At 51.0% G+C, this 48120-nt stretch carries 50 protein-coding genes and 1 pseudogene; 3 read left to right on the plus strand and 48 right to left on the minus strand.

Annotated elements, in window-relative coordinates; genetic code table 11:
* The 7 genes from AYW79_RS07835 to AYW79_RS07865 all read right to left on the minus strand — a co-directional run.
* On the minus strand, positions 1–1443 hold a 1443-nt coding region (locus AYW79_RS07835), incomplete at its 3' end, for a peptidoglycan D,D-transpeptidase FtsI family protein (RefSeq protein ID WP_067564169.1).
* An 85-nt stretch (positions 1444–1528) separates the two neighbouring features.
* Positions 1529–2050, minus strand: coding sequence for a rod shape-determining protein MreD (gene mreD, locus AYW79_RS07840; protein ID WP_067564171.1), 522 nt, complete (start codon positions 2048–2050; stop codon positions 1529–1531).
* The gene (gene mreC, locus AYW79_RS07845) at positions 2047–2907 is read right to left on the minus strand and encodes a rod shape-determining protein MreC (RefSeq protein WP_067564174.1); all 861 of its coding nucleotides are present in this window, start codon (positions 2905–2907) and stop codon (positions 2047–2049) included. Before mreC ends, mreD begins: the two co-directional genes overlap by 4 nt.
* Positions 2908–2932: 25 nt before the next feature.
* Positions 2933–3967, minus strand: a complete 1035-nt coding sequence (locus tag AYW79_RS07850; protein ID WP_067564177.1) for a rod shape-determining protein — start codon at positions 3965–3967, stop codon at positions 2933–2935.
* A gap of 21 nt (positions 3968–3988) precedes the next feature.
* Positions 3989–4714, minus strand: coding sequence for a RadC family protein (gene radC / locus AYW79_RS07855; protein WP_079290208.1), 726 nt, complete (start codon positions 4712–4714; stop codon positions 3989–3991).
* Positions 4711–5310, minus strand: coding sequence for a Maf family protein (locus tag AYW79_RS07860; RefSeq protein WP_067564180.1), 600 nt, complete (start codon positions 5308–5310; stop codon positions 4711–4713). The genes radC and AYW79_RS07860 overlap by 4 nt, the downstream gene beginning before the upstream one ends.
* Before the next feature lie 173 nt (positions 5311–5483).
* Positions 5484–6452, minus strand: coding sequence for a hypothetical protein (locus AYW79_RS07865; RefSeq protein WP_067564183.1), 969 nt, complete (start codon positions 6450–6452; stop codon positions 5484–5486).
* Positions 6453–6599: 147 nt separating this feature from the next.
* Between AYW79_RS07865 and AYW79_RS07870 the strand changes: the two genes are divergently transcribed.
* Complete coding sequence (locus tag AYW79_RS07870; RefSeq protein ID WP_067564185.1) at positions 6600–7757, plus strand: cation:proton antiporter; 1158 nt, start codon at positions 6600–6602, stop codon at positions 7755–7757.
* 85 nt (positions 7758–7842) lie between these two features.
* Here AYW79_RS07870 and AYW79_RS15520 read toward each other — a convergent pair.
* The 21 genes and pseudogenes from AYW79_RS15520 to AYW79_RS07965 all read right to left on the minus strand — a co-directional run.
* Positions 7843–8076 (minus strand): annotated as a pseudogene (locus tag AYW79_RS15520) (monothiol bacilliredoxin BrxC family protein); the annotation flags it as partial.
* A 12-nt stretch (positions 8077–8088) separates the two neighbouring features.
* The gene (locus AYW79_RS15525; protein ID WP_156481826.1) at positions 8089–8247 is read right to left on the minus strand and encodes a thioredoxin domain-containing protein; all 159 of its coding nucleotides are present in this window, start codon (positions 8245–8247) and stop codon (positions 8089–8091) included.
* 21 nt (positions 8248–8268) lie between these two features.
* Positions 8269–9261 carry a 3D domain-containing protein gene (locus AYW79_RS07875; RefSeq protein ID WP_067953043.1) on the minus strand — a complete coding sequence of 331 codons (993 nt, stop codon included), beginning with the start codon at positions 9259–9261 and terminating at the stop codon, positions 8269–8271.
* A 129-nt stretch (positions 9262–9390) separates the two neighbouring features.
* Complete coding sequence (locus AYW79_RS07880; protein WP_067564190.1) at positions 9391–10860, minus strand: hypothetical protein; 1470 nt, start codon at positions 10858–10860, stop codon at positions 9391–9393.
* Positions 10861–11400 (minus strand): hypothetical protein, encoded by a 540-nt coding sequence (locus AYW79_RS07885; protein WP_067564193.1) that lies wholly within the window; start codon positions 11398–11400, stop codon positions 10861–10863.
* Entirely contained in the window at positions 11397–11831 is a 435-nt protein-coding gene (locus AYW79_RS07890; protein WP_067564196.1) for a type IV pilus modification PilV family protein, read from the minus strand. Before AYW79_RS07890 ends, AYW79_RS07885 begins: the two co-directional genes overlap by 4 nt.
* Positions 11821–12366 carry a hypothetical protein gene (locus AYW79_RS07895; RefSeq protein ID WP_067564198.1) on the minus strand — a complete coding sequence of 182 codons (546 nt, stop codon included), beginning with the start codon at positions 12364–12366 and terminating at the stop codon, positions 11821–11823. Before AYW79_RS07895 ends, AYW79_RS07890 begins: the two co-directional genes overlap by 11 nt.
* On the minus strand, positions 12363–12890 hold the full coding sequence (locus AYW79_RS07900; protein ID WP_067564201.1) for a PilN domain-containing protein: 528 nt from the start codon (positions 12888–12890) through the stop codon (positions 12363–12365). Before AYW79_RS07900 ends, AYW79_RS07895 begins: the two co-directional genes overlap by 4 nt.
* Positions 12887–13825 (minus strand): type IV pilus biogenesis protein PilM, encoded by a 939-nt coding sequence (gene pilM, locus AYW79_RS07905; RefSeq protein WP_143216150.1) that lies wholly within the window; start codon positions 13823–13825, stop codon positions 12887–12889. The genes AYW79_RS07900 and pilM overlap by 4 nt, the downstream gene beginning before the upstream one ends.
* A gap of 62 nt (positions 13826–13887) precedes the next feature.
* Positions 13888–14514 (minus strand): type II secretion system protein GspG, encoded by a 627-nt coding sequence (locus tag AYW79_RS07910; protein ID WP_067564207.1) that lies wholly within the window; start codon positions 14512–14514, stop codon positions 13888–13890.
* Positions 14515–14609: 95 nt separating this feature from the next.
* Positions 14610–15854 (minus strand): type II secretion system F family protein, encoded by a 1245-nt coding sequence (locus AYW79_RS07915; RefSeq protein ID WP_067564210.1) that lies wholly within the window; start codon positions 15852–15854, stop codon positions 14610–14612.
* A gap of 15 nt (positions 15855–15869) precedes the next feature.
* Positions 15870–16895 (minus strand): type IV pilus twitching motility protein PilT, encoded by a 1026-nt coding sequence (locus AYW79_RS07920; protein WP_067564212.1) that lies wholly within the window; start codon positions 16893–16895, stop codon positions 15870–15872.
* Positions 16892–18583, minus strand: coding sequence for a GspE/PulE family protein (locus tag AYW79_RS07925; RefSeq protein WP_067564216.1), 1692 nt, complete (start codon positions 18581–18583; stop codon positions 16892–16894). The genes AYW79_RS07920 and AYW79_RS07925 overlap by 4 nt, the downstream gene beginning before the upstream one ends.
* Positions 18584–18614: 31 nt before the next feature.
* On the minus strand, positions 18615–19406 hold the full coding sequence (locus AYW79_RS07930; RefSeq protein WP_067564219.1) for a prepilin peptidase: 792 nt from the start codon (positions 19404–19406) through the stop codon (positions 18615–18617).
* A 136-nt stretch (positions 19407–19542) separates the two neighbouring features.
* Positions 19543–20976 (minus strand): UDP-N-acetylmuramate--L-alanine ligase, encoded by a 1434-nt coding sequence (gene murC, locus AYW79_RS07935; protein ID WP_269449056.1) that lies wholly within the window; start codon positions 20974–20976, stop codon positions 19543–19545.
* A gap of 53 nt (positions 20977–21029) precedes the next feature.
* Entirely contained in the window at positions 21030–22373 is a 1344-nt protein-coding gene (locus AYW79_RS07940; RefSeq protein ID WP_067564222.1) for a bifunctional folylpolyglutamate synthase/dihydrofolate synthase, read from the minus strand.
* A 16-nt stretch (positions 22374–22389) separates the two neighbouring features.
* The gene (locus AYW79_RS07945) at positions 22390–25041 is read right to left on the minus strand and encodes a valine--tRNA ligase (protein WP_067564284.1); all 2652 of its coding nucleotides are present in this window, start codon (positions 25039–25041) and stop codon (positions 22390–22392) included.
* A 358-nt stretch (positions 25042–25399) separates the two neighbouring features.
* Positions 25400–25924: a hypothetical protein gene (locus AYW79_RS07950; protein WP_067564224.1), complete on the minus strand. Its 525-nt coding sequence runs from the start codon at positions 25922–25924 to the stop codon at positions 25400–25402.
* A gap of 336 nt (positions 25925–26260) precedes the next feature.
* A complete protein-coding gene (locus AYW79_RS07955; RefSeq protein ID WP_067564227.1) occupies positions 26261–27364 on the minus strand; it encodes a protein kinase family protein in 1104 nt (367 codons plus the stop codon).
* Positions 27361–28347: a hypothetical protein gene (locus AYW79_RS07960; RefSeq protein WP_079290200.1), complete on the minus strand. Its 987-nt coding sequence runs from the start codon at positions 28345–28347 to the stop codon at positions 27361–27363. The genes AYW79_RS07955 and AYW79_RS07960 overlap by 4 nt, the downstream gene beginning before the upstream one ends.
* Positions 28348–28459: 112 nt before the next feature.
* The gene (locus AYW79_RS07965; protein WP_067564232.1) at positions 28460–29887 is read right to left on the minus strand and encodes a hypothetical protein; all 1428 of its coding nucleotides are present in this window, start codon (positions 29885–29887) and stop codon (positions 28460–28462) included.
* 138 nt (positions 29888–30025) lie between these two features.
* Between AYW79_RS07965 and AYW79_RS07970 the strand changes: the two genes are divergently transcribed.
* Positions 30026–30265 (plus strand): hypothetical protein, encoded by a 240-nt coding sequence (locus AYW79_RS07970; protein WP_067953039.1) that lies wholly within the window; start codon positions 30026–30028, stop codon positions 30263–30265.
* Here AYW79_RS07970 and AYW79_RS07975 read toward each other — a convergent pair.
* The 18 genes from AYW79_RS07975 to hemA form a co-directional block, all read right to left on the minus strand.
* Entirely contained in the window at positions 30228–30599 is a 372-nt protein-coding gene (locus AYW79_RS07975; protein WP_067564287.1) for a DUF192 domain-containing protein, read from the minus strand. The two genes, AYW79_RS07970 and AYW79_RS07975, sit on opposite strands and share 38 nt — an antisense overlap.
* A gap of 19 nt (positions 30600–30618) precedes the next feature.
* Positions 30619–31509, minus strand: a complete 891-nt coding sequence (locus AYW79_RS07980; protein WP_067564237.1) for a type II secretion system F family protein — start codon at positions 31507–31509, stop codon at positions 30619–30621.
* 19 nt (positions 31510–31528) lie between these two features.
* Complete coding sequence (locus AYW79_RS07985) at positions 31529–32458, minus strand: type II secretion system F family protein (protein ID WP_067564240.1); 930 nt, start codon at positions 32456–32458, stop codon at positions 31529–31531.
* Positions 32459–32496: 38 nt separating this feature from the next.
* Complete coding sequence (locus AYW79_RS07990) at positions 32497–33861, minus strand: CpaF family protein (protein WP_082806756.1); 1365 nt, start codon at positions 33859–33861, stop codon at positions 32497–32499.
* A complete protein-coding gene (locus AYW79_RS07995; RefSeq protein WP_067564242.1) occupies positions 33858–35072 on the minus strand; it encodes a CpaE/TadZ family protein in 1215 nt (404 codons plus the stop codon). The genes AYW79_RS07990 and AYW79_RS07995 overlap by 4 nt, the downstream gene beginning before the upstream one ends.
* Complete coding sequence (gene cpaB, locus AYW79_RS08000; RefSeq protein ID WP_067564245.1) at positions 35069–35800, minus strand: Flp pilus assembly protein CpaB; 732 nt, start codon at positions 35798–35800, stop codon at positions 35069–35071. The genes AYW79_RS07995 and cpaB overlap by 4 nt, the downstream gene beginning before the upstream one ends.
* 51 nt (positions 35801–35851) lie before the next feature.
* Positions 35852–36742: a pilus assembly protein TadG-related protein gene (locus AYW79_RS08005; protein ID WP_067564248.1), complete on the minus strand. Its 891-nt coding sequence runs from the start codon at positions 36740–36742 to the stop codon at positions 35852–35854.
* Between the two features lie 5 nt (positions 36743–36747).
* Positions 36748–37152, minus strand: coding sequence for a TadE/TadG family type IV pilus assembly protein (locus tag AYW79_RS15840; protein WP_067953233.1), 405 nt, complete (start codon positions 37150–37152; stop codon positions 36748–36750).
* Complete coding sequence (locus AYW79_RS08015) at positions 37125–37610, minus strand: A24 family peptidase (RefSeq protein ID WP_067564250.1); 486 nt, start codon at positions 37608–37610, stop codon at positions 37125–37127. The genes AYW79_RS15840 and AYW79_RS08015 overlap by 28 nt, the downstream gene beginning before the upstream one ends.
* Before the next feature lie 52 nt (positions 37611–37662).
* Positions 37663–37893, minus strand: coding sequence for a Flp family type IVb pilin (locus tag AYW79_RS08020; RefSeq protein WP_067564253.1), 231 nt, complete (start codon positions 37891–37893; stop codon positions 37663–37665).
* Positions 37894–38011: 118 nt separating this feature from the next.
* Entirely contained in the window at positions 38012–38755 is a 744-nt protein-coding gene (locus AYW79_RS08025) for a response regulator (protein WP_067564256.1), read from the minus strand.
* A 20-nt stretch (positions 38756–38775) separates the two neighbouring features.
* Positions 38776–39495, minus strand: coding sequence for a sensor histidine kinase (locus AYW79_RS08030; protein ID WP_179123052.1), 720 nt, complete (start codon positions 39493–39495; stop codon positions 38776–38778).
* Positions 39496–39614: 119 nt separating this feature from the next.
* Positions 39615–40925 carry a glutamate-1-semialdehyde 2,1-aminomutase gene (gene hemL / locus AYW79_RS08035; protein ID WP_231877869.1) on the minus strand — a complete coding sequence of 437 codons (1311 nt, stop codon included), beginning with the start codon at positions 40923–40925 and terminating at the stop codon, positions 39615–39617.
* Positions 40926–40962: 37 nt separating this feature from the next.
* Positions 40963–41949 carry a porphobilinogen synthase gene (hemB, locus tag AYW79_RS08040; RefSeq protein WP_067564261.1) on the minus strand — a complete coding sequence of 329 codons (987 nt, stop codon included), beginning with the start codon at positions 41947–41949 and terminating at the stop codon, positions 40963–40965.
* A complete protein-coding gene (locus tag AYW79_RS08045; protein ID WP_067564264.1) occupies positions 41942–42718 on the minus strand; it encodes a uroporphyrinogen-III synthase in 777 nt (258 codons plus the stop codon). The genes hemB and AYW79_RS08045 overlap by 8 nt, the downstream gene beginning before the upstream one ends.
* A 3-nt stretch (positions 42719–42721) precedes the next feature.
* Positions 42722–43663 carry a hydroxymethylbilane synthase gene (gene hemC / locus AYW79_RS08050; RefSeq protein WP_067564266.1) on the minus strand — a complete coding sequence of 314 codons (942 nt, stop codon included), beginning with the start codon at positions 43661–43663 and terminating at the stop codon, positions 42722–42724.
* A gap of 43 nt (positions 43664–43706) precedes the next feature.
* Positions 43707–44597 carry a cytochrome C assembly family protein gene (locus AYW79_RS08055; RefSeq protein WP_143216148.1) on the minus strand — a complete coding sequence of 297 codons (891 nt, stop codon included), beginning with the start codon at positions 44595–44597 and terminating at the stop codon, positions 43707–43709.
* On the minus strand, positions 44536–45960 hold the full coding sequence (gene hemA / locus AYW79_RS08060) for a glutamyl-tRNA reductase (RefSeq protein WP_067564270.1): 1425 nt from the start codon (positions 45958–45960) through the stop codon (positions 44536–44538). Before hemA ends, AYW79_RS08055 begins: the two co-directional genes overlap by 62 nt.
* A gap of 206 nt (positions 45961–46166) precedes the next feature.
* Between hemA and AYW79_RS08065 the strand changes: the two genes are divergently transcribed.
* Positions 46167–47099, plus strand: a complete 933-nt coding sequence (locus tag AYW79_RS08065; RefSeq protein WP_067564273.1) for a DMT family transporter — start codon at positions 46167–46169, stop codon at positions 47097–47099.
* Positions 47100–47117: 18 nt separating this feature from the next.
* Here the strand turns inward: AYW79_RS08065 and yihA are convergent, their stop codons facing one another.
* Together yihA and AYW79_RS08075 are read right to left on the minus strand one after the other, a co-directional pair.
* A complete protein-coding gene (gene yihA / locus AYW79_RS08070) occupies positions 47118–47735 on the minus strand; it encodes a ribosome biogenesis GTP-binding protein YihA/YsxC (RefSeq protein ID WP_067564276.1) in 618 nt (205 codons plus the stop codon).
* A 2-nt stretch (positions 47736–47737) separates the two neighbouring features.
* A partial coding sequence (locus AYW79_RS08075) for a S16 family serine protease (protein ID WP_272481847.1) occupies positions 47738–48120 on the minus strand: 383 nt, incomplete at its 5' end.

Raw genomic sequence — 48120 nt, forward strand, 5'->3', positions numbered from 1 at the left:
CGTATACACTGCCAATTCGAGCGGTGTATACACCTCGTTTTGCCCGATTGCCGTATAAGGCAGATCGGTCAACTGAAGCGAACTATCGTTGAGATATCCGATTTCTTCTTCAGGCAAATCTATGCCTGTCCCTGTTCCGAGACCGAACCCTCGACTGTATTGCTCTAGTCGATGAAGCGTCTGTGGACGATCCGTTTTAAGCCATGTGGATGTTCTTTCATTGCCGCGTGGCGGCCACCGGCCGTACCGCAAACTTGCTTGATAAAAATATACGTCACATGATTCTGCAATTGCGTGCGCCATATCGAGTGGATCGTGGCGCGTCCAACAGCGAATGGTCGTGCCATCCGTATTCGGAAGTTTTAGCGCACCGTTGCAGTCAATCGTTTCTTTTAACGTGATCGCGTGCTGATTATACGCAAAGAGTGCTGTTAACGGTTTCATTGTAGAACCAGGAGCAATTGGCGCTTGTGTGACCCAATTTCGCTCGGCCGGTGCAAATCCGTTTTGATACGTTTGATAAGAGATTCCTTGAGAAAACCACTGGGGCTTGTAATACGGATAACTGGCGAGCGCAAGAATTGAACCATCTTGGGGATTCATCGCGATCGCCATGGCGTGATCGATGCCGCGATGCCCGTGAGCTTTTAAATAGTGCACTTGCGCCGCGAGTAGATTTTGAACGGTTCTTTCGTAGGTGTGGCTCAACGTCAGGACAAGATCCGCGCCTTTACTCGCATCGTGACAATCTGGAAGTGCATGCAAAGGGACATTGCGACTGTCCACCTCCATCACGATGCGTCCAGGCTTCCCTCGCAATGCATTGTCATAGTACCCTTCAACGCCAGCCCAGCCAACGCGAGTAGACGGCGGGAAATGTTCCTTCGTCACCAATTGTTCGATGCGGTGTCGCGGGATAGCATTAATATACCCGAGTATGTGGCAGGCAGTATCCGCGTCAGGATAATTGCGAATCGAGTCTGATACGATGCGCACACCGGGCAATTCGGATTGATGTTCGCGGATGTAAGAAACCGCACGCGCAGACACACGACTGGCAACCAGTGTGTGAACACTCCCCGTCCCATCCTCCTTGAGAAGACGAGTGAGTTCTGTACGCGGAACTCGCAAAACGCGCGACAACCTTTTTGCAACCGCATCGATGGGGCGATCCGACCTGGCGTAAATCACACTAAACGACGGTGTGTCATAAGCCATAACATGGCCCATTGCATCCATGATTCTGCCACGCGGTGCAGGCGTTGAAAAGGTGTCAACGCGATTGCGCGCACCCGCCGCGAGATATTCCGCACTCCTGCGACACTGCATATCCCCGAGACGAAAGACTACTATTACGGCAGGCACGATGATGAGAATCCATAGTGCGCGAAACCGTCGTTGACACTCTGCCCACTTTTCATCGTCTTTTGCATCTCGATCCATGCATGCTTCACCTGTGAAGGGATTCCCGTTCCCACCCAGTCCCATAAAACTCGTTTAGAGGATGTACAAAAGAGTTCAGTCCGATTCAAGATGCACCGTCAGCAGTCGCATCATTATAACTGACCTTCTTTTTCTTTAGAAAAGCCTTTCGATATGGTGCATAAAGAAGTAAAACGACAACCATGGAAACGAGTGACGTCTTGCTGGAACTGCGAATCACTTCGTGTAGCGTCGTCCCTGACGCCTCCAAGAGTCTGGCCTCTCCATACGTGACCCACGCAAACAACTCAGACGCAAGCCCTGTCACCAAAATGGCAAGCAGTGCACTCTCTCGCAATACCAGATGCCTAAAATAGCCTGCCAAATAACCGATCAACGCATACGCAAATGCAGTTTCACCAAGAAAACGTCCATAGTCAATATCTTGAATCAAACCAATGCCAAGCCCAAACAACAGGCCCATACGAGGTGTTCGCAAGAGGCCTGTCATGACAAGACCGATGACGACAAGGTTTGGCGCATACTCGGAGAGAATGGGCGCGCGAAAAACCGTCGATTCTAAAACCAAACTCAAGAATAACGCCACGAAAAGAAGGGTTGACCTCATGGAATCACCTGTCCCGCTCCCGGAACAAGAACAAACACGTAATCAATCGCATTAAAGTTAGCGGCAGGAGCAATCACTGCAGATTTCGTAATCCCTGTTCCATCGAGTTGAAAAGATTGAACCTTTCCAATCAAGATGCCACGCGGATACATCGTAGACAACCCTGAAGTGACAACAAGATCCCCGACATGGGCCGTAGTTGACATCTGCGAGATAAACTGCATCAGCAGATCATTTGGCGCAGCCGCATTGCCCGATACAATTCCAAACGTGGCTTGTTTGCCATTGATAATACTCGCGGAAACGCCGTCTGCGCTTGCGCTTGAAGTGAGCAGTGAAACGACGCTGCTCAGATTCGAGGCGGAAGTTACTCTGCCTACCAACGCCCCATTCTGGTTCAGAACAGGCATATCACGCGCAACACCTGCATCTCTTCCTACAGAAATGGTGATATCAGAATCCCACGTGAGTGGACTGCGTCCCGTCACACGGGCCGCAATCAATTTGTATTGTGGATTCGTCGAGCGATATCCCACCATTTGCTGAAGTTGAACGTTCGCCTGTTTGATTTGATCGAGAGAAATCTGGAGTGTCGCATCTTTAGCAGCTAACGCTTGCAATGCGCTATTTTCCTGATAAAGCGCCGTCAAATTTTTAATGCGTGAAAAAAAGGTTTCCACTTGAAACGTCGGCGTATAAAGCCACTCACTCACAATGGACGTCACATCGCGTACAGCACGTTCAGGCCACGATGAGCGAAACGCCCGATTATGAAGTGTGACTGCCGCAACAATAAACAAGACGATCAGTCCGGCAAGAAAGCCGAGCAGTCGACCACCCGAAAAAAGTCTACCCACGACCGCGCCTCTCCCTTACCCTCGGTTATCTGGCCCGTCTACGTTGGCCATACGCCCGGCGATCGCGCAACATTTCGATATTGTCGAGAGCCTTGCCGGTACCAATGGCTACACAATCCAGTGGATTATCCGCGACAAAAACGGGCATTCCTGTCTCTCGCGCCAAATGGCGGTCAAGGTTGCGAAGAAGCGCTCCACCGCCAGTCAGAACGATGCCGCGATCCATGATATCAGCCGCGAGTTCTGGCGGCGATTTTTCAAGCGTAACTTTAACTGCCTCAAGAATACTCGCCACCGTATCATGAAGTGCGCTTGCCATCTCTTGTGCAGTAATAGTCACCGTTTTGGGGAGTCCGGATACCAAATCGCGTCCGCGAATATCGATCTCTTCTCCAGCTTCGTGTTCTAGCGCCGATCCAATTGAAATTTTCAATTCTTCCGCGGTGCGTTCACCCACCATCAAGTTGTAGGTGCGCTTGATGTGATTCATGATCGCCTCATCCATCTCGTCACCTGCTACGCGAATGGAGCGGCTGGTGACAATTCCGCCAAGCGATATGATTGCGACCTCTGTCGTTCCGCCACCAATGTCGACGACCATACTCCCTGTCGGCTCTCCAACCGGCAACCCTGCACCGATTGCAGCGGCCATCGGTTCCTCAATGGTTAGCGCCTCGCGTGCACCTGCCTGCAGTGTTGCATCCAGTACAGCACGGTTTTCGACCGCCGTAATTCCAGACGGAACGCACACAATAACCCTTGGTTTTCCCGCAAAAACTGATTTTTTCTTGAGCGCTTGACGAATAAAGTATTTAAGCATCGTCGTCGTCGTCTCAAAGTCTGCGATGACGCCATCTTTCATCGGACGTACCGCCACAATGTTGCCAGGCGTGCGTCCAATCATTTTTTTTGCCTCTTCACCCACGGCGCGAATACCGCCTGTATCTGTACGCATCGCGACGACTGACGGCTCGCGCAACACGATGCCTCGCCCTTTCATATAAACAAGTGTATTCGCCGTGCCAAGGTCAATGCCCATATCCCGCAAATTACCAAACATCCTGATTAAACGCTCCTTTTTCTATTCCATTTCAATCGCTGCGTCCATGAAACCACGTTCACGCAAGCTTATATATCGTTTGTCACCGATGACAATATGATCCAAAACTTCGATCCCAAGAATGGTACCCGCGCGAACCAAACGTTGCGTCACACTGATATCCTCAGGACTCGGCGTCGGGTCACCTGAAGGATGGTTATGTGCGCAGATAATCGCTGCCGCGCTGCGGCGCAAAGGTGTTTTGAAAATTTCGCGCGGATGAACAATCGAAGCGTTCAAGGACCCTACAGACACCGTCTCTTCTCCGATGATTTGATGCTTCGTGTCGAGGTGTATCGTAAAAAAATGTTCCTTTTTGAGGAAGCGCAGCTTGTCCATTACATAATCTGCCGCATCCTTTGGTGAGCCAATCTTTACGATCGCTTCACCTCCGAGTGCAGAAACCCTGCGCCCCAATTCAATCGCCGCAAGGACGGCAAGCGCTTTTGCATGGCCAACGCCTGGGATTTGACGCAATTCGCGAACGTCCGCTTCCAAGAGTTCTCGAAGCCCTCCCATTTTTGAAAGAAGATCATCCGCTAGATCTAGAGCGGACACACCGCGCCGTCCTGTCCCCAAGAGAAGGGCTAGAAGTTCGCTTGTCGACAGCGACTGCGCGCCACGTTGCACCATTCGTTCTCGTGGTCGCTCGGCAAGCGGCCGATCCATCATCAGTGTACCACGTTCTTGCGCTCTACGCTCGGTCATTCGACATTCCCCCTCTGTAGGAGAAGATTAGAAATTTCTAACCTTGCAAACAGATCGAAGGTCAATGCGAGCGGCAACCCGACCACAGCGTAAAAATCTCCGTGGATTTCCGTAATAAATGGCGCACCGATTCCCTGAATGCTGTAGGCCCCCGCTTTATCCATCGGCTCACCCGTTTTAACATACCACGCAATCTCTTCATCGCGCAGCATGCGCATCGTGACGCGCACGTGCCTAAAGTCACTCACGCTACGATTGGCATTCTCATGAACAAGCGCTACACCTGTATACACATCATGCGTCTTTCCAGCCAATTTGCGCAGCATCGCCTTCGCTTCATCAGCAGACGATGGTTTTCCAAGCGGCTGATTCTCATAAAAGACGAGCGTATCTGCCCCCAATACAATGCAGTCCGTGTGCTTCACAGCGACACTTGCTGCTTTTCCATGCGCAAGCTTCATCACGAGCTCCTGAGGCGGCAGTAGCGTAGAATGTTTTTCTTCATAGTCAGGCGCCACAACTTCGTGTACGATACCCATCTGTGCTAACAAGTGCGTTCGTCTTGGTGAGGTTGAAGCCAAAAGAATTCGGTCCAAACAGGCATCCTCCTGAAACATTCGGTTTTGTCTTTAGTATAAAAGATGAGACACGACACGAACACTCCAATCGGATCCATCTGATATGTACCGTGTGAGTTTTAATCAATTTCACAAAATGATACTTTCTACTCTCACGCGCTCATTTTTTCGTGCACCCTCCTAGTCCCCTGCTAGAATGATGCAATTTGCTGATAGCGAACATACGCTTTTGCCAGTTTCTCAATCACGAGTTCCTGATGATAGATTCCTGCTTGTCCTGGCGCATCCACCGCTTCCCACACCGCCTGCTGAAAACTGAACAGTTGTCGCTTAAAAGCAAGAGGGAGATTGGCACCTGATTTTAAGTATGCAAGATCTCGTTTGATTTGATGTGTCAAATCAAGCAAGGTTTGATGATGCAAGGCAGGTCGTTGCGCAAGTGAAAGCATAAGATCGACATCGAGTACCAACAATTCTTCGGTTCGTGACAGCAAATTTGTAGAAATCTGTCCGGCTCGCACAGTTCTCTGTGGAAGGGTGGATTCACTCACATAAAACGGTACCTCGCGATCATTTAAATAACTCGAAAACGGCGTGCCCTTCGGATTTGCGAGCGTCATCCCCACATAAACCGGAACGGGCTTCAGACTCCCCATGACAGCTTGCACACCACTTTGTGCAAGATCACTGACAGCCGACTGTGCACGCGCATGATTTCCGTACAATCCTGACTGATAGAGATAGACTGACACATTCGGCAAGATAAACGAATGCGTCGCTACCGCCTCTTTAATCCAAACAGAAGAGAGGGACTGCGTAAGTTCCTGAGCGTTTGCTTGCGCTTTGCTCACTGGTAGGCTGTGTAGAAGCGCCGTCAAAAGCGCGCCAAGAAAAAGCCCAATCGCAAGCGCGTACATCATGACATCACCAAACGTTTGCGTCGCGCCACGCGCAGCGTTTGGTCCTTTTGATCTGCGCGTTTTTTTGCGCGCGTTTAAGCGAGAATCCATCGCACTTTTCCTGACGCGACGGCGATCAAAAGTCAAAGAAGAGGCCGCCGTTGCCACTTCACGAATCGCGTGTTCCATAGAATTCTGCGACGTTTCTCGCATCTTTTCAAATCGCCCATCCCGCGTCTTTACATAGGTCCACCGTGCCATCATCGATCACCTTAGTGTTTTGTCATTGCTAGAGTCTATGGCTGATTTCGTGAATCTATGAATGGCATGGAAGGGAGATTGAAACGCATAGAATTGAGAGAAGAGACGCCTGTCCTATAGACGTAAAAACTCATAAGGAGGTTTCGAATGCGCACGGAACCTTTTGTCCTGTTCTCCCTGATTTGCATGATAGCCATCGCTGCATCGACGTTTACCGCACTGTTTCCGAAACTCCGTCTGCCGACCGCCGTCCTGGAGTTGTTGCTCGGCATCTTTCTTGGCAAATCAGGATTGCACACACTTCCTATCCCCTCTTGGTTTCACGACGCCTCTTCGCTCGGATTACTCTATCTCATGTTTTTAGCAGGGCTAGAAATACGGCCGCCGCAAAAAGGAACCCCACAAACGGCACGCGTCCCCTATCTACTCATATTTTCGATGTTTGCACAGACGGCCGCACTCTCGATTCTTGCAGGGCAACTGCTTATTCATCTCGGGTGGTCATCCGATCCCCTGCTCAGCTCATTTATCTTTGCAACGACATCCCTCGGCATTCTGGTGCCAGTCCTACACGAACGTGGACTTTCAGCATCACGATTCGGACAATTAATTCTCCTTACAGCGGTCACCGCAGACATTGCGACTGCGACACTGATCGGCATCGCGCTGCCAACGCGATCATCCGCGTTTAGCATTCCCATGCAATTGATCACCATGACAAGTTTGGGATTCCTTCTCTATTTCGCGAGTCGCATGTTTTTACGTGGCATGCGCAGTCGCGTTCCCATGGCGCGACGCGGTGCGTTTGGCATGCGTGGCGCACTCGCCATTGTCATGGTTTGCGGTGCGACCGCGCGCGTCATCGGCGCAGAATCGATTCTTGCCGGATTTACGGCAGGTCTTGTAGGTTCATGGCTTGCGGGTGATCAGCACAATGCGCTTCGCAGTCGACTTGAGACGCTTGGCTATTCCCTTTTCCTGCCCTTTTTCTTCATCTCAACCGGAATGTCTCTCACCCTGACACACGCGCGTATCGACCGTGTAGCCAGTCATCTTCCACTCTATCTCCTTCTCGCATTCGCCGTCAAAATCATCGGTTCACTCAGCATGCGCTTCCAATTCACATGGCGTGAAACATTTGCGGCAGGAACGCTGCTCTCCACACGCTTTACGCTCGTGATTGCCGTTGCGGCACTCGCCGCACACGCACATCTGATTGGCCAAACCGAAGAAGCGACTTTATTGCTCACAGCGCTTGCAACCGTCATTCTGGCCCCACTCGCTTTTAGCCTTCAAAATCTCTGAGTGTGATTCCCACACGCGAATACAAAAAGGGAACATCCAAATGTGCGATGATCCCTTTTTGTACTCTCTTCATCTGGATTGTCACTTAAGCCTTTTCACCGTTTGCAATTGCAGTCGTTATGGACGCGTCCGTAATTTTATAGTGTGACGTATGCCATATCGCTTTTCCACGTTTAATTAAAATCACTTGGGGTGATGCGTGTCTCACACCGAGTTCATCCGCGAGAGCGAGCGAGAGCGAGCGTGACTCGATGACTTTAACCATTGCAATGGGGATACTCGCATGTTTCCCGTATTCGGTCACCTGACCGAACGCTGCCGCGCTAACGGGTCAGGTTGTACTGTGTTTAAAAAGAAGCATCAAATCTGAATTTTCCGCGATCGCAGTTAACGCATCACGCGTCTCAATTTCAATCATCGATTTCACTCCATAAAAAATCAGGGGAGCCTCGTGGCTCCCTCCGTCTTGCGGCGCTGTCTGAATCTGCATGCACTGTCTCTTGATATCCCCCTACTTACCGAGAATATACACTTGAACGACCTGACGACCATAATCGATCGCCTGAGAGACAGAGTTAAAACACAGATCAATGCGATACCCCTGAATAGCACCGCCCGTATCATCGGCTACACCATAGCCATACCCCGGAATATAAAGTTTCGTTCCGAGTGGAATGATGCTTGGATCTACGGCGATATCCCCATACCCAGCTGGTTGACCCGTAGCGGTTGTACCACCTGGATTGGAGTAGGCAGTGGCAATCATGGTGACGACTTGACTTGTCACAAGCGAAGAGTTGCTGCGCGAACTCACGACAGGAGCTGGCGTCGGCGTCGGTTGCGCCGAACCAACCTCGATGAGTTCAGAAACGGGTCTTCTTACGACCCTGAGGTGACGTACACTGCGCACCAAACGGTTGTTGCGAAAATACTTGGTTACAATCACTTTGTCCAACCCTTTTTGTCCACGGCGCGCTACCACATTCGTGCCAGTGACAAAATTGTTGCTCGATTGACGAACGGTCGTGTAGGCAATCGACTGCATCATCGACTGAACAACCGAACGCCCGCGGATAATACGAACCTTCATGCCTCGTGTTAGTGGAGCACGGAGAGGAACGCTGACTGAATCCTCGGGTCCCAGTTCTATCCTCAGTTCGTGAAGCAAGTCGCCTACGTTATGTACTAACGTATGGACGACTGTAGGACGGTGATTCCCAACGGTCAGGAGAATCGGCAACGCCCTGACGACAACGATCTTCATTCCGTTTTGAAGGAGTGTCGCTCTTGCTGGTTCAACCAAATCATAATCGGCTACATGAACGTGTTGGGATGCGAGATACTTCGCAACAGACTCAGTGGCATACGTGCCGCCCGTCGTCATTTTTCCATCCACGGACACGGTCACCGATCGGTAAGGGCTCATCCCCGTCGTCACGCCAAGCGCTAAAAGCGCGGCGCACGTGGTGGCGATACCTAACCGCATTCGGCGGAACTTCTGCACTGAAACACCTCTTTTCCAGTAGTGTGGCTACGGAAAAGGGTATTGCATTTGACAGCGCCAACTGCCCTAAAGACAATTCGTAGTATAGCGATAGACTGAAAAGAGCACAATGGTTTAATTTGGAAACCACTACGGCAAGAGTGCAGGTTGAGCCATCGGTTGCAAAATCAATGTCGAAAACTGCGATGTGCCTGTGACAGGATTCGTTACAAATCGACGGTCGTACACCAAGACAAGATTTCTCGATGGACTCGCATCGCGAGTATGGTTAATGGTAGTCCCCCCATCGTGAGAAAACACGCCATGACGCTGTTTAGCTCCAGCTTCTAGGATGACATTCTGCGCTTCAATGCCACCATAGAGAGAAAACTTGCCTGATGCATTGGTGATGGAAACTGTGGACGCGCTCGCGAAGAAGGCGTGAAGAATGATAGCCGATTCATCGCCTTTACGTTTAACACGCGTTGGCGAGATTTTAATAGATCCGTTCGAAAAAAGTTCGAGACGTACAGTGTTGCCCTGATCATTACCACGTTGTGCGAGATTCGAAAAATCGCTACTGCCGTTTACAAAAATAGCGTCGTCTGCATTTAAGTTGCCTTGTACGATGAGTTTTCCAGTGACATAGATCGGTTTGCGAAAGGTTACCGTCGTCCCTTTGGAAATGATAAGGTTGCCTTGCACATACAAGGGCTGATCGATCGTAAACTTGCGAGAGCGTGTTTTCACTCCGTCGGATGATACAATAAACCGATCACGCAATGAATTCGATACCTCGTGTGCGTGTCCCAGATAAAGTACATCAGCTTCCGAAGTAAGTTTGGCTGCTTCCTGTTGAATGATAGATAAAACGGACGGTGGAGAAAAGGATGGAAATGAATTCACCTGCGTGACCCCTGCAAAATACTTTGGGAGGGTTGATACTGAAAGAGGAACCTCTATCGCTTCATTTAATAAATCCACTTGCTTGCCCACCGCGAGGGAGTACGGAGCAGCTAGGTACGGCAAAGCAGACGACATACTTTGCTTTAAATACAGTGTACCTCCCACTGCCACATTTCCTTCTAATTCCGGTCCCCCAGTGATGTTCAGGTTGCCTGGCGTATAGATTACATCATCGAGCGAAGGGAGCATTCCAGAAAAGGAAACCGTGCCTTGTAACGTATTTGACATATTGCCAGAATACCCTGTCACCTTAAGCTCCATCTGGTCAAAGATGACAGAAGATACGTTTGCTGAAAGTGAGCGTGGTCCATAGGCGATGGTTAGATGAAATTCACGTTGCTCCGTGTTGATCTGACTCGCCCAACTCATCCATGTCGACTCAACCGCCAGAAGGTTTGCGCGCGCGACAGATAGGGATGGAAAATTACCGTTTGTTGACACCGCATTCCACAATGTTTGCAATTCGTGATACGCTGATAGATATCCACTGCGCGCATTCGATAGCGCTTGTTCATGGTTCTTCAATTGATTTGAATACATCATCTGTTGAACTGTCAGACCGAAAAACGCGGTCAAGAGAACGGTTAACATGACGATCGAAACGAGTACTGCCAAAAAGGTCGATCCTTCTTCGTGATACGTTGAACGATCCATCTAATACCCACCCCCTGCCACATATTGCACGTTTTGCATCACATGAAACGCCTCTGAAGTGCCAATTGCCGTCGCATTCAGGTGAAAAACGACGATATTTTGTTGAACTGTCATCGATGAATTCCGAAAATTTACATACGGGGTATTCCACGTCACACGTTTGATTTGCACTCCAGATGAATTGAATGCGGTCTCTTGAAATGTGTTCTGTCCATCAGGCAATCGAATCAATTGAAGATCCACCGTGTCACCATAGACATCAGTGCCTATCAATACACCCGAAGCGTTCACATGTGCTGATCCGAAGGTCATGTTTTGAACGAATTGTTGCAGATCAGTCTCCACTAATTCCAGGCTTGTATAGACGTGTTGTCGAGATACGACTTCGTTGAAACTAGCGGTTTCAAATGAAAAAATATAGATGATAAAACCCAGAATCACAGTCGAAATGACGAGTGCAGCAAGGAGTTCAAGCAGCGTCGTCCCACGCTCTAAACCGTCAAGAAGATGAAAATCGGCGATCTTCTGATGGTCGATCATCTTGTAAAAAGTTGTTTTAATGTTACCCTTTCTGTGACATCGGTTCCACGAAATGTTGTCACCCACGAGACGGTCACCTCCACATCTACTAATCCGTTTGCATAGCGAGGTTCTGTCGACGTAAGGTTTAACAGAGAAAGATGGTATGTCGTTCCGTCGTACATTAGCGTCTTTGGTTCAGTTGTATTCAGTGTAACAAGCGCTCCTTGTTGTGCCATAACGGTAAATTGTTGATTGGCGAGCATCGACGCCTGCTGTTCTTGCACAGACAAGTGTTCATAAAAAAGAAAAGAGGAAAGAACCATGAGAAGCACCGTAGAAAAAATCGCAAGTACGACAACACTCGCCAATGTTTCCAGCAGCGTGAGTCCATCTTGACGCAATGGTACGCTCGCCGTTTTGCGACCACAAACATCTCGCTTAAGCTGCATAGGGCACAACACACGTAAAATTCAATTGAGAAGCGCCGTTCGCTGAAAGGGATAGATTTACCGATGAAATTCCGGTAATCCACGGTGCCATTTGCACGTCTTGAATAAACTGTAGAAGTTGTGAGCGCTGTCCTGCGAGAGATAATTGCATCGCGAGATCAGACACGGCAGCCGATGCTCCGGAAAACCCAGCGTTCGCTGATGAGATTGGTGCGCTCGATGTCGTAGAAAACGACACATTCAAGATATGCGCGTGGGTCTCTCCGGCAATTTTGTGAAAAAGCTGCAGCCAGGTTGTCTGCGCATTTCCTGTTTCCAAACGTTTTTCGAGCCCGCCTGATTGACGATCCTGTTTCAGCAATTGGCTCTGCTGAGCGACTTGTACAGATAGAATCTCAACCTGACTCTGAAGGGCTGTAATCATCTGATCATTATGAGTTACGCGCATCTGTGTCAAGCTATAAATACCGAGTAAGAGTGCCATGATGATGAACACAAAAATAAGATTGCGCGTTGATCGATTACGTAGGATCACAGAAGAACCGCACCTCCCTTGACTTGAACCGTCATTGTGAATGAAAAACCGGAAGACTGAAGAGATGTTACCGATTGCGTAAACGTTGACTGAATCGAGCGCAGGGTATTGAGTTTTAATTCGAATTGGGCAATTTCCAAAAGCGTTAATGCATTTCCTGAGATGATCAGCGTGTTCCCATTTAAGGACAGTGTGCTCAAACTTGTCCCCGCCGGAAGGATACTCATTACTTCCGAGATGAGCCTCTGAACCATCCACTGTGAACCAACAGACTGAGCCAATTGAGAATTTGCGACATACATTTGCAGTTTTCCGTTTAAAGCATTTTGCTCTTGAAGAAGAGCGGATTGCTGAAAACGAATGGATTTCAGCGTTTGTTGCTCTGTGGTTAGTTGTGATTGATCGATTACGGTCACCGCTGCGGCGATTGCCGAAACACCTAGCAATAGGGTAATTAGCACACTGTTCACAAGGTATCGCGAACGCTCCCACATTGTTCGCCGCGGGAGAAGGTTGATATTCAACGCACGCCCTCCTTGATTGCGAGGCCAAGCGAAACAAACTCTGACACCGGTGTTTGATTCATGATTTGTCGAAAATCATTCGACGATTCGCTTTTCCTGTACGCTGATAAATCGTAAAACGTCGATTCGCCACGGTTCGTCAGTATTTGTTTGAACAGATCGTGCACGTGGAGCTGAGAATAGAAAAGATATACATTTTTTTGTAAAAATAAACCGGGAAACGACATTTGGAAAAAATTTAAAATACGCTCAATCTCAGAAGTGAGCATTTGTGCAAATTGAGTGGAAGAGAAATCTGTTTGCACGTCACTTACAAGTTCTAAATTTCGATAAAAGTAGAGAAATCCCTGTCGAAAAATGCTGATCGATAAATCTTCTTTTTCGACGTGAATCAACGTATAAAAACATGGTTCAACACAGGTTTTTGAGATTAAGCGATACAGAGCGAGAGGCGGAATATCAACCGCAATCGGCTGCAACTGTGCGCGTTTTGCCAATTCGACCGCCCGGTTGACGTGTTCGCGTGGCGCAGCGATCAAACTGATTGCCGTCAACTTCGGATCGATCTCCGTGAGTGGAGGAACTACAACCGCGTCAAACAGGGCATCCTCAAACGGCAGATGAATCGAAAGACCCAACTCATTTTGGATCATCGATTTGAGGTACTGATCAGGAACGGTGGGAACCGTCACATAGCGTACGATAAACTGGTGATTTGCAAGACCAATTACCGTTTTTACGCCCTGAAAACCGTTCCCCTTCATCACCTTACCCAAATCTCGGGTCTGTGTTGAATCTCCCGATGTCTCATCGATGTCTTCGCTATTTCTTTGTTCGTTACTTCCTAGCCGCGTTACATTGCTTCGCGTGTGCCTAATGGCTGTCCACCGAAAGCTACGCGCTTCAAGGTACAAACCTACTCGCGTCCTTGCCATGGTGCACATCCCATTTCTATGATCGATAAAATCCTTTAGGGCAGAAATACTGCCCTGTGCGATTAATTCGCTCCACTTCCAGCATCGGACACATTGGATATTGAAAGTGAACTTGCCGTTGTACCTAGTAGCGTGCCAGACGTCGTTGTACCTGAGTTTGCGCTCGTCGACGCTACCGTTTGCGGTACTGAATTCTTATTTGTAACGTACAAGGCTGGATCTCCGGTAGCGAGCGTCGTCGACGGAGTCCCGATAATCGTTACGGTTCCAGACACGGCTGCCTGCGTCGCCAACACGAACGAGTGACCGTGCGTTGAGTAGCCGTAGAAGAAATCATCGCTCCACGCGTCTTGAGGCAGTGACTGCATATAGGGGCCCCCAAACGTAGTCGACGACCCTGACGCTATGGTACCGGACGTGAGAAGCGACGCCAACGTGGCTGTGCCAGATGGCATTGGATAAACGCCGTCATTGTACGCGGCATAGCGATCGAGCGCTTCTGTAATGATGGCCATGTCCTGTTTTGTTGTGTTCACTTTCGCCTGAACGATCGAATTTAGGACGACCGGAATCGCAATCGCCGCAATGATCGCGAGAATAACAACAACCGCCAACAATTCAATAAGGGTGACACCCTTTTCTCCTGCGGATGATGCGAATTTCCGAAACTTCCTATGAAGAGATTTCATGAATGACCTTCCTTTCAAATGGGGTGTATCAACTGAATCAAATGAATTCCACTATGACGCGTGTGCCACGCATCCCCCCCCTCAAGATCAATTTTTTATTGAAGCGTACCCACCTGCTGATAAATGGAAAACATCGGGAGAATGACAGACGTTACGATTGTTCCAACGATCACGGCGAGAAAGAGCACCGTGAGAGGCTCAATGAACGCCTTCAATCGATCAACCATTGCTTCCGTCTCTGCCTCGTAAAAGTCAGCCACCTTCGAGAGCATCGATTCCAAATTCCCAGTCTCTTCCCCTACGCGAACCATGTGAATGAACATCGGTGGAAACAAACGATTTTCTGCGAGCGGCTCAGATAACGCTTGCCCGCGCGCCAGACTGTCTGAACTGTTTTTCAGTGCTCGCGCAATCACTTCATTATCTAGAATATCGGACGTAAGTTGAATGCTTTGCAGCACAGGCACTGCGCTCGAAAAAAGTGTACTCAGCGTACGCCCTATCTTTGCCAACGACGATTTCACCAGAAGATCGCCAAACACTGGAACGCGAAACAAAACAGAGTCTCTCACATAGCGCCCGCGCGGTTTGCGCATCGCTCTCCGATAGAAGAAGATTACGATCGCCAGCAAAAACAGCAGTAGATACCCGTCACCCCTTAAAAACAGAGAGACATTCAAAACGATTCGTGTCGCAAGCGGCAACTTCATATGATAGTTTTGAAACAGACCGACAAATGTTGGAATCATTCCTACAAGCAAAAAAATGGACACGCCAATTGAAACGATGCCAACGAGAATGGGATACGTCATGGCCGATTTCATTTTTTCCGAAGTATAGTGTTCCTTTTCAAAAAAAACAGCCAATCGCTCCAAAACAATGTCAAGTGTACCAGATATCTCGCCTGCGCGGATCATATTAATAAATAGGGGAGAGAAAATGTCTCGGTGTTCGGATGCCGCTTGAGAAAGTTGATTTCCTTTTTGAATTTCAAGCGTCATCGCTTGAAGAGTCTTTGCAAACGTGCGATTTGATGTCTGCTCAGAAAGAATACGAATCGACTCAGAAAGAATAACACCTGCGCGGGTGAGCGCAGAGAGTTGCCGAACAAATACGGCCATCTCTCCACTTTTCACCTTTTTTCCAATTCGAATTTCCGCTTTGAGCGCCCATGTTAGGAGAGAGGACGCAGCGCCGAATCGCTGTGCACGCTCGTGAATGCGCAGAACGATGAGCCCGCGCTCCCGCAACATGCGCACTGCCTCACTCTGATTGGAAGCCGTTACACGCCCCTTCTGAACGTTACCATCTGGCGCCATCACCTGATACGCATACTCCATGCAATTCCCCCCCTCTCACATCGCGCTAACTAGCGCGAGCGCGTCCGCGTGAATTCGGCCTTCACCAATCAGTTCTCTCACATGCATCTCCATCGTTTGCATGCCGTGCGCCCGTCCCATCTGCATCGACGACCGAATCTGATGCGTCTTCTCCGTTCGAATCAAATTCGCAATCGCAGGCGTATTCATCAAAATCTCAAGCGCAGCGGTCCGGCCATTCCCTTGAAGTGTCGGAAATAGACGCTGAGAGATTACCCCGAGCAAAACGGACGACAACTGAGCGCGCACCTGCGCCTGCTGACTCGCCGTAAACGAATCGATAATTCGATCCATCGTCTGCACCGCGTCACTCGTGTGAAGGGTCGCCAATACGAGATGCCCCGTCTCCGAGGCAGTAATCGCGGTGCGGATCGTCTCTAGATCGCGCATCTCTCCGACCAAAATCACATCAGGGTCTTGCCTGAGCGCCGCGCGCAGTCCACTTGAAAAATCTCTGCTATCCGAGCCAATCTCTCGCTGATCAATGATCGACTGGTTGTGCCGGTGGAGGTATTCAATCGGATCCTCCAGAGTAATCACGTGTTTGCGCTGCGTTTTATTAATATAATCAATCATTGCCGCAAGGGTTGTCGACTTTCCACTTCCCGTAGGCCCAGTCACCAGTACAAGACCGTGATGCCTTGTCGTGAATGATTTCAACACGGCAGGCAACCGCAGGTCGTCGAGCGTCGGAACGAACGCCGGGATGATCCTCGCCGCGAGGCTAATGCAATTACGCTGGCGGTACACGTTTACCCGAAAACGCGAAACATTCGTTAAACTGTATGAAAAATCAAGATCCCCTCGCTCAATAAACAATTTCCATTGATCCTCAGTTAAAAGATCCCTCGCCATCGCATCTGTATCTTCCGGACGCAGTTTCTCACCTTGCGTTACCAATTCACCGTGGATGCGAAAAACGGGAGCCGCATTTACAGATATGTGAACATCTGACGCAGAGCGGGCATGCGCTTCACAAAAAATATCTTCAATCTCTCTCATTGCTCTCTCCCTTGCGCACCATCCAATTCATCTCTCATACACACACGAAGAACCTCGGCAAGCGTGGTCATCCCTTGCATCACCTTGTCGAGTCCATCTTGGAGGATCGTCAAATTCCCGATTGCACTGAGCTGTTTTCGATAAACCGCGTCGCTTTGTCGTTTTAAAATCAATTCACGCAGACTGTCATCAAGACGTACGACCTCGTGCAGCGCAATTCTGCCGCGATACCCCGTCATGTGACAATTTCCACATCCACTGCCTTTAAGCAGGTGAGTAGGATGATACCCTCGCTCATTCAACCATGTCGCTTCTGATCGGTTCAACGGCTCTTCTGTCTTACACGTCTCGCATATTTTTCTCACAAGTCGTTGACTGACAAGACCAACAATCGAAGAAGCGACGAGAAACGGCTCAATGCCCATATCAATCAGCCTTGTCACACTACTCACCGCATCGTTTGTGTGCAGTGTGCTAAACACGAGATGTCCAGTAAGTGCCGCGCGCACGGCTACCTCTGCCGTCTCGCGATCACGGATTTCTCCTACCATGATCACGTCCGGATCCTGGCGCAAAATCGCGCGAAGTCCACGCGCAAACGTCATGCCAATGCCAGATTGGACCTGAACCTGATTGATTTCAGGCAACGAATACTCCACAGGATCTTCGATCGTGACGATGTTTTTGTCAGGCCCCGCAAGCGACTGAAGCGCAGCGTAGAGGGTTGATGTCTTCCCGCTGCCAGTTGGCCCCGTCAACAGTACAATACCGTTTGGCAAACTGATCAGATCTTTAAAGCGCGCGGCATTCTGCTCAGACATGCCAAGCAACGAAAGACTTAAAACAGCGTTGCGCGCATCAAGAAGCCGCAGGACACACTTCTCTCCGTGCAGCGTCGCCATCGTCGACACTCGAACATCGATGCTTCCCACGTCGAGTTCCACCTGCATTCGTCCGTCTTGCGGCAATCGTCGCTCTGCGATGTTCAGCCCAGCCATGATTTTGATACGCGCCGCAATCATCGGGTGCATCGAGCGCGGCAGGGACTGCTCCGTCCGCAGAATTCCATCGATTCGATAGCGAATCAAAACGCTACTCTCACGCGGATCAATGTGGATATCGCTCGCACGCTGAGTCACCGCGTGTGAGATAAACTGGCTGACCAGACGAACAATCGGAGAATCGCTCGCGGTGACCGCATCGACAAGCGTCTCTTCTTTAGGCGCTGCCGCGAGCAACTCATCAACTGACTCCTGAAGGCCGTAATACCGATCAATAAACATCTCAATCTCGGACTTCGACGCAATCACAGGGTCAATCGAGAAGCCCGTACTGATCCGCAATTCTTCTAGCGCATAGAAATCGAGCGGATCGTTCATCGCCACCGTCAGGCGATTTTTCGTGCGGCGAAAGGCAAACGCAAGAAAGCGACGCGCTAAACCTTCCGCAACGAGATGAACAATGGACGAATCGATCTCCACGCGATACAAGAGCACATGCGGGATCCCCAATTGAAATTCGAGCACTTCGATCAATTGCGTCTCCGTCAAATAACCCTTTTTAATGATCAGATCGCCAAACCGTTCTTTAGTCGTTTTTTGAAGCAAAAGGATTTCATCCACTTGCGCTTGAGACAGGTGCTTCGCCTCAACAAGAATGTCACCGAGACGCTTCTTCTCTTCGCTCATCCCAACCCCCCATTTGATCCGTTTTGCCCATTCACTGTGGAGATACGTGAAGTAAATGCAAATACCAATCGATTACGGGACTCCCAACCAGCGATGTCAAAAAGACTCCCCCCGCGATAAACGGTACAAACGGTATCGCTTGACGCGGTTTTAGCCTCCCGCTAAAACGCAGCGAATAGCCGATCAAAGTCCCAAGCATGGACGCCGCAATTAAAGAAAAAAGCGTGCCGTAAGGCCCCAAAACAATGCCAATACTCAAATACAGCTTGGCATCGCCCAATCCCATCTTTCCTTTTGATAGGAGATGAATTCCGGTGATGAGAAGAAAACCCACGGCCATTCCTAATAGCGCATCAGAGATTGACCTTGGGTGTAACACCACACAGATCAATAAAAAGAGCGCGGCAGAAGGATAACTGATCACATTCGGTACAATCATCGCTTCCAGATCTGTCGAGGAAGTCACAAGCAAGAGGCCCCAAAAGAGCCACCACTCGCTGCGCAGCGTCCACGTTGGCTCATGCCATAAGGTGTATAACGCGAGAACACCTGCGAGCGTTTCAAAAACAACATGCTTCGCGGAAACTCGTCCACCACAAGTGCGACACGTCCCACGCAGGAATCCATAAGAGAGAATAGGTATTAATTCATAAAACATAAGCGGTCGCTTGCACAGATCACAGTGCGATCCCGGAAAAATGATCGACTCACCACGTGGAATACGCATACCGACCACATTTAAAAAGGAGCCAAAAAAAGCTCCCGCAACAAATACATAAATCGAAAGAAAAACCGCGAAGAGGGGTGAATCGGCAAATGCCATGAGCGTCCCTGCATTCTCAACGTTATAAAATGCGCAAATCCTTTATCTACGCTTATGACTGTTCGACAAGAAACCCAAAATTCCTTCATAAAAACAAAAAACCCGAACACGAAGTGTCCGGGGTCACCTATTTCTTTCACACAACATCTGGTTCGGGTTGCGCGAATACGTGTTGATCAATCCAGGAAGAGAGCTCAACTCCGATCTTCCACACATCCCCCGCCCCCATCGTTATCACGAGATCGCCATCGCGGACATGTTCCTTCAAATAAGCAAGCACATCATCTCTTGTTTTGCAGTATTTTGCGGCCGCCTGACTGCTCTCCCTGATTCCATCTACCAAACGACTGGCCGTCACCCCGGCGATTGGTTGCTCGCCAACAGGAGAATAAATATCCATAATCAGCACATCATCCGCTTCTGCAAACGCTTCGGTAAATTCTTTAAACAAGTGGTACGTCCGCGTGTATCGCTGCGGTTGAAAAACAGCGATTACCCTGTGCCCCGTCTCACGGGCAACGGTTAAGGTCGCTCGAATCTCAGTCGGATGATGCGCGTAGTCATCCACAATCAAGATTCCCTGATCGTCGTGCAACACTTGAAACCGGCGAAGTGCCCCGTGGAATTCTGCAAGCGCGCGCAACGCGACATCACAGGGCACACCTGTGCGCTCAGCGACCGCAAATGCACAAAGCGCATTATAAATGTTGTGATCTCCAGGCACGTGAAGGGTAAGCGTGCCTAAAATTTTCCCATTGCCCACAATCGTTGACGTACTCCCGCGCGCATTTCGCGTAATCTCTTGCGCGTAATAATCCGCGCCAGTGCCGCGCACCGAGACGGTTTTCACCTCACATGAAACTTCTGTGAGAAGGCGTCTGACCACAACGTCCTCATCATTCGTGACGAGCAACCCATTCTCAGGCACGAGCCGCATAAATTTTCCATACGCAGCTTCTAAATTTTCAACTCGTCCTTGATAGTGTTCAAGATGATCCGCTTCGATATTAAGAACAACCGCAATCGTTGGTCGATAGTTCAAAAAACTTCCATCGCTCTCATCCGCTTCTGCGATCACCCACTCACTATGTCCAGCCTTCGCGCCTGTGTCAAGATTTGACACCACGCCGCCAACCAAGAACGTGGGGTCGAGTCCCGCCCGTTCCAGGACATACGCAATCATCGACGTTGTGGTCGTTTTCCCGTGCGCTCCTGCAACCGCGATTCCCGACCCGAGCTTCATGACCTCAGCGAGCATCTGTGACCGATGAAGCACAGGAATCTGCGCTGCGCGAGCAGCCGCAAGCTCCACGTTGTCATCTGGAACCGCCGTCGAATATACGACAATCTGAGCGCCGTCGATTTGCTCCGCCCGATGACCGAGATAGACTGTTGCACCGCGAGCGGAAAGCCTTCTCGTATAGTCATGCGCGGTCACATCGGAACCGGAAACAGGGTAGCCTCGATCGAGCAGAATGCTCGCAATCGTACCCATACCTGCCCCGCCGATTCCGATAAAATGCACATGAGGATGATCCGCTTTTTTTTCGATCGACTCGAATTCTGTCACATACTCCACCTCTTACCTTAACGATAAAAACAAAAATGCCGTAAAACACCTACTTAAGAAACAGGCGTAACGTCTACGCCAACACGTCTATCTCCAAGCTTCGCGCGCGCTTCCGCCACAGTATAGAGTGAGCCCGTCACACAAATCGGGCATTTACCTGCGCGCGAAGCAAGTGCGATGGAGAGCGCATCCGCAATGGAATCGGCCACTGTGATGCAGAGTTCACGTTGATAGGTTTGAAATGCAAGCTTGAGTTCATCAGCATCAAGTGCGCGCGATTGTGCCGGTTGCGTAACAATCACCTCTTTTGCTATGGCCGCAAAATGCGGAATCATGGCCGAGATGTCCTTTTCTTTAAGACAGCCGACAATGAGAATCCCCTTAGGTAAACGCAATGTTTCCCACGTCGATTGTAACGCAATCGCGCCCGCCTCGTTGTGAGCGCCGTCAAGGAAAATCAGTGGATCGCTCCCAGCCACTTCAAACCGCCCTGGCCATACCACCTGACGCAATCCCGCGCGAACCGCATCATCCGAAATTGCGAGGCCCGCATTGCGCGCGAGTTCAACGACCGCGAGCGCCACGCTCGCGTTGACCACTTGATGGGGACCGAGAAGTGAAAGGTTTGCGCCGAGGAGATCTCGCCGTCTTCCCCAATACGAAAAGCGCTGTGACGAAAGTGAGCGCTCTTCTTCAACGGAGCGAAAATCCCTTCCATAAATTACGAGGGGAGAATTCATTTCGCGCGCAACATTCGCAATGACACCAAGCGCTGCACCACTTGCCGCCGTGACCACAGGCCTGCCCTGCTTGATGATCCCCGCCTTGTCGCTGGCAATCTTTTCTATGGTATCCCCAAGTATCTCCATATGATCCATGGAGACGTTCGTAATCGCGCTCACGAGCGGCACTACGACATTCGTCGCGTCATAACGGCCGCCAAGCCCCGTTTCAAGCACGACCACATCCGCTTTCTGATCTGCAAAATGACAAAAAGCGAGAACGGTAGCCACCTCAAAGGCAGTTGGTTGTAGGGGCGAGTCGGCGTCCAAAGACGCGATGGCCGTCGCAACCGCGCGCGTATGGTAAACGAGACGGTCTTCGCCGATTGGCATGCCGCGCACCACGACGCGATCCTCAAAACCGGCGAGAGACGGAGAGGTATAGAGTCCAGTTCGCATGCCCGCCGCCTCGCAAATTGCATAGAGTAGCGCACACGTGGACCCTTTCCCGTTCGTACCCGCGATGTGAAGGAAGCGCAATCCGCGCTCTGGATGGCCCATCGCATCAAGCAGCCACACAGTGCGAGACAGTCCAGGCTTTATGCCGAATACACTGCGCGATGAAATGTATTCGCGCGCCTCTTGCCCGGTTTCAATTGGGCGATGTGCACCCATCCTATTCATCCCCTATTCACTCTGTCACAGATCGGAGGCGAATCAATTCGCGATCCACTTGGTCGCGCTGCTTTTCATAGCCCACAAGTTTTTCGCGTTCTTTCGCAACAACCGCGTCAGGCGCACGCTCGACAAAGGATGGATTCGCGAGCTTTGCCACCAGACGGTCTACTTCAAACGTTAAATTCGCGCGCTCTTTTTCAAGTCTGGCACACTCCACATCAAGATCGATCACGCCAAGCAGCGGCACATACAACTCTGCGTCCTGAAGAACACCCGTCGCACACTGATCAGGTGCCACGATCGAAGGGTCAATCATAAGCGAAGACGTGTTGCATAACCGCTCTAGATACGCAGCCGCCGCGCACACGTCGGCCTCTCTTTTTCGTGCTGGGCGAATCAGAAGAGGGATCGCCTTACTCGGAGAAAGGTTTAACTCTTGCCGCATCGTACGCAGTGTCCTGATGATTTCCATAACATACTGCATGCGCTGTTCTGCGTCATCATCCTGCTTAAAGGAGCGAACGCTCGGCCACGGAGCACGCATGATGGTTTCTCCATCGTGTGGCATGGTCTGCCAAATCTCTTCCGTGACAAATGGCATAAAGGGATGCAAGAGTCGCAGTGCCTGATCGAGAACCGTGCGCAGTGTGCGTTTCGTGACGACGCGTGCGTCAGCCGCCGACTCTCCTTCTGCATACAGGCTCACTTTTGACAATTCAATATACCAATCACAGAAATCGTTCCAAAAAAATTCATAAATCGCTTTCCCAGCTTCTGCAAATTCGTACGCTTCAAGTTTTAGTGTGACCTCAGAAACAGTTGCTGCGAGACGCGACAAAATATAGCGATCCGCGAGTTTCAATGCAGCTGCGTCGGGTTCCTCAGTCTGCGCGTCATCCAAGTTCATCATGACAAAACGCGACGCGTTCCACAGCTTTGTCACGAGTGCCTGCGCCGCCTCCACGCGCTCTTCATAGAAACGCATGTCTTGCCCCGGTCCGGCTCCTGTCAAAAGCATGAAGCGCAGCGCGTCAGCACTGTAGCGTTCAATCACTTCCATCGGATCGATTCCATTGCCAAGGCTCTTGGAAAACTTTCGGCCTTGCGCGTCACGTACGAGTCCGTGAATGAGCACATCCTGAAAGGGCGATTGACCCGTAAATTCGAGCGAAGTAAACACCATCCGCGCTACCCAGAAGTAGATGATGTCAAAACCTGTGACAAGAACTTGAGTCGGAAAAAAATCAGCCAAATCTTCCGTCTGCTCTGGCCACCCCATCGTCGAAAACGGCCACAGCGCGGAGGAAAACCAGGTGTCGAGCACATCCGTATCCTGTTCAATCTCAGTGCTTCTGCAATGCCCGCACACGGTGATGTTCTCGCGTGAAACCGTAATTTCTCCGCACGCGCTACAGTGCCACGCCGGAATCCGATGCCCCCACCATAATTGCCGGGAAATGCACCAATCGCGAATGTTTTCGAGCCAGTGCGCGTAGGTTTTTTCAAAGCGTTCCGGCACAAAGCGAAGCGCTCCTGACGAAACGACATCCATCGCAGGTTTCGCCAATGGCTCCATGCGCACAAACCACTGAAGGGACAGCCACGGTTCAACCACCGTACTGCAGCGTTCACAGTGACCGATTGATAACTGGTGGGGAAGTTCTACAAGTGCATTTTCTGCACGCAATGCGTCTAGAATCGCCGCCCGCGCCGCTCTACGATCCTGCCCAGCAAAAGCGCCCGCATGCGCATTGAGCGTACCATCGCGATTCATCACATTGATTTGCGGCAGCCCGTGACGACGACCTACTTCAAAGTCGTTCGGATCGTGCGCAGGCGTGATTTTTACCGCACCGGTACCGAACGCAGGATCGACATAGTCATCTGCGATCATTGGAATGACGCGATCGGTCAGAGGAAGACGAAGGGATTTTCCGATCAAGTGACGATAGCGCTCATCATCAGGGTGAACAGCAACCGCCACATCCCCAAATAGCGTTTCCGGTCGCGTTGTCGCAATCACCACATGACCCGTGCCATCGGCAAGTGGATAAACGATTTGGTAGATCGACCCTTGCGTCTCTTCGTGAATCACTTCAATATCGGAAAGCGCCGTCTCACAGCGGGGGCACCAGTTGATGATATAGTTGCCGCGATAGATGAGTCCTTTCTCATAGAGCCGTACAAATACCTCGCGAACCGCCGCAGACAAACCCGGATCCATCGTGAATCGCTCGCGCGACCAGTCACACGACGCGCCCATTCGTCTGATTTGGCTGCGAATGACCTCTGCGTAGGTTTCTTTCCACGCCCACACCCGTTCAATAAAAGCTTCGCGTCCTACGTCGTGCCGTGTCAGGCCTTCTTCTTTTTTCATCGTCGATTCGACGCGTGTCTGCGTGGCGATTCCTGCGTGATCAGTCCCCGGCATCCAGAGTACGCGCTTTCCTCGCATTCGTTGATAGCGCGTCAGCAAATCCTGCATCGCCATGTCCATCGCGTGACCTAAATGGAGTATGCCAGTCACGTTTGGCGGCGGCATGACAATCGCATACGACGAGTCACCTTGCGAAGGCTTAAAATAACCCTGTTCCATCCACCACCGATAGCGGCGCGTCTCGATCTCATTAGCGTCATATGCGCCTAGTTTCGACGTTTTTTCCATGAGCGGCACGATTCCGTCACTCCTTTGTCTCCAGCAGAAAAACCTTTCCCAACCCGAGAAACACAAAAAAGACAATTTCCATCGCCATTGCAGGACGAAAGAAAATGTCTTCCGCGGTACCACCTGTCGTTCTGTGCAGTGCACAGCGCTTCATTGAGAGCGATAACGGACCCTACCCGAACAGCATCGCCTCGGGACGACGTTCAGCAAGCGCACAGAGGCGGCCTCTCAGCGTTTGGCGCCCTCTCTTACTGCTCGACATGCTTACTCTTTCCCGCTGTTATTCACGTAATTTTTTACAGTATAGAAAAGGACGCAACCCGTGTCAATCCTTCGTTGAATCGGCGCGCGTTTCACGTCAGCGTTTTTTCTTGCGATTGTAGCGATGGACACGCACACGCGGTTTTTCGAGCGTTTTCGTTTTTGAACGCGCAGGTTGTGTGCCCCGTTTCGCTTCCAGCTCAAGACGCTTCTTTTCCGTCCACTGACTCACGAACGAAAACAGCCAAGCGACGGCAAGAGTGCCGAATAAATAACCGACAAACCCGCTCAACACCACATTACGTGCAGGCCAATAGCGAGCATTCGCAAAGACAAACAAGAAGATCATCGTCACAATTCCCGCAAAGACGCCCCCAAGTGTACCTTGAATGACGCGTCGCGTTTTCGTTCGCGGGATGATAATGTATGGCGTCAGGAGCATTGCAAGCGCCAAACTCGTTCCCAGATTTCCGTTGACAGGTCCTTTTGAAACGAGGCCGAGAATTCCACCGAGAATACCGAAACTCGCGCCAACCAAAAAGATCAGCTTGTACCTCATGCCTTCTTTTGGAGTTGCGAGCAAGCGCTCCCGAACCCTTTCCCACGCAGATCGTTGCGCCACACAAACACCTTGCTTTCCAAGAAATGATCGCCTGTCTTTTGATGGTTGCTTTTTACCACGCTTCGGTTTGAGCAAGCCTTTTAACTATAGCATGGCAAGCAGCCGTCAGAAAGAGGCACAGCAAGGAATTTTGCGTGGATTGTGCCGTTCACATCCCCTCTTTTTTCGCATAGGCTATAGGATGATCAAATCATCCACTGCAGCGATCGGGGGTTACTATCCATGCCGCAGTTCTTCTATGCGCTGGCACGCTTTGCAAAAGTCATCCTATTAGGTTGCATTTTTTTAACCATGTTGCAAATGATGTTCTTCCCATCCTTTATAAGCCTACTCATTCTAGGAGGGCTCGTGCTCGTTCTTGTCACCCTCTTTCTCGGAACGTGAATATGCCCCTAGTGTCTCGTCATCTCGTGTGGGGCGTGTCGCAGAAAAGAGCGCCGGAAGAATCTCTGTAGAAAGCAAATTGCTCGCTGTCCACGCATCTTCAAGCGCGTCCACAAGGTCATCTTCATCAGCATTGCCATTCTTCAGACGCGCCTCAACACAGCGCATCACACCTTGCGGGTAGCAAAGCAATTGGCCTAAGACCGCCCACTCTGCTTGATTGATCGGACGAATTGCCGCATAGGCCATCAGCGTGCGCCGCAAGACATCCTCGCGCGACAGGAATGGCGCAAGATAGTGCAACAAAAACGTCGCCAACTCTGCCATTTGCGGACCCGCATAAACGTGATCGTGATCAATCACCGCATACGTGCCACGCTCACTCTCTAGTAGATTCTTTCGCACATAAGATCCGTGACAGATCTCACCAGTAGCAAACGCATAGCTTCGCACGCCCTCATACTTCACTTCGCTCAGACGCTCACCTACTTCACGCAAACGACGTTCCAATTCCTCATGCAGGCTTAAAAACCACTCGTCAAACTCGTGCGCCAAGCGATCCTTTGCGAGTACGCGCGCGCGCAGTGTATCGATGGTCAGCAAATCATTGCGAATGCGCGCCGCCGCATCTGACCGTTCAGCAAACCAGAGGTTTCCAGGAACCGTGTGGGCGAGCGAATGCCAGCGCGCGAGTGTCTCCACGCCTTCTAAAAATAACGCTAAACGTTCAAACGAGGCTGGTTTTCCGTCGCAGCTCAGTGTAACATAATAATTTCCCGATTCATGGATGACAAACGGATCACCAAATTGATTGTGCACAAAGCGAGCGACCTGTACCCCTCCCGAAACGCGATCAAGTAAAATATGAATCTGTTCAAGACGTTGTGCGGAGAAAGGTACACCTTTTACATAGTAGATTTCATCCGCCGCGTGAACGCGCCATGCCCCGCCGCATTTCTCGACACGCGCATCGGATAGGCCATACTCGCGCAGGATGTGTGGATCAAACGGCAGAGAAGACTGATCACGCTCTCGTGCAACCCCAATTTCTCTCACAAACGGTTCTCCTCTCGCGAGATGGCCTTTTTGCGAGAAAGATGCGTCAAGCGCGCAACCCACATCTCCACATCTTCGCTGGAAAGTGGCGAGCGATCTTCACACGTTCGCAAATAGGCTTGCGCGATCTCTGCGTATTCGTTTGGGAAGAGCGCCATGCCGACGATTCGCGACTGTCGTTCATCACGATTTCCGCCCACAATCTCATCATATACGGCAAGAAAAGAGGTCGCGATTGCAGCCTCATCTTGCGGCAGTTCATAGACTGGTGAGGCATAGATCGCACGCAAAGCAAGGACGACATCCTCCTCGGGATCGCCCGGCTGTATGGAGTCTGCCTCGATCAGTGAAATCTGGTGATAGATGTCGCGACCAAAGGCGTGAAACGGATCGTTGCCAAGGCGCAGTTGCTGCGAATTTGCAGCGATCCGTTCGGGCATTCTCCCCTTTGCGACGGTAAGAAGTGCACGATCGGCGCGCTCAATGAGGTGCTGTCCCACGCGTGAAAAGTGCTCCAAAAAGGCGTTTCCTCCTTGTATTGCGCGCTGATTCAGATCGTAGAGCGACGCTCTTTTCATGCGCATGTCAGAGTACAAGGACGCGCTGTGATCCACGGATTGAACAGACACTCCTTCTAGTGCGAGATGGAACTTTGCGAGTTCCATTGCGAGCAACCGACCGTCTTCAAGGTTCATCCGCAGCAAACTGTGTTCAACGTCATCACAAAGTGAGAGGAGCACCCCCTGGACATCGGCCAGGGGATCCCCGTATTTGGTGCGAATGAGCCGTGGTGTCTTGCGATAGCGATGAAGCGCCACCTGATCAAGAATCTGAGAGCGGCGCAGCGCAGAACTCTGCTCCTCAATGCGCAGCCACTTGCGACCATGATCGGTCGCCAAGCGGCAGCGCTCTCCACTGACCCATTTCCAATCGTATACGCGATACCCGTAATGCTTCTCCACAGCATGTACTACGCTCTTCACATGCAATCCTCCCCATGGTAAGCCACTCGGGTACATGTGGATGACAACACCTCGGCGCGCGCAGCCTGCCCACGCGTTCGCTTGTACTTGTCACTTGCGAAAACAACGCACACTAATTGCGCGGTATATAGAGAAGCGCCCCGTCTGCGATTGGCTGCTCAAGCGATGCATTTGCGTGCAGCAATTGTGTTACTGTGAGATCGTAAGATGCAGCTACTTCTTCCAATGTTTCCTTGCCCCTGACAATGCGAAACGTCATTTTATAGACGGATTCACCTGTGGGGATATTGAGCGTCTTCCAAAACCACTCTGCGGCAGTCATCTCAATGTGCGTCTCTGGAACGGCCGTATAAGACATCTGAGGCACTCCGTCTCCTTCTGACGCCGCGTACTTTTTCTCTGTCCTCTCCATGGATTCTTCTTCTTTTGGGAGGACAGGATGAACCGATGGAGCTACGGGCGATCCAAAAGGGGCCATGTTCGTTTCTAAAAAGGATTCACTCACACCGCCCGAGCCAAAAAGACTCTGATCAATCGCCGATCGCTCAGAATCCGGAGTTGACTCCATTTTCATTGGTTGATTCGTTGTAACGTCAGAGGACTCATAATGGAACGATTGCAGCTCAACCGTTTCATACTGCGCATTCACACGCTCATCATCTGTCCGTTCCTGCGGCTCTTTCCCTATCACAGCGGCCGCTTCTCTCTCACCAGCCGTTTCCATCGATTCATGTTTATTGTCAACCGACTCTGCAACTGCGCCAAACAGAGCGCGATCCGCTTCGACAAGATGCGTCTTCCACCCCAGTTCGGACAGAGATTCCGCTTGACCAGCGTTTGACTCCTCTTGATCGCTCCTCGCGTGAGGGTGCGAAGGAGGTACATGCGCTTGATCTGTCCACGTCTGGTACGCGAGACCTGACAAATCCTTCATCTCAAACGGCATGAGTGGCTCTTCCTCAGAGCGCAACAAGACAGCATCTGCGGGCGCTTGTTCAAATGTTGCGTCATTCGCTTCAAGGAATTCAGACGGGGACGTCTCTTTTGCAAATGGAGGCGCGACGAACGCATCCCCTTTTTCGCTCTCTGTTTCAGCACGCGCTGGAACAAGAATTTCCTGCGCGCCACAATGCGCCACATAACCTGCACGGTCATCTAAACCCGTAATTTCAAGCGCACCTTTTACATTTACCCACCCGGGGCCCAAGACGCAAAGCTCCGCTTCTGGCATCTCGACACTCACATTCAGCATGGTCTGTGACTGCCCAGATACCGGGACGCGCAAATCAAACGGCATGCGGTGCCGCATGTGCTTAATGGACGATGCGTCAAGCGCCGCAGAAAGCTCCTGAGGTTCACGAAGAAAAGCGGAAAAAAGAATATTGCCTTCAAGGAAAAATGAATCACCGCGCTGTTCGAACGTTACAACTTCTGTCGGTGCAGAATACTCTTCCATCGTTTCATCGCCATGCACCACGTCCGTGAACACCTGTTGATCGACTTCCAAAACAATCTTTCGCGTGCGTTCCTCTTCTGGCACAGTCATCCCTCCCTAAGCCCAAAGGCTTCTCCCACACCATACGTACAGGATGAGTTGGATATACCTTTTGCGCGCGATGTTTACGCGACATCCGCATCCATTTCGCGTGATATCATGAGGACAGAGGGGGTTCGATCTGTGGATCACATCCATTCACTGCTTTACAGCTACGCGACACTCGATATAAATTATCAAAAAACGAAAGACGCGACCTATAAAAAGGGGTTAGCGATGATGCGAACGCGTTTGCGTCGCCTCGGGATCGACATTCTTGAAGTGCACGCGGACGACACCTATGTGTACGTTCAATACCTTTGCGACAGAAAGGTGAGCGTACACGTCATCGAAACGAAAGCTCCCGCGCAACCGGCGCTTTGACACATAATTCCGTAAATTGCAAGCGATCGCGCGGCTCGATTCCCATGCGCCGCGCCGCGCCTGCCTGCAGCTCAAGCGTTTTGGCGGCGCCCCGGCAATAACTAAATTGCCCCGGTGGAACACACTCCACAACCTTGACGATTTCATCGCTCCGATCCATGAAAATGATATCGATTGGAATCTTCATAAAAAACGTATGCACCGCGCTGCAGTGATTAAAATACATTCCTGCGTGCGCAGACAGTCTATGAACTCCAGTCAAACCGCGAAGACGTTGGAAAAAAGAACGCGCCTCGTGAATATCGTGTGCAATAAGTAGATCCCCTTTGTACATATACACTATCTTTTCCTCCTCATGCGTGTGAGAGTCCCGCGATAATTCGCAAGACAGCAGGTCCCATTAAAATGACAAATAATCCTGGAAAGATAAAGAATACAAGTGGAAACAAAATTTTGATCGGAGCTTTCATCGCTTTTTCCTCAGCCTTTTGTTTTAGACGTCTGCGCACCTCAGCACCTTGGATGCGCAATACCAAAGCGATCCCCATCCCCACGCGGTCTGCGTGAATCAGTGCATTCATTACACTTTGAAACTCATCGATCCCCACCCGATTGGCGGCGTCGCGAAACGCATTTCTTCTTGATTTTCCGAGACTCATCTCAAGAAGAACCTGACGTAATTCATCGATCAAAGGCGAGTTCATCTGTTCCGTCACGCGGGTCAGTGATTGGTCAAACCCGAGACCTGCCTCAACGCTGATCGTGATCATATCGATAACCTGCGGTAAATCTCTTCGCGTTTTCTCTTGCAGCAATCGCTCACGCCGTTTTAAATAAAAGCGAAATCCAATCAGAACAAAAAGAGGAAATACAATCGCCAATTCAAGGTGGATTGCGCTGTGTCCCGATAACAAACTGAAAATAGGCAAGATAATTGCCACACCGTAAACACTCCCGCGCAAACGCTCGTATTGGCGAATGGCTTCTGCCGTTTTGAACCCTGATCTACGCGCTTGTACCTGCTCTCGCTCGCCAATGTGCTTCGGAGTCATTCTTTGCAACCACGTCAAGTAGACCAGGGCGATACGACTCGCAGAAGTCCGCCAAGCCAGATGACGGGTGGACTCTGGTAAAAGTTCTTTGACGCGAGCTTCTACAGTGAGTTGTCGCGAAAACAGGAGGGTAAGTAACAAATAAAGCGCGAGTCCCGTTGAGCAAAAAAGAAGAATAGCGATGGTAGACATGGGGACACCTCCTCACTCCCTACACTTCGATTTGAACAATTTTACGAATCAACAGGGCTCCCGTGATCTGTCCGAGTAAAGCAAGCGCGACGAGGGTCAGTCCAAGTTCATTCGAAAAGAGCAGGGAAAGATAGCCTGGATTAAAAAGATCAAGAATGACTGCAATGCCTGGTGTCATCAAAAGGAAAATCCACATCGACATTCTCCCTTGAGCGGTAAGCGAGCGAATCTCCCCTTTTAAGCGTATACGGTCGCGAATGGTCTCCTCGACCGTTTCCAGCACCTCTGCCAAATTTCCGCCCACCTGTCGCGAGACCAGAAAAGCATTTGCAATCAGTTCAAAATCACCCGATTGAATTCGCAACACCGCGTGTTTGATTGCCTCTTCGACACTGACACCCAGGGACATCTCGCGAATCATTCGACGAAACTCATCGCCAAGAAGACCATGTGCATCACGCGCAACCATGTCAATCGCTTGAAAAAAAGAATTTCCTGCTCGCAATGCGCCAGAAATGACACGAAGCATTTCAGGAAGGTCACGCTCGAATGCGCGAAGCCGAATGGATTTACGACGCCTTCTATCAAATTGAATCCACGCGTAGAGCGCACCCCAATACACCAGACCGAGCAGCGGTCTACCTATGAAAAATGCAGTCACAAACGGAACGAGGATTAAAACAGCCGAATAGATTCGTGCTCGCTCAAGTGAAACCGGCATCCCTGTTGCGATCATCCACGTCGCCAGCGCATCAAACCAGCGTGACAGGCGTGTTTCTTCAGATTTTTCCTTTTTTTGTCGCTTTTTGACGGGTCGTGACTCTTCTTTCATCAATCTGTCATCCGCTATGGCGCGCAGGCGATCTTTTACGCGTGCGTTTCGATTGGTTGCAAAAAAAAGTGGCGTATAGATCAAGAGAAAAGAGGTGAGAAAAAAAATGATTTGCACTCACACGCCCCCCATCCTCGCTCAAAATGATCATCTCTTCACTCATCCAGCGCTTGAAACCAGTCCATGCGAAATGGGATGCCGTACGCTTGCATCGCCTCCGTACACGCTGGAACAATCCCAGTCGCACGGTGTTTCCCAATTACCGTTCCGTCAGGACGTCGTCCACGCTGTTCAAAGGTAAAAATATCCTGAAGAACAATTTGATCACCCTCCATGCCCATCACCTCCGTAATATAGGTCACTTTACGGCCCCCGTCCGATAGACGCGACTGCTGAACGATGAGGTCAACGGCTGAAGCGATTTGTTCCCGAATCGCCCTCATTGGGAGGTCCATTCCCGCCATCATCACCATCGTCTCAAGGCGTCTGAGCATATCGCGCGGCGTATTCGCGTGAGCGGTCGTAAGCGATCCGTCATGACCCGTGTTCATCGCCTGAAGCATATCGAGCGCCTCTGCCCCGCGCACCTCACCGACAACGATGCGATCAGGCCGCATCCGGAGCGCGTTTTTAACAAGATCTCGAATTGAGACCGCTCCACGTCCCTCCACGTTTGCAGGTCTCGCCTCAAGCGTAACCAGATGGCGTTGCTGGAGCTTAAGTTCTGCAGCATCTTCAATCGTTATGATTCGCTCATCCTCGCGAATAAAGTTCGAAACAACATTCAAGGTCGTTGTCTTGCCAGAACCCGTCCCTCCTGAAATGACGATGTTTAACCGTGCATTGATCGCGGCGCGTAAGAACTCTGCCATGGGAGGCGTCAGCGTCCCAAAGTGAATTAAGTCTGACACTTGAAGTGGTACGGCTGAAAACTTTCGAATCGTGAGGCATGGTCCTTTTAAAGCAAGGGGAGGGATGATCGCGTGAACACGTGAGCCATCCGGTAACCGCGCGTCTACATATGGGACTGACTCATCAATCCGCCGCCCTATTGGCGCGACAATCTTTTCAATGATGCGATGTACATGATCCGCGTCTTTAAACCTGATTTCTGTGAGCTCAAGTTTCCCTTTTCTCTCGATGTACACTTGATCGGGCGCGACCACCATGACTTCACTGATTGTCTCATCATGCAAGAAGGGATCGATCGGGCCAAATCCGCGAATCTCGGCGCGCAATTCACTCCACAAACGGTCGCGATCTGCCTTTGGCAATACAATGCCGTCCTCGGCCAATGCCTGAAGAAATACACTCTCATACTCCTCTTCATTCTCTTGCTCCGTTAAGCGATCAACCAATTGAATGTGAAGTTTTGTTTTCAAATCGGTAACACCTGTGTTCACGATCTGCGTCGGTGCTTCTCGCACTTCATGAGGGACATACTCATCGACCGCTTTGTACTCGTTTATCATCTCCGTCGTCTTTCGACGTTCCATGCGATCCCTTAGCGTCAGGCTCATCCTTTAGCCCCCCTTGCCAAAAAATTCAGCCGCGATGGTTTAGCGCGTGGCTCACGCCGTCTGGATTCCTCAGCGATTACTTTTGCCGCGAGGTGCTTTAGATCACGTACAGCGCGCGAAGTGCGATGTTCCAATACGGCGGGAATTCCCACATCAGCCGCTCCACAAAGTGTTCCTGGATCGTAGCCAATTGCAGAAAAGGTTTCCAGTGACAAAACATCCTCAACAGCACGTTCACTTAGCTTGCCACGCTGCACAAGAAGGTGACGCAATAATTTTGGCTCACTTCCTACCGCTTTGAGTGCTTTTAACAACCGTTGGTTATTCTTGATCGACGCCAAGTCTGCCGTACTCACGAGCCACGTCTCATCCGATGTTTCGAGTGCTGCAAATAACACATCCGACAGTGCAGGGGCAGTATCAATGACAATGTAGTCATACGATGAACGCAATGCTTTTACAAGATCTTCGATATAGTGTGCAGAAATCAATTCACCCTGTTCGATTTGTTGGGGCGCGGCAAGAAGCGCTAATCCACAAGAGTGAGTGAGCAAATACGATGGTACCATTTCAAGGTAGTGATCACCTTCTAGCATCAGCGTATAACTATTCCTCGATTGATCGCTGCACCCCAGCAAAAGCGCCGCGTCGCCAAAAAATAAATCAAGATCGAGCAAAACGACCTTTTTCCCTTTTGCCGCCATGGCGCACGCTACATTGACCGCGATCGTCGATTTTCCGACACCGCCTTTTGCACTCAACATAGAAATGACGCGGGAGCGCGAACGGAAATTTTCCGTCAAAATTTGTGTTGTTGTCGCACGAACAGAACGTTCCATTTGGTGATAGACCGAGCGAATGGATTGCGCCAAACTCTCCGTTGTAAACGGTTTTAGAAGGTACTCTTTTGCGCCGACCTGAATGGCGCCTCGAAGTGCCTGAAACTCCTCTTGTACAGAGACGATGATCACCGCTGTATTCGGCGCCACCTCAGCGATTCTACGCGTCGCCTCGATGCCGTCCATCACTGGCATATTGATATCCATCAAGACAAGATCCGGTTTTAATAACTCCACCAATGCGATTGCGTCTTTGCCGTTTTTTGCTTCACCGACCACTTCAAAATCGCTGTGAAACGACAGAAGCTGCTTTTCCGTTTCTAGAATTTCCGTTGCGTCATCGACAAGAAGAATGCGAATGATCGATTTCATGGCCGACCTCCTGCAAAAACGGTGTCATTATTCACTTGCTTACCAAGCGAAGTCGGGGAACCATGAGTTGGCTCCAGGAGCAGATCGAGCTGACCAAAGGTTTCAAGATAAGCAATTTGATTCGCTTCCTTCGGGTTGACTGCCAACACGACCGTCCGTGTCGCATTGGCAGTCCCAGAAGTTCCGCTTAAGGAATAAGACTGCCCAGTTATTGAAAGCACGTAGATATGGTTCGCAAGGATATAGGACTCATAGAGATTATTGTCGTACGATTTTGTAAGAACACCGAGAACTGATACGTAATCTCCAGTCTGGATGAATCCACCAGCGTCATAGAGCGGATTGTACAAGACAGCCATCGCGACATCGCCACTCGGTATTTTGTCGGCAAATTGAAGCGTTTGTACTTGCCCTGAAACGAGTTGTGGGATGAGTTGTTCCCCAGGAAATAGATTTTGCGCCGCATATTTCCCTACCACTTGAGAGAATTGAACAAATGCGTTTGGTTCGCGGCCTCCGAGTGGAACAGAGGCAACTCGCCATGTCGTAGACGTAAGGGGTGAACCGGCCGTTACCTCTCTTGTCGCGACAAGCACAGGCACAGTTTTTACGCTGGCGCGCGTCGCTTGAACTGTGTTTCGAAGAATGGATTCAACAGTAACTGTGGCAAGCAATGCCATCACGACTGAGCTTAGCAATAACAGTGTCGAGAGTCGTAACCGTTTCAATGTAAACCCACCTTCGCTATAGCATTTCTCGAACACCTGAATTAAGCTCTGTCACAGATCGAGATGGACGCCGTATAGGCCAAAGTTTGGCCCCGGACCCGTTGAGCCTGAAACGACCATTTGCAAAAACCTGCCTTCGATCATTTGGTGGCCTCCTTCACCCGAGATTCCCTCAAGAAAAAAAGCGGCAAAGCCGACAATCGTGACACTCGCTCGACCGTGACTGGGGAGGGCGTTTATCACAGGCAGAATCATGACGCGCGGCGAAGAGCGATTCACAGAGGTGTAGTCCTCGCCTTCTCCTTCACCCATGCGAAAATGAATGGCGGTGGCGACAGGACCTGTCATGATGCCAGGTTCACTCTCTACAACATCCCCTACATGCAACTCGCCAGAATATCCGTACATTACATTGTTTTCAAGTACACTCGCGCCGGTACCGCCAAGTGCGAGAAATCCGTAATTCCCTTGACTCCCATCCCCTGCAGCGCACGACAATTGGACAAGTTGACCATACTGAAAACTTTGTTGAACGACGCCGATCGGAACAAATCCGGTTCCACCAATCAAGGTTTGCGCCTGCGCGTGCGAAACTGCTGAAACGGACGCCTGATTGACCCCAAAAACGCGAGCAAAATAGAGCGGAACAAGTTTTTCACTTTGCACGGTGACCGTATTCGTCGCAGCGTCAAAGGATACAGTTCCAATAGGTTCTCCATTCTCTGTCATATATTGATCTGCCGCCTGTGTCATTGCAGACATTCCGCCTAAAAATGCAGCCGCACCTGCCAATGCGCCGGCGTCTACAGCATTTGAAAGCGCTTGGCGCTCTACATACACGGTTCCAAAATCTGTGACAAGTCCTGTGAATCCGAGCAAACTCACGAGAGAGAGTGAAAACAGTATGGCTACATTTCCCTTTTCCTCTCGAAGAATCCGCACCGTGTTCACTCCATTCTCATGGTCGTCTGCGCCGTCAAATTAATTTTTGCAGGAAGAAACGTGAAGAGAAATGGATCAATCGCAACTGGATAAGAGACGGTAACCGTCACCGGATTTCCAGGGATCCGCTCACCGCTTGCAGGCGAGACAGTTATCGCGAGTTGACTCGGAATTAAAAAAGGACAGTCACTCACTACCACTGCGTCAATCTGTGTATCCGTCGCGCCAAGACTCGCATAGCGAGCCGCGTCACGCGATGCAGCACTGATCGTGAGTTCGTTCCACATGATCCTTCCAAAATCAAAGACTCCGAATAAAAGCAATAGAAACAGCGGGATAACGAGCGCAAATTCTACAAGTGCTTGTCCTTTTTCTGAGCGAATCAGCGTGTGAAATCCGTTACGCACCACAAGAGAACACCTCCCGTGATGGCGAACGCATAAGGAATCGAAGGTTTGCTTGGCGCGAACGATTCGCGCAAAAGCGGGTCGGTTGCAATCGGATTCCCCAATCCTGCTGACACACGGGGAATGTTCGCGTGAATCACCAGCGCAAGAAACGCTCCTGTCACCGCCATCCCCACCAAAACATAGGCCATTCCCGAGATGCCCACAGCAAGCCCTACAGCGCTTAGGAGCTTTACATCGCCAGCCCCCATTCCGCGCAATACGTACGGTAAAAACAGTGCACAAAACCCGAGAAATCCGCCTTCTACCATAGATAAAAACGAACGATCCAGAAACATTCCAATAAAAATCGCGAAAAACGCGAATCCCCCTGTGAGCCAATTGGGTATCCTTCGCGCTCGAAGATCTGTGACCGAGGCAATCGTGCATGCCGTGAGGGTCAATAAAACTTCAGCGTTCATAGGATTCACCTCATAACCCCAAGGGGATGGAAGAGCAACTGCGTACGTTCTTTCAACTACCCGATGTAGTTAAAGTTCCTGAAATATTCTGAAATATGCCACCTAACCCTTTTCCTAATAAACCCAAACCGACAATCGCCGCAATCGCGACAAGCCCAATGATCAATCCGTACTCGACCAGCCCCTGACCCGACTCATCACGCAGGCGATGTTTTGCCAAATAGGCGACGCGGCCTGACCATACTGTAAGCGATACGATACCGTCTTTGATCTTATCCATCATCCCTGACAACCCCTTTTCATTTTCTACTTTCTTTTCATGTATTCATCATAAAAGAAAAGAAGAGTCACCCAACAGGGTAAACTCTCCTATCTTTTCTTGCATATTTATTAATAGATTCCTAGGAAAAAAGACCTAGTATGCCCGTGTTTGTAGAAATGTCCTGGGACAGCGCCAGCACAACCGCCTGGGTTCTAGTCTTAACACCGAGTTTTTGTAAAATGCTCGTCGTATGATTGCGCGCTGTCTTAGGCGTGATAAACAGCCGATTTGCAATCTCATCGTTAGGGTGACCTTCTGCCATCAACCGCAGAACCTCCAATTCGCGCGGAGTGAGTTCCTCAAGTCCAGGCGAGAGTCGCGTAACCGTCGGCAAAGCAGTGGGTGTGCGCGTAGGATTCGTAGGTATGGGTTGAACGGTTTCCGATTCTTCTCCTCGAACCCGATCCATGAGATACGGTAAGAGTCGCTTGTCGATATAGCGTCTGCCAAAAGACACTTCCCGCACCGCGTTCTTTAACTCTTCACCGTCACAATCTTTTAATAGATACCCACATATTCCCGCGCGGATTGCGCGCAGAACCGTATCACTCGAATCGTCATTGCTGACAATCAGAATCGGCGTGTCAATTGATGCGTCGCGCAATACACGAGCCACATCCACACCCGACAAATCAGGCAAGCCAATATCAAGGATGAGCACATCCGTCTCTGCGGCGTGATCCATCATATAGCGAATCGTATCTGACCCATTTTTGGTAGTACCTAGTACATGAATCTCATCTGATATTTGAAATAAAGCCATCATGCCGCTTACAAACAATCCCTGATCGTCCGCAATACACACTGAAATCGTAGAATCCACAGACGTTCACGTCCTTTTACTTAAACCTTAAGTCTGATTTGCACCGTCGTGCCTGTCCCTGGCGCCGTATCTATCGCGACATGCGCCCCGATCAACTTCGCTCTCTCTTGCAAGCCAAGAAGTCCATAGCGACCTGTCACCGCGCCTGCGCCCATGCCGACACCGTCATCTGCAATCGTCAGGATCAAATCGCCCTCTTCGCATTCGGCGCGAATGGAAATTGTCTGCGCCTGCGCGTGCTTCCCCGCATTTGTGATGCATTCTTGAACCATGCGATAGAGTGTGATCGATGCATCCTCCGAGAGTGCCGGCAGCGCATCCACATCAACCGTCACATTTCGATCAAGCAGGTTGACACAGCGCTCGCCATACGCGCGCAGCGCCCCCGCGAGTCCAATCTCCGCCATTTCAACTGGACGCAAATCATAGATCAAGCGCCGCAACTCTCCCACTGAATTGCGCATCAACTCTTGAATCCGCAGAATTTCTGGCAAGACGTGATCGGGTTGATGACGAAGCATTTCCTTGACGACTTCAAGTCGCATCGTGAGATTCGTCAACATTTGCGCAGGGCCATCATGAATGTCGCGCGCAAGTCGCCTGCGTTCTTCCTCCATCGCTTCAATCGCAAAACGCGTATCCAAGATCTCCGCACCTCCACCATCAAAAAGCGCCTGCACATCAGCGCAGACGCCCGGGACACCGCGTGAGCAATCGTTCGCGACTACGATCCCACACATCTCACTCATCTCACACTTGCGTTTCAACGGAATTTATCGTTCGTCTACGTTTGACGAAATTGTAAACCGGGATGACGAACCTGTCAAACTTTGTCGAATCAGAATCGTCAGACACGATGTCAGTGAATCGCGCGCATCGCAGAATCGATCGCTTCACACGTTTCCGCCAAGGCCACATCGTCGTGCACGAGCGAGACGAACCCCGCTTCCAGGTGGGAAGGCGCCAGATATACGCTACGATCGAGCAACGCGTGAAAATAAGACGCATAACGCGCCTTGTCTGACTGCGCTGCGCTCTCATAATCAGTGACTGGATGCTCAGCAAAGAAGCACCCGAACATTCCGCCAAGGAAGGTTCCCTGGACTGGAAAACCATATCTTTTGCCTGCATCGAGAAAGGTTGAGACAAGCTGTGCCGAACGCGCTTCAAGCCCTTCGTAGACCCCTTCTGTCGCGAGTGTCTTTAGCGTGGCAAGACCCGCCGCAACAGCTAACGGATTGCCGGAAAGCGTGCCCGCCTGGTAGACAGGACCTGCCGGAGCCACAAGGTCCATGATGTCTTTGCGGCCACCATAGGCGCCCACTGGAAGACCCCCACCAATGACTTTCCCGAGTGTCGTCAAATCAGGTTTTACACCATAGTACCCTTGCGCTCCGCCAAACCGTACGCGAAACCCTGTCATCACTTCATCGAAAATGAGCAGCGCCCCATACGATTGCGTAACGGCGCGCAATCCCTGTAAAAAGCCATCCTTTGGCGGCACCATCCCCATGTTGCCGCCGACTGGCTCAACGATGATCGCGGCGATCTCCTCACCAAACTGCGCAAACGCGCTTTCCACCGCCGCGAGATCGTTATAGGGCAACGAAATCGTGAGTGCGGCAATTTCCGGAGGCACACCCGGAGAGTCCGGGAGACTAAACGTCGCTACACCTGATCCCGCGCGGATGAGCAGGCTATCCGCATGCCCGTGATAACAACCAATAAACTTGATGATTTTTGAGCGACCTGTAAACCCGCGCGCCAAACGCAGCGCACTCATCGTCGCTTCTGTGCCAGAATTGACCATGCGAACTAGGTCCATCGATGGCAGAGCACTCAAAATCAAGGCGGCAAGATCCGATTCAAGCTCCGTCGGCGCGCCATAACTCGTCCCGCGCACAGTCTGCTCCGTAATCGCCTGAACGACCGCCTGGTGCGCGTGGCCGAGAATCAGCGGACCCCACGAAAGGACATAGTCGATGTATCGATTGCCATCAAGATCATAGAGATACGGACCTTCACCACGCGTCATGAAACGCGGTGTCCCCCCGACCGCCCGAAAGGCGCGCACCGGGCTGTTCACCCCGCCTGGAATCAACGTTTGTGCGCGTTTCATCGCCTCTGCCGAGCGAGCGGTGCGGCGTGTCATTGACACATGTTCATCCATTGACATTCACTCCCGTCATCCCTAAAAACCACACTGATTAGCGGCGATTTCCGTGATCTCTTTGCAGAATGCGTGCAACATCCTTTGAGAAATAGGTGATGAGGATATCCGCGCCCGCGCGCGTCAAGCTGGTCATCGTTTCCATGACGATCGCCTCTTCATCCACCCAACCGCGCTGTGCCGCCGCTTTGATCATCGCGTACTCCCCGCTCACGTGATACGCGGCGAGCGGAACATCATACTGTTCCTTAAGCGCGCGCACAACGTCAAGATAGGGCATGGCCGGTTTGACCATCAACATGTCAGCGCCTTCCGCCAGATCAGACTCCGCCTCGCGAAACGCCTCGCGCACATTGGCCGGATCCATCTGATAGCTGCGGCGATCCCCAAACGACGGGGCAGAGTGCGCCGCCTCGCGAAACGGGCCATAAAACGCTGACGCGTACTTCACAGAATAAGAGAGGATCGGGGTGTTTTGATAGGATGCTTGATCGAGCGCTTCGCGGATCGCCGCAATCCGTCCATCCATCATATCTGAAGGCGCAATCAAATCCGCACCAGCCTGCGCATGCGAACGCGCCGTTTTTGCGAGCAGTGACAAACTCTCGTCATTCACAATCTCTTCGCCGCGTACGATCCCGCAATGCCCAGCCGGATTATAGGCGCAAAGACAGACATCTGTTGCGACCACGATGTCTTTATTCTCTTCCTTAATCGCCCGGATCCCTTGTTGTACGATTCCCTCTTCCGCATACGCTTCTGAACTGAGATCATCCTTTGTCTTTGGGAGCCCGAACAAAAGTACAGAACGAACGCCGAGTTCCGAGAGTTCATGGATCTCTCGACGCAACGCGTCGATGGACAGGTGTTCCACACCTGGCATCGCGTCGAGCGCGTCGCGACCTTCACCGTGTTTCACAAAAAGAGGTAACATCAACTGATCCGTATTCACCCTTGTTTCGCGGACCATGGCGCGAATCCCCTGGTGATTTCGCAGCCTGCGATGACGATCAAAGTCAATCATCCTCATGCCTCCTATACGCTTCATCTTTTTTATTCAAAGCGAGTCTCTGAAGCGCAGCAACAACAGACGCGCTGTCAGGCGCTCTCGCCTGTTCATCCACCCGCAAATTGCACGCCCTCATTACGTTTGACGTCTGCGGGCCAATCGAGAGAAATTGCAGGCGCCCATCTAGCCACACCCGCATCCGCTCGGTATGCCACCCTGCCGCAAAAGCAGTAACCGCCGAGCCGCTCGCAAACGTGACGACATCGATTCGCCCCCGCCGTGCCGCGGTGAGTAGACCCTCCGCAGAAAGTGCTCTTGTCTCATAGAAAATCGGCGCCACGACCTGATAGCCAGCCGCCGTGAGACGATTCGCAAGCTCATCATCCGCCAAGTTCCCGCGCGGATATACGATGCGCTCCCCACGTCCGTGTAAAAAGCGCGCCTCAATCCACGAGAAGACGCCCTCTGCGCGTTTCGTTTCTGCCTCATGAACGGTGTAAAACCCAGCCTGTTTTGCCGCTGCGCAGGACGCGCTGCCAACCGTTACGACAGGAATATGCCGGATGGCATTCAGCATGCGCGCATCCTGCATCAGGGCGCGGATCGCATTCACACTCGTAAAAATGATTAAAAATGCCTGATCCGGCACGAGTCGATCGACGGGAAGCAAGCGGATTTCAACAAGCGGAAAGTGCAACGGATACCCGCCACCTTTGCGGATGGCGCCAGACCAATTCGCACTTGTTTCAACAGGGCGTGTCAGGGCGATCCGCATCCCTTTCATATCTCAAACTTCTCCAACCATCGATAACAAGCGATCGCCACCGCTCGCGAGCATGCGCGCGGCCAATTCTCGCCCAAGTTCGCGCGCATCTTCACCCATCAACGCACCGCGCAGGACTACATTTCCACTCGCATCCGCGAGCATCGCCGTAAGATTCAAGCGGGAGAATGAAGGTGTAGCGTATGCGCCAACCGGAACCTGGCAACTGCCGCCAACCTCTGCCAAAAACGCGCGCTCAGCCGTCACACAGCGTGCCGCTTCACGATCGTGAAGGGCAGCAAGCAGTTCTCGCACTTCTGTGTCTTGCTCGCGACACTCAATGGCGAGCGCCCCTTGCCCCGCTGCTGGGACACACTCAAACGGCGTGAGCGGCGTGGCCTCATACGCCACGCCCGTCGTTGAAACGCGATTCTCAGTTAGCCATCCCATTCTGCGAATCCCGGCCGCGGCGAGTACGATCGCATCCAAATCCTGCAACTTTCGCAGACGCGTGTCAATGTTTCCGCGTAGAGACACGATCTCAAGGTCTGGGCGGATCGCCAAAAGTTGCGCTCGTCGACGAAGGGAACTCGTCCCTACACGGGCACCCTCCGGAAGTTCCAAAAGGGACTGACCGTGTTTTACGATCAAAAGATCGCGCGCATCTTCACGCGCTGGGATCGCCCCAATGACGAGCCCCTGTGCGAGGATCGCCGGAACGTCTTTTGCGCTATGTACGGCCAGATCGATGACACCTTCTTGAAGCGCCTTCTCAATCTCCGAGACGAAAAGACCCTTCCCACCCACTTTGGATAAGGAGACATCGAGAATTTGATCTCCTCGGGTCACAATTTCAACCGTCTCAATGTCAAGGTCCGGTCGTTCCTTTTTAAGCGCTGCAACCACATCGCCCGTCTGTGTCGTGGCGAGTTGACTCTTTCTTGTGCCTACACGCAGCCTTCTCAAGTGTAATCCTCCCCTGCACATGCTGTATCCTTGCCCATATGCTTTACCAGCGATGAAACGCTGACATGAATTCACCGATCACCAAGAAATTCAATAGGACGCCAACAAAAGAAATCAAGTTAAACCACGCTGCGCGGCGACCGCTGATTCGCTCGGTGCCGCGCAGCCACAAATAGATGAAATAAAGGACTAACAAGAGTCCTGACGCAATCGGCTTTGGATCAAGCCACAAAAAATGACGCGTAAGCATGGCGTACCAAATCGCCCCGATCAACATGCCAATCAATAAAAGCGGCCCGCCGACAAGCGCAGTTCGATACGCATAGACATCGAGTCTTTCAAGCGCCGGCAACCTGCGAAAAGGACCACTCGCAAACCGTTTTTTTCGCAGCGCTGTATCCTCAAGAAGGTAGAGCACGCTAAAAATCGCTGATACAGAAAAGAGCAAATACGATAAAATCGACACGGAGATATGAAGCACCAGTAGATCGCCTTGTTGCGGGACAGCCGTCGCCAAATGACCATGCACAATCGCGTCAAAGCCCACAAGCAAGAAACCAAACAGATTGACGAAAAGTGTAAAAAAATCGATGCGCGAAAAGAGACTGATCGCAACCGATAAACTGATTAAGAGCCAGGCAAAAAACAGGGTTGCCTGGACATAGGAATAGAGCGGCAAAGCGTGTTGCGCTAATACGCGCTGACTAAGAATTACCGTCTCAAGAACCCAGACGACGCCAAGCGTGAAAAGACCCACGCGGTTCGCAAGTTTGTTATCGCGAAGAAAATCAATAAAAAACAACGTTAGACTCACGCCATAACAGCTCAAAATGGCGGCGTACGCATAGGGGGACGCCAGTTCAATGAGCATCTCACGCGAGCGTCGGTGAAACGCGCGAACGGGGCGTCTCACCGGATTCAGATTTTGTCGCAAGGACACTCGCTTGCGTCAGTGAGTGTGTCCTCATTGAATCAGAAGATGTGTTCGTCTTTTGCAAGAAAGTCTGATCAACACCGTGTGTCTCATCGGGTGGCGCGACCAGATCAAAGATGCGCGCAAACGTTCGCAATGCATCGCCGCCGCCCGGTTCTTTCGCCATTTCCTTGATGCTCGCAATCGGATCGCGCAACAACTGATTCACAATGCTTGACGTGTGTTTTCTAAGCACGTCAACTTGGCGCTCATCGAGATCCGGCAATTTATGTTGCAGACTTTCCATTACCGCCGCCTGAATGGCGAACGACTTTTCGCGAAGCTCTGCAATGAGCGGCACAACCTGTTGCTCTGCCTGCCACTTGGCGAACGCGATGAGTTCATCTTCGATCATCTGTTCAACCTGACTCGCCTCGTGATGCCGCAGCGCAAATCCTTCTGCCACCATCCCTTGCAAATCATCAATGTCATAGAGATACAACCCATCCAGCTGAGCGACACTCGGATCGACGTCTCTTGGCACCGCGATGTCGATGATAAAGAGCGGGCGACGTTTCCGAGAGCGAAGGGCTGTCGACACCATCGTTTCTGTGAGAACGTACCCTTTTGCACCCGTTCCGCTGATGACAATGTCCGCTTCTGCGAGAGATTCCGCCAATTGCTCCCAGGGACGCGCAATCCCCGCAAAAGCAGAAGCGAGCGTTTGGGCGTTTTCAAGCGTGCGATTGACCACAACAATTTTTGCGACGCCGTTTGCGCGAAGATGCGTCAGCGTCAATTCACTCATCTTTCCGGCGCCGATGACCAAAACGGTTTTCCCGCTCATGGTTGAGAACACTTTTCTCGCAAGCGATACAGCCGCGTAGCTCACAGAAACAGCCGCCTGTCCAATCATCGTTTCTGTCTGCACGCGTTTTCCAAACGAGATTGCCGAGCGCATGGCGTAATTCATGAGGTGCCCTGTTGCCAAGTGGTCTTGTGCGATCAGATAGGCTTGGCGAACCTGTCCAAGAATCTGCGTTTCGCCGATGACCATAGAATCGAGTCCTGATACGACCCGCAGGAGATGATCCACCACGTCCCGTTCTTGATAGCGGTTCAGCAGTCTCGAAAGCGTCTCTTGATCCATTTCACCAAAGCGTGAAAGATAACCAATAAACTTTGCGATGGCAGGTCCTGGCTGCTCAACATCAGCATAGAGTTCCGTTCGATTGCAGGTGGAAAGCAGCACAACCTCATGGATGCCCTGCATCTCGTGAAGTTCAGAGACGAGTTCACCAACCTGATCTTCAGGGACTGCGAACCGCTCCCGCACTTCCACGGGCGCCGTTCGATAGTTAAGGCTCAGGGCCACAAGGCTCACAATAGAACATCTCCAACTCGGATTTATTCCGTAATAATAAACAAGATGAGAACGAACATGAATTCAAGTTTCTCACGTTCCACAATATATTATAACATCTTGTCGAATTTGGTTGTCCAATCGATGTGAACGGTTCCTATCACTTCTGTGCAAAAGTGTTGACGAGTAGCTTTACGAATGACACAATAGCGCGTGAGGTGAAAGGGTTGAACCGTGTTCTTGCCGATTGGGTACTCGTATTGGTTACGTTTGTCTGGGGTGCAACATTTGTCGTCGTGCAAGACGCCATTAAAGACATTCCCGTCTTTGCATTTCTCGCCATACGCTTTTTATCGGCGGGCGTCATTCTGCTCTTCGCGGCGCTGCTGCTAAAGCGTGGAAGGGCTGCGTTGCGGACGTTCTCCTTGTGGAAAAACGGCCTCATCCTCGGTTTTTGGCTCTATGCAGGTTACGCCTTTCAAACGCTCGGACTCATGCATACCACTGCTGCCAAATCAGGTCTCATCACAGGACTATGTGTCGCGCTGGTGCCAATCTTTTCAATTTTCCTACTCCGCCACAAACCACCGCGCGGCGCGTTTATCGGCGTCGGGATAGCGACACTCGGACTTTTTTTACTCTCCGGTATTCGTTCAGGCACTGTAAACATCGACGATTTTCTCACACTACTTTGCGCGATCGCATTTGCGATTCAGATCGTCTTGATGGCCAAACACGCGCGTGAGCACGACCCACTCACGCTCGCCGCTGTACAAATTCTGTTCGTTGGAGTGTTGAGCGAATTTTCATCGCTTTTTATGCGCGAATCACTCCACCTTATCGCGACTTCACTCACCGTACCAACCGTCTGGATCGCCCTGCTGATTTGCTCACTCTTGGCCACCGTCATCGCCTACTTTGCTCAAGCAGCATTTCAACGCTATACTACGCCAACGAAAACCGCGCTCATTTTTTCACTGGAACCTGTGTTTGCGGCGCTCGTCGCCGTTTGGTACGGCGGAGAATCACTAACCCTGTTTTCTATCTTTGGTGGTTTTCTGATCGTCGCAGGTATGTTGACCGCAGAATTCTCAGGTCAGGAGCGTGCGCATTCCAGAAAGAAACAAGGTGAGCGTCCTGCGAAGCAATCTACGCTCTGAGAGGACTGCGGCGGGGGATCACAAAAGATCCCCCACATCACTTTGACCTTTACTCAGACGCCCTTCAACATGTTCCCAAAGTGCATCAATTCCATACCCCGAGTCGGCAGATGTCAAAAAAATGGGATGATCAGCTTCGAGATGCAAGTCCTTGCGAATGACGTGTTGCTGTCGCGCATAGGCACCACGCGCTATTTTATCAGCTTTCGTTGCCGCAATCACGTGGCGTTCATAAAAAATGGATTGTAAATAAGCGGAAACATCGCAGTCGAGAGCACTCGGAGGATGCCTGATATCGATCAGTTGAATGACCCACACAAGCGTTTCTCGATCTGTAAGATAGCCTTCAATCATCGGTCCAAACTCGCTGCGTATCGATTTTCTCACATTAGCATACCCATAACCTGGAAGATCAACCAAGCGAAAGGTCTGGTTGATATCATAAAAATTGAGCGTCTGCGTCTTGCCAGGCGTTGCTGATGTGCGCGCGAGTCTTCGACGATTTAGCATGCGGTTAATGAGTGATGACTTTCCGACATTTGAGCGTCCAACCATCGCCAATTCTGGGCGATCCGCTTCCGGAAACTGTTCCTTGGTAACGGCTGATGTGAGAAATTCTGCTGCTTTAATAATCATTTTTACATTTGATCCCGCAACGCGTTTTCCAACACTTGATCCATATGCTCAACGAACACAAGATTCAGATGTTGACGAACCGTTTCTGGAATATCCTCCATATCTTTTGCGTTGTCTCGCGGCAAAAGCACCGTTTGTATCCCTGCGCGATGAGCACTCAAACATTTTTCCTTCACCCCACCGATAGGCAAAACGCGTCCGCGCAGTGTAATTTCTCCTGTCATGGCGACATCGCGGCGAATCGCCCTTCCCGTCAGCGCAGAAGCGAGCGCCGTCGCCATGGTAATCCCGGCAGATGGGCCGTCCTTTGGAATCGCTCCTTCCGGAACGTGGATGTGAATATCGTGATTCTCAATAAAATCGCCAGGGATGGAAAGCTCATGCG

It is taken from the genome of Ferroacidibacillus organovorans (assembly GCF_001642725.1).
In the GTDB taxonomy this organism is placed as follows: domain Bacteria; phylum Bacillota; class Bacilli; order Alicyclobacillales; family SLC66; genus Ferroacidibacillus; species Ferroacidibacillus organovorans.

What these genes read in the sequence shown, in the direction of transcription:
- mreD (WP_067564171.1), bottom strand. Translation starts at nt 2,050, where the DNA reads ATGAGGTCAACCCTTCTTTTCGTGGCGTTATTCTTGAGTTTGGTTTTA.
- AYW79_RS07850 (WP_067564177.1), bottom strand. Translation starts at nt 3,967, where the DNA reads ATGTTTGGTAATTTGCGGGATATGGGCATTGACCTTGGCACGGCGAAT.
- radC (WP_079290208.1), bottom strand. Translation starts at nt 4,714, where the DNA reads ATGACCGAGCGTAGAGCGCAAGAACGTGGTACACTGATGATGGATCGG.
- AYW79_RS07865 (WP_067564183.1), bottom strand. Translation starts at nt 6,452, where the DNA reads ATGGCACGGTGGACCTATGTAAAGACGCGGGATGGGCGATTTGAAAAG.
- AYW79_RS07870 (WP_067564185.1), top strand. Translation starts at nt 6,600, where the DNA reads ATGCGCACGGAACCTTTTGTCCTGTTCTCCCTGATTTGCATGATAGCC.
- AYW79_RS15525 (WP_156481826.1), bottom strand. Translation starts at nt 8,247, where the DNA reads ATGCAGATTCAGACAGCGCCGCAAGACGGAGGGAGCCACGAGGCTCCC.
- AYW79_RS07880 (WP_067564190.1), bottom strand. Translation starts at nt 10,860, where the DNA reads ATGGATCGTTCAACGTATCACGAAGAAGGATCGACCTTTTTGGCAGTA.
- AYW79_RS07885 (WP_067564193.1), bottom strand. Translation starts at nt 11,400, where the DNA reads ATGATCGACCATCAGAAGATCGCCGATTTTCATCTTCTTGACGGTTTA.
- AYW79_RS07890 (WP_067564196.1), bottom strand. Translation starts at nt 11,831, where the DNA reads ATGCAGCTTAAGCGAGATGTTTGTGGTCGCAAAACGGCGAGCGTACCA.
- pilM (WP_143216150.1), bottom strand. Translation starts at nt 13,825, where the DNA reads ATGGCAAGGACGCGAGTAGGTTTGTACCTTGAAGCGCGTAGCTTTCGG.
- AYW79_RS07910 (WP_067564207.1), bottom strand. Translation starts at nt 14,514, where the DNA reads ATGAAATCTCTTCATAGGAAGTTTCGGAAATTCGCATCATCCGCAGGA.
- AYW79_RS07915 (WP_067564210.1), bottom strand. Translation starts at nt 15,854, where the DNA reads ATGGAGTATGCGTATCAGGTGATGGCGCCAGATGGTAACGTTCAGAAG.
- AYW79_RS07920 (WP_067564212.1), bottom strand. Translation starts at nt 16,895, where the DNA reads ATGAGAGAGATTGAAGATATTTTTTGTGAAGCGCATGCCCGCTCTGCG.
- AYW79_RS07925 (WP_067564216.1), bottom strand. Translation starts at nt 18,583, where the DNA reads ATGAGCGAAGAGAAGAAGCGTCTCGGTGACATTCTTGTTGAGGCGAAG.
- AYW79_RS07930 (WP_067564219.1), bottom strand. Translation starts at nt 19,406, where the DNA reads ATGGCATTTGCCGATTCACCCCTCTTCGCGGTTTTTCTTTCGATTTAT.
- AYW79_RS07940 (WP_067564222.1), bottom strand. Translation starts at nt 22,373, where the DNA reads ATGGGTGCACATCGCCCAATTGAAACCGGGCAAGAGGCGCGCGAATAC.
- AYW79_RS07945 (WP_067564284.1), bottom strand. Translation starts at nt 25,041, where the DNA reads ATGGAAAAAACGTCGAAACTAGGCGCATATGACGCTAATGAGATCGAG.
- AYW79_RS07975 (WP_067564287.1), bottom strand. Translation starts at nt 30,599, where the DNA reads ATGTACAAAGGGGATCTACTTATTGCACACGATATTCACGAGGCGCGT.
- AYW79_RS07980 (WP_067564237.1), bottom strand. Translation starts at nt 31,509, where the DNA reads ATGTCTACCATCGCTATTCTTCTTTTTTGCTCAACGGGACTCGCGCTT.
- AYW79_RS07990 (WP_082806756.1), bottom strand. Translation starts at nt 33,861, where the DNA reads ATGAGCCTGACGCTAAGGGATCGCATGGAACGTCGAAAGACGACGGAG.
- AYW79_RS07995 (WP_067564242.1), bottom strand. Translation starts at nt 35,072, where the DNA reads ATGAAATCGATCATTCGCATTCTTCTTGTCGATGACGCAACGGAAATT.
- AYW79_RS08015 (WP_067564250.1), bottom strand. Translation starts at nt 37,610, where the DNA reads ATGAACGCTGAAGTTTTATTGACCCTCACGGCATGCACGATTGCCTCG.
- AYW79_RS08020 (WP_067564253.1), bottom strand. Translation starts at nt 37,893, where the DNA reads ATGATGGATAAGATCAAAGACGGTATCGTATCGCTTACAGTATGGTCA.
- AYW79_RS08030 (WP_179123052.1), bottom strand. Translation starts at nt 39,495, where the DNA reads ATGTGTGGGATCGTAGTCGCGAACGATTGCTCACGCGGTGTCCCGGGC.
- hemL (WP_231877869.1), bottom strand. Translation starts at nt 40,925, where the DNA reads ATGGATGAACATGTGTCAATGACACGCCGCACCGCTCGCTCGGCAGAG.
- hemB (WP_067564261.1), bottom strand. Translation starts at nt 41,949, where the DNA reads ATGATTGACTTTGATCGTCATCGCAGGCTGCGAAATCACCAGGGGATT.
- AYW79_RS08045 (WP_067564264.1), bottom strand. Translation starts at nt 42,718, where the DNA reads ATGAAAGGGATGCGGATCGCCCTGACACGCCCTGTTGAAACAAGTGCG.
- yihA (WP_067564276.1), bottom strand. Translation starts at nt 47,735, where the DNA reads ATGATTATTAAAGCAGCAGAATTTCTCACATCAGCCGTTACCAAGGAA.